This is a genomic window from Candidatus Schmidhempelia bombi str. Bimp, assembly GCF_000471645.3.
GTDB classification, from domain to species: domain Bacteria; phylum Pseudomonadota; class Gammaproteobacteria; order Enterobacterales; family Orbaceae; genus Utexia; species Utexia bombi.
The window spans coordinates 1-57,671 of the sequence record NZ_AWGA01000065.1 but is presented as its reverse complement, the minus strand read 5'-3'; the positions used below and the strand labels follow the sequence as shown (position 1 = coordinate 57,671).

Sequence of the window (57,671 nt, the reverse complement as noted above, 5' to 3'; positions counted from 1 at the left end):
ATTGGCTGTTACAAGCTATTCCATTATTGACTTGATAATTGTTGGGCATTTCTCTTCTCTTGACATTGCTATTGTGGGCGTTGGGGATAATGTTTTTTTTACTATTTTTATTGGATTTTCTGCAATTTTGTTAATATTACCCCCCCTGTACGCTCAAAAATATAGTGACGGAGGGTTTGAAAATGTAAAAAATTTAACTGCGCAAGGATTCTGGTTAGCAATAATACTTTCGATTATTGTTTGTTTTATATTATTAAACGCAGAGCCACTGATTAACATTAGTCATCTAGATGAACAGTCATTTTTTAAAGTCAATGAATATTTAACAATTTTAATTATAGGTGTTCCTGCGTTATTAATTTATAAAATTATTTTTGCCTATGCCTCAGGAATTTATAAGCCTAAAATAATTATGTTTACAAATTTTATCGGACTTGCGATCAAAGGTGTACTTACTTATCTTTTTGTTTTAGGATTCTATTCCATACCAGCTATGGGAGTTAATGGATGCGCATTAGGAACCGTTTGTGCGTCGTGGTTAGTTCTTATAATAGCTATTTGTATCTTTTTTAAAAAGAAAATCCCATTGTCAATTTCGTTCAAAATTTCAACTAAGACACAACTTTTTTTATTAAAAACTGGAGGCCCAATTGGCCTCACTTTCTTAGTAGATTATAGCTCCTTTACTATTATAGGTCTATTGGTTGCTAATTTGGGATTGACTACAATGGCTAGCCATCAAATCGCTGCGAATGTGTCTTACATTTCTTATCTAATCCCTTTGTCAATAGGTAGTGCCTCTTCAGTAATTGTGGGGAGTTATTTGGTAAAAGAAAATCAATTAGCAAAAAAAGTAGGGTTTTCATGTATCAAATCAGGGGTTTTAATTGCTTTTATATATAGTTTATTGCTTTTTTTGCTAAGAAAACAGATTGCTTCATTTTATACAACTGATCAAATTGTATGTGATGTCGCATCCTTATTAATTGGCTTTGTTGCTTGTTATCATTTTTTTGATGCGATTTATACAATAGTTAGTGGCGTATTGCGAAGTTTTAATAAAACATTTATACCAACTCTTATTCTAGGTAGTTGCCTATGGGGAATAGGATTATGTGGTGGTTATTTCTTGACTTTCGATGGTGAGTTTGGGGTGAAAGGATTTTGGTTTGCGCTGATTATTGCGGCGATTATAGCATCAAAAATTACATTGTTATATTTTCATAATATAACCCTACCAAATAAGTATAAAGAAGGATAGCTTTATGAAATATTATGAAATAGACTGCAAAAATATTATTATAAAATCTAAATTACCAGACACTGATTATGTTGTAAATCCCTATATTGGTTGTAGTTTTTCCTGTTTATATTGCTATGCAAGCTTTATGGGGAGATTCATTGGCGAGCCTGTCGAAAACTGGGGGAATTATGTTTATATAAAAAAAAACTCAGTAGAGATATTTGATAAACAATTAAAAAAATTTTTAGATAAAAATTCGAGCTCAACAATATTTTTTAGCTCAGTAACAGATCCATATTTACCTCTTGAAAAAAAATATCAACTAACGAGGAATATGCTTGAAATATTAAAAAATACCAATTACCCTGGTTTGATAAGCATACTCACAAAGTCAGCTTTAGTGCTTAGGGATATAGATGTTTTGCAAGGTTTAAAAAATGTTGAAGTAGGTTTTACTATTACTTCATCTCAGGATCGTATAAGCCGAGCACTAGAGATAAAAGCGCCATCTATAACGAGCAGATTAGATGCATTACATAAACTGAATAGTCATAATATTAGAACTTATGCATTTCTTGGACCAATATTACCCCATCTTCTTCAAAATCCTTCTGAATTAGAATCTCTTATTTCACTTGTTGCACAAACAGGTACTAAATCTGTTTATGTAGAACATATAAATTTAAGCCCTTATATAAAACAAAAAATAGTTTCATATGATAAAACGTTGGCAAGCACCTATCTATCTTTGAAAAAAAACAAGATCCAAATAAATGACGATTTTATTCGAGGTTTGTTAGATAAATATGGACTTCACTTGCGATTAGGAAATGTGATTGAACATCGTAAATAAAATGAAGGTGAATAACAATGGATATTAACGAGCTATATTTACATCAATTTAAATCTTTTCTCCTTAAAGCAAAGTTGCATGGTTATGCTGGAGGGGATAGATTAAAAATTCGCTCCAGTGATTTTTCCAAAAAATATTTATATGAAGAAGATGAATTTAGTTATGAAGATCGTTACTTCGGCGAGTTTGTTGATATGGGACAGGAAATTGTTAGGTATAAAGGCATCCCTGTGTGGGGAATGAGCTATAGAGGCGGGATATTTTCCTTATATGATGACAATAAACAAAAGGTTTTCAACTTTTTAAGATTAGCATTGAACGAGGTAGATAATCAGCTACCTATTAGAGGTCCAACTCTTTATCAAAACGGCACATATACCTACAAAAATTGTACTTTAGGTGATTTAATGTCATTTACTGGGCATGAGGAAATTTGGGAAGGTAATGAACAGATATGTTTTAGATACTATTTAGGGGGAATGATAAGAGGTAGATATAATAAAGAAATGAAAGTAATTTAAACAAAAAATTCATCATAAAGGTAACATATTGAATATGTGCATAATTAATAAATTCGATTTTATCTTAAGTAGTTCAAATTTAGAAATAAAGTCTAAAGATTTTGATGATAATAAAAATATAATTTTTCTATTCCCCCCATTATCTGGCTGGGGGATTGTTTATGAAAACATTATAGGAAGAGTTGAAAATTATTCTTTTTATTGTTTTGATTTTTATGAAGATATTTTTCCTGAAAAACTAATTGATATTTATTGTCATACCATATTTAAACTTTCAAAAAATAAATCAATTTCAATTATGGGATATTCAGCAGGAGCTAATATTGCTTTTGAAGTTATTAAGAAATTAGAAAGTGTCAGTATAAAAATTGATAAACTGATAGTTCTAGATGCTCCACTTCGAGATAAAAAAATAATAATGGATCATATTGAATTAAAGGAGTTTAATGATGGTTTTTATAATTATCTGGTTGATGTTGGGTTTATAAGAAAATTGAAAAAATATTCTAAGTTAGATCCAGATGTACTAAATAATAAAATTATGAAAAGACATTCAACTTATAAATATTTTTATAATGAACTAATCAATTATGGTTATTTAGCTACTGATGTATATTTAATCAAATCAGAAAAAGCATCAGATCTTACCGATAAAAATATAGAAAGATGGTGTAATCAGGTAAATGGTAATGTTAAAATATTTTCTGGAGGTGGAGATCATTTCTCAATGCTGAGTTACCCAAATGTTCAAAAAACATTAAGTACGTTAAAAAGAATATTTTAAGTGTAGTAGCTCGAATTTAATCTAACAGACGCTAATTATTCATGGTGTTGTTCAAATTGATCCAATTTGTTTTATTTCGTACATTTTGTACGAGGAATTTATGGTAACCAAGGATAAATTTGAGGATAAAGACTTCATCATTTTTTCATAAATAGTGACAATGTAGCAAGAATAACTACTGAAGTGTGATCCACAAGCATTCGCTTCATTAAAAGCAAATATAAAAAATGATAGATTGCAACTCCTATCTACCATTTTGTATTGATTTTATTTTTAATTACTAAGTCTAATATAGTTCTATCTCGTTATTATCTAACGCCTCAAAAATCATTGATGATTGTTGAGGTAAGTCTTTTGCCACTTGCTTGATGAGCTTTTCTCTAAGATCTACTTCAAAAATTTTATAGAGTTTCTTTGAAATGTATTCACATAAATGCTTCGAAGCTGTTTCAATGTCATTACTGGCTAATGCTTTACACAATGCCTTGGAATATTTTTTTGCCTCATTGATATCTACAGTAAATATCCCATCTTTAGTGGCATAAACATTATCAGCAGATTCATACGCAGGTATAGCATTTTTGTAGTACCACAAACTTTTAAAATTTAGTATTTGTAGTTGATGACCATCATCAAAAGCCAAAGCAATTTGAAAGAGTTGGTAAAGTTCGACTTCTCCCTCTTCATTGAGTTCACCAACAGCATTGGCCAGATGATAAACTTGTTCTAAAGATAGCTAGTCAATATTTAGACGAACTGTTCAAAAAATACATTATCACAATAACATAATTTTTGGACTAGTCAAAAAAACTCATTCCGTTTTTGGACTGTTTTTTGGACTAAATTCTCTTGGATGACTCTGGATTATTCTGTTCTATACTGGAAAGTAAAACCGTTAAACTACTTGCAAACTCTAGGTTTTGCGGACTTTAACGGACTATACTGGATGTTATATTGGAGCGGGAAACGAGGTTCGAACTCGCGACCCCGACCTTGGCAAGGTCGTGCTCTACCAACTGAGCTATTCCCGCATAATAAGAAGAGTCTATTTAATGGTGCCCGGGGCGAGACTTGAACTCGCACGACCAAAAAGGTCGAGGGATTTTAAATCCCTTGTGTCTACCGATTTCACCACCCGGGCATCTCGTCAAGATGAAATTTCGTTAGTGCATTTCGTCGTTGACTTAATATGGTGCGTATTATACCTATAATAAATTTTCACGCAATAGCTGTTTTTACTTTATTGAATCGATTGCTTGTTTTTGCATCATTCTGTATCTTCATTGAGCAAATCAGGATGAGAAATCCACAAATATTGGCACATAGACCAAAGTGTGAGTAAAGCTGCTAAGTATAAAGCAATAATGCCCGCATTAATGACCAAACTATTCGGTCGCCATAATAACCACGTTAATGCAGTCATTTGTGCGACGGTTTTAATTTTACCTATGATCGATACTGCAACGCTTTTTCGTTTGCCTAGCTCAGCCATCCATTCTCTAAGTGCTGAAATTAAAATTTCTCTGGAAATCATAATTACTGCAGGGATCGAGATTAACCATGAATGATAGTGTTCGGTAATTAATACGAGTGCGATTGTCACCATTAATTTATCAGCTACCGGATCTAAAAAGGCACCAAAACGTGTCATCTGTTTAAGTTTACGCGCTAAGTAACCATCAAACCAATCCGTTACTGCCGCAACGAGAAAGATCAACGCTGTAATAAAAGCCGACCATGAAGTGGATAAATAAAATGCAACTATAAAAAAAGGAATAAGTGCAACGCGAAATAAAGTTAAAATAATAGGGATGTTGAATTTCATGACATCGGCTCTTTTAATTAATAGAGTATTAATAATAAAAACAATAAGTTATATTTTATGACAAAATGGTTAAATTTTTTAATGTTATGTTGCCTGAAAAAGCTTATTTTTTCAATGGTTGATACGATTATTGATTAATATTGTAAATGAGCATAAATTTTTTCAGCTAACGCTTTAGAAATACCTGGGACCTTAGCAATCTGTTCAACACTGGCATTTTTTATCCCCTGTAATCCACCAAAATGTTTTAATAATGCCTGACGTCTTTTAGAACCGACGCCTTCGATTAACTCTAAAGCGCTTTCCTGTACTACTTTTACTTGTTTCTTACGCTGTCCAGTAATAGCATGATGATGAGATTCATTACGAATTTGTTGAATAAGCAATAACGCAGGGGAATCAGCTTCAAGATAGACCCCATGCCCATGTGATTGAAAAAATAGCGTTTCTAGCCCCTCTTTACGTTCAGAACCTTTTGCGACACCAATCAATATAGGTTTTTGTTTATCCCAATTAACGTTTAATTGTGCAAATACGGCTAAAGCTCGATCGAGCTGTCCTTTTCCGCCATCAATAAATATTACATCAGGAATTTTGTCTTCGGGTAATGTTTTTTTATCATAACGACGGCGTAATACTTGCTCCATTGCAGCATAATCATCACCTGGAGTAATATTAGTGATATTGTAACGGCGATATTCTGATTTTACTGGCTGGTGTTCATTAAAAACCACGCAGGATGCAACGGTATTTTTGCCAGAAAAATGGCTAATATCAAAACATTCCATACGTTTTATTTCTGGCAGTTTAAGAAACGATTTTAATTCATCATAACGTTGCTTAAGTGTGGCGCTTTGTAGTAACTTATTACTCACTTCTTTTTTGGCATTCATCGTCGCCAGCTGTAATAGTCTGGCATTATCCGCTTTGGGTGTGGTAACAATTTTAATTTGGCGATTAGCAATAAGTCCTAATGAATCTTCAAGAGCTGCTCGATCGTTTAATTCATAATCGAGTAATATTTTTTTGGGAATTTGTCTATCCGCATGACCTTGCAAATAAAACTGACCTAAAAAAGTCTCGATCACTTCGTCAAGTTCTGTATGTGATGGTATTTTAGGGAAGTATGAACGGTGACCAAACGTCGTACCATTACGGATGAATAGAACATAAATACCAGCAATGCCTGCTTCATAGTGAAATCCAATTACATCCATATTATCGCTATTGTTATTGGCAATAATTTGTTTTTCGGAAATCTGTTTAATGGCCTGGAGTTGATCACGTAATTGCGCTGCTTTTTCAAAATTAAGCGTATCACTTGCTTGTTGCATATCGATAGATAGTTTAGCAATAATTTTTTCACTGTGACCTTGTAAAAAGAGTCTTACATAGTTAACTTGTTCAGCATAATCATCATCACTAATTAATCCTTTTACACAAGGACCTAAACAACGTTTAATTTGATACTGTAAACAGGGGCGCGTTCTATTTCGATAAATAACATCTTCGCATTGACGTATTGGGAAGGTTTTCTGTAACAAGAGTAAAATATTTTTAACCGCAAACGAATTGGGATAAGGACCAAAGAATTCATCATTTTTTTTGTTGATGGTTCCCCTAAATATAGCAATACGAGGGTGAAGTTCTTTACTTAATTTGATGAATGGATAACTTTTATCGTCTTTAAGTAAAACATTATACCGTGGTTGATGTTTTTTAATGTAAGTTTGTTCTAGTAATAATGCTTCAATTTCAGTATGCGTAATTGTATATTCAATATGGTGAATATGACTGACTAAGGTATCAGTTTTTAATGATTTCTTACTACTATTAAAATAACTCTTTAGACGTTTATTGAGATCTTTGGCTTTTCCTACGTAAATAATTGTACCATCAGTACTAAACATCTGATAAACCCCAGCATTGTGGGGTACATGCGCCAGAAAGGTTTTTGCATCAAAAGGAACCGTTTGCATATTAACCCTTAAAAAACTCCTTGTATTTAGGGGGTCTCAAAAGCCAAGGCTTTTTTCTCTACGCTTCTCATCATGGCACTAAGTAAGCCATTTATCAAGAGGTATATTCCCCCTGTTATCATAAATATTGAGAACTCATAATAACGTCCATTTAAGAATTGATTATACCCCATCAAGTCCATTAATGTAATGGTTGATACTAAAGCGGTTCCTTTAACAACAAAAATAATTTCGTTCGAATAGGAGGAGATTGCCCTTTTGAAAGCGTAAGGCATAATAATCTTTAATGTTTGACTTTTATTCATTCCTAGGACAGCGCAAGCTTGCCATTGACCTTGTGGTATTGCTTTTAATGCGCCATAAAATATTTGCGTTGTGTAAGCAGCACTATTTAATGTTAAAGCGATAAATGCACACATCCAAGGGTGTGAAATCAGTGACCATACCAGCGGCCAATTTTCGCGAATGGCGGGAAATTGTGTTGGTCCATAATAAATAATAATAATTTGCACTAGCAATGGTGTACCAGTAAAAATTAGAATATAGAATTTTATACTAGCTATTAATAATTTATGTTGGCTATTTAATAAAATAGTTAACACTATAGATAATAGACAAGCAGCAATAATCGCGGCCACGCTTAAGGATATCGTTGTAGGTAAACCTTTTATTAATATTGAGGTGTAGTTCAAAAGCTTATCTAGCATAGGAGGCTCCTTGTTCAAAATAGAGTGATTTTTTTTCTAATTTTTTTAAGAACCATTGGCTAATTACTGAGATAAGTAAATATAAGCTTGCGGCCATTAAGTATCCACTGAAAGGTTGTTTAGTATAAGAAATAATGCTAAGTGTTTGCATCATAATGTCATTGACGGTAATAAGCGACACCAAGGCGGTATCTTTAAGTAATACTAACCATTGATTGCCTAAACCAGGTAAGGCATGTCGCCATAATTGCGGAAGTTCAATACGCCATAATATCCTTGCTTTACTTAATCCTAATACTTGAGCGGCTTGGCGCTGTCCAGGAGAAATGGCTTTAAATGCGCCACGTAGTGTTTGCGAGGCGTAAGAAGCATACAATAAAGATAAAGCAATAATGCCGCAAATAATTGGGCTGATATCAAAATTTTCAATATTATGTTGGATCGTAATATCAGTAATGAATAAATGCATTGTAAATCCATCAGCAATAGCATTTAAAATCATAGGAATGCCATTATAAATAGCAATCACAACGAGAATTTCAGGTAATCCTCGAATAATCATAACCAATAATGTGGTCGTTTTTGCAACCCATCTAAAACTATTTGCTTCTAATACAGCAAATACCAGCGCCAATAGTAGTCCTAATAGTAAAGAACTTAGCGCTAAATATAAAGTGACTCCCGAAGCTTTAAGTAGCAAAGTAAAGCTGCTATCTAAAAACCATTGTGACATAAATTAATCTTCTCTTAAGTAGTTAGAAAAAGACAAACACATCCAAAAGTGTTTATCATTACGTATCTGTTTTGATTAACTATTCATTATGGATTAGTAAACCATTTATCATAAATTTGTTGATAGCTACCATCTATTTTCATCTGTTCTAAAGCCTGATTAAAAATTTCAACTAGCTGATCATTTCCTTTATGTACTGCAATTCCTAAACCAGAGCCAAAATAGTCAGGATCAACAATATTATTGCCTAATATAGCTAAGTTGCTATCACTTTTAATCCATTCATCAGCTAAAGCTCTATCACTGAATATCGCATCAATACGTTTACTTTTCAGATCTAGAATGGCATATTGATAAGTTACATAGTTGACTAATTTTATTTGTGGAAATTGTTCTAAGAGATATTTTTGATATGTGGTGCCATTTTGAATACCAACTCGTTTCCCTTTAAGCGCTTGTATGGTTGATAATGCCTGTTTCTGCGTTAGAAATGCCGCCGAATTAAGGTAATAAGGTTGGCTAAACATAACTTGTTCTTTGCGTTCTGGCGTGATATCAATACCAGATATCGCTGCATCAATACGGCGCGTTTTTAAACTTGGAATTAAGCTATCAAAAGATTGATTAGTAAATTTACAATTGAGTTGTTTTATTTCACAGATTTTCTTGGCAATATCAATATCAAAACCAACTAATTGATTATCTTTATCATAATATTCAAAAGGTGCATAAGTTGCCTCTGTACCAAAAGTAATATGTTGAGCGAAGGCCGAGAAACATAAGCTACTAAGGGCTAAAATTAATAAACACGTTCTCATTTTGTCACCTTAATGTGATAAGTAAGCCTTTAAATTTTCTGTTTTGGGAGATATTAGACACGTAGCATCACCTTGCTCAATGATCTGTCCATTTTCCATATAGATGATTTGACTAGCCACTTTTTTAGCAAAATCGACCTCATGAGTTACGATAATTTGAGTAATACCACCGTCAGCCAACTCATTGATAATCTCTGCTACTTGAGACGTGCTTTCTGGATCGAGTGCTGCAGTTGGTTCATCAAATAGTAATATTTTAGGCTCCATCATTAATGCGCGCGCGATGGCAACACGCTGTTGTTGTCCACCTGATAAATGTAAAGGATAACGTTGACTAAATGTGGATAGTTGTAAACGTGTTAGCAAACTCATCGCTTTCTCAATAGCGTCTTTTTTATTCATCCCTAACACTTGGCATGGCGCTTCAATCAGATTTTCCATGACAGTTAAATGGGGCCAAAGATTATAATTTTGAAAAACCATGCCAACATCTTTTCTTAATAAATGCACGATGTCATCTTTAATCGGTTTAGAAAAATCGCAAAAAATATCTGCTATTTTCATTGAACCTGAAACTGGTTTTTCAAGTAAATTAAATACTTTTAATAATGAGCTTTTACCGGCACCACTAGGTCCTAGAAGCACAATAGTTTCGCCTAAAGGATAGCACAAACTTACATCACATAATGCTTGGTGTTTCCCGTAAAAGCAGTCAATATTATTTAATGCTATATTCATTCTGTCTCAATTTTTAAACAAGATTTTGATTAAATATTACATTTTATTGCATAAAAATGCAATAATAGTTTAGTTTAAATCTTTACCAATATTAGGATAAGCCTTCAATTGTTGATGACGGATTATCGTTAGCTTTATCATCGTCTTGAATGATGGGTAATGTTGGTCCTAAAAACTTTGGTCCCTTATGTAAAATGTATAAATCAATAAAAGCACTTAATCGAGCAAATAATTCGCGTATTTTTATTAATTTCATTTTTTTAGGGGAGGGGACGGCATAACATTGCGCTAAAATCCCTTGATATTGAGCAATAAAAATTGCTCTTTCACAGTGAAATTGCTGGGTAATAATGGTAAAGTTTTGCGCATTAAACACACGATTAGCACGTACAATTGAATCCAAGGTCCGAAAGCCTGCATAATCTAAAAATATAGCAGAAGCAGGTATATCGGCCTTTAAGAGATCTTTACGCATTGTTTTGGGTTCATTGTAGTTCATTGTCGAATTATCACCACTTAATAGGAGATAATTGACTTTATTGGCAAAATAAAGCTCTGTTGCTCCCAAAATACGTTGCCTATAAAATTCGTTGTAACCGCCTCCACGAACATATTTAGATGTTCCTAGTACAACGCCGATAGGTCTAACGGGTAGATCATCAATGTTGTTATATATGTAAGGGACTGTCTTATAGATTATCCAACAATCAAGAGTGATAATTAATAGACAGCTAGCAATGATTAAATAATATAAGTGTTTAATTATCTTTTTTATATTCATGATGTACTCGTATAGATAATTAGAAATATTGGTAAATAAATAACATTATTGGAAATAAAAAAGGTGCCGTTATGGAAGTGAAAATACCGCAAAGAACTAATGCTAAGGTACTATAAGCACCTTCTTGGTAATCTACCTCAATACAACGCGCTGTACCAACAGCATGGGATACGGCACCAATAGCTAACCCTCGAGCTGCGGGCAATTTGACCTTAAATAGATTAAGAATTAAGTGTCCAAATAGTGCACCTGATATGCCGACAAAAATCACACAAAATGCAGCAATAGAGGGTATACCTGATTCGGCTGCGGATATGGTCACCGCAATTGGCGTTGTGACCGATTTCGGTAAGATACTGGCTGCAATTTCAGGACTAGCACCAAGCCAAAATGCAATACAGACACCAGTAATCATAGCGGAAATAGACGCAATAGCGGTTATAAACATAATTGAACGCCAGCGTTCTTTAATTTGTGGTAGTAACTCATAAAGTGGATAGGCTAGCGCAACGACTGAATAAGACAAAAGATCATTAAGGATTTTCACATTTGCTGCATATTGACTATAGGTTACTTTGGTTAATAACATAATAGGTATTAAAATTAAGACAGAAACTAATAATGGATTACACAGAGGTGTTTTAACTAACTGTGCTAATTTTTTTGCTAAGAAAAAAACCAATAACGTTAATGCTAGCATCCATAACATAATTACATTTTCCTTATATTAACGTGTATGCAGATACTGAGTTAAGTATCCTACTAATAATAGAATAAGAACAGTACTGATTAAACATCCGATAATAATTGGTAAGAAGTTGTTTAATAATAAACTGTAATTATCCATGATCCCCATTCCAGCAGGAATAAACAGCAACGTCATATAGCGCATAAATAATTTACAACCACCTTCCACCCATTGGCTAGGTATGAGCTGGAAAACAAGTAAAAAGAAAAGTAATAGTAGACCGATAATACTGCCAGGAATCATTATAGGTAATAATGACGATAGCAAATTACCTATTTGTAAACAGGACAATATAATCAGAAAGGCGCGTAAATAACCAAACAAGCTAGAACATAATGTATATATACGATTTTGTCGATGTTGTTGAGCTGATAAAAATTTTTTCATAATAGAAATGTCAAATTTCCTTTTTAAAATACCTATCATACGCCATTATAAAATAATACGCTAACATTTATAATTATCAAATAAATCATATAGTTATAAAGTTGCTTATTTTATCTAATACGTTTAGCTATTTTAAAAATAGTATTATTATGTCCTCAGGTAAACAGGACAAGGAAGTCTTAATTTTTCTATTGTTCATTAATACTAGTTAGCCATATTTGTTGTCGATAAAATAGCAGTGCGAGGTTAAATTATTAATAATGATTTTAATTATGTGACATTGTCACCTATTACTGTAATAAATATATACAATAATCATAAAGATCCTTAATCAACTTAAGCTTATCAGGTGATTGTTGATGGATTGTTGCCTGTTGTTCAAGTTTTAGTAGATAATCTTGTATGACATGTTGATTTAATTTATCTTCTCGATGCAATTGCCATTGTACTTGCTCTGATTGACTTAATTGTTCTAGATAATTACGTGCTTTATATCGAAAAAATATGGTTTTCATCCGTGGATCGTCAAAAGTAGGATTAAGTGCTGCCAGTTGTTCAGGCATTGTAGATCTAATCGTTTCACAAATAGATTTATCATAAGAATTTAGGAAACCTTGATATAGTTTGCCATCCACATCCTTTATCTCGGGATACGTATCTGGTATAGAAAATAATAAGGTAATTTTATCTTGAATTAATTTTTGATGGTTGCGAAGTAAATTAAGATTATTTAAACATTGATCACGATCTATGTGTAAGCGTTTCGCGTTTTCAGGTAGTAGTGTTTTTGCTGGTGCCACAACAGGGCATTTATTTATATGGATTAATTTTAATGGTATCCGTGTTTCTTCAGGTGCTAAATCTTCATTTTTAGTATATAACCGTTGTTTTAATTCAGTTATATCATAATCTAATAAAAGATTAACATCCCCCATTAAATCACAAACCACGATGGCATTTGATTGTAGAGGATGCCAAATAATAGGTGCTATCCAACTGGTATTACCTCGATAAGCACCTAACATACCTGATACGTGGACTAAAGGTGTCATTTGTACAATATCAAATAGCTGAGCGACTTGATTTTTATTCCTTAACGAAAAAAGATAGTCAAAAAGTTTAGGTTGCTGAGTTTTAATTAGTTTGGCAATAGCGATTGTCGCATAAACATCTGACATAGCGTCATGAGCATGTTGATGTTCAATATTATTGGCTTTGGTTAAGTGCTCAAGACGGAAGCTAGGACATTCATTTTCATTTAATGGCCAATTAATCCCCTCAGGTCTTAATGCGTAACAGGCTCTTACTACATCGAGTAAATCCCATCTAGAATTACCATTACACCAACTATAGGCATAAGGGTCATAGAAATTTCGATAAAAAATATTACGGGTGACCTCATCATCAAAACGAATATTGTTATAGCCTAGGATACAGGTATTTGGTAAATTAAACTGCTGTGCAATTTGCTTAGCAAATTCAGCCTCACAAATCCCTTCTTTTATTGCTCGTTGTGGCGTAATACCCGTAATTAATGTGGCAATGGGATCGGGTAGATAATCATTAGGAGGACGGCAATACATGACTAGCGGTTTATCTATAATATTAAATTCGCTATCGGTTCTTATACCAGCAAATTGGGAAGGCTTATCATAAGCAGGATTGATGCCAAATGTTTCATAATCATGAAAGTAAAATGTTGGTTGTAAATTTGCGTTTGTCATTGTTTATGTTTGTTTCCATTTGTTAGCGTAAACCATTTTCAATAAAGAGGTTTTTAACTTATTTTGTTTTAGTTTATCTTAGTTTTTTTGTAATTGTTTTACTTTGTTCGCTTGCAATTTTGTACATGATGAGTACATAACTACATTTTAACTTGTGTACAAAATATTATTATGTCTTTAAGTGATACAAAACTAAGAACTTTTCTCAATAAAGTTATCCTTTCCATTATTGCTACAACAAAAGTTTTTAAATAAATATATTTTAATCTGCTATTTTACAGGAGTAAAAATTAGTTGAGATATAATAACCACTATAGTAATTAAACAATAATAAAAAATTTATATGGGTATGCGTTTGTATAGTTTGTTATATAGTTGTTGAAAAAGTTGACATACAAAATATATCAATATATTTTTCAAGAAGAAATTTGTGATGTGTTAGAAAATAAAACCTAATATGTATATAATTTCAGACTATTTTAAAGTTATTTATAATTAAAGTGTTGTTAATTTAAAGAGCAAGTATAAGGTACTATTATGAAAGAATACAAGGTAGTCATTGTTCAAGAAGACGCATTATCTTCATTGATTTTTGGTGCAGCTAATATTAATGAGTTTAAATTTTCACAGATTTTAAATAGATATGCAAGAGAGGGGTGGCGAGTGGTGACAATGGAAAGAGATATGCGTCGACTATATCTCTTTTGGAAAAGAGAAGCTTATGTTGTTATAATGGAGCGGGACTGTGACGAAAAAAGTAAAAACTTTTTAGTTTAAAAGGACTTTTTCCAAAAATTAATACTTTAAAATTGGAAATAAATATATTTATTTCCAATAAGTCTACTTGAGTCCAATCTAAGCAATGATAAAATCAGACCAATAATAAACATTAACTCTTGTTGACATCTTTTAGAAATACCACGTCTCAGTATAAGTATGAAAAAGTGTTATGATCTATGTTGTGATTTTTGTTTTGCCAAAGCTAAAAACAACCTCAATAATAATCGATATTTGCCCTGTTATGGGCATGAATAAAATCTGCTTATTAAAAGTAGCAATCTAACCTGTATTATGGTAATCACCGATAAATAGCAAGGGTGAAGGTGGGGATTACTGGCGCTTTTTTAATAATAGTATCCATATAACAAATGATGTTTTATCATTTAATATGACCTACTAATCCCATCATCAGTGAAGATATGGATTAATCAATTAATATTTATTTTGATAAGATTAAATTACTTTAAAATTTTTCAGATAATCGTAATGGTTAAAATAAAACTTGCTATTAAAGCAACTCTAAAATTAGTGATATTAATTTCTCAATCAGTAATAATTTTCCATCTTTGAACTCCTCATGTTGATAAATTTAGATATATTGGTACTTATTAGATAGCTTTAAAAACTAAAAATAATGTTTTTATTATAATTGGATCTTTGTAAGATTAGCCGATTCAGTCGCTAGATAAGCTAATTATATGTATCGTATTACGCGTTTTTCACCTCATTATATCGTTTTTTCAAACTAATTTTTTGTTTTCGATTTCTTAACAATATATTAATCCTTTTTACTAAGATAATAAAAAAGAGTTATAATGCTTAGATTATTTTAAAAAATAATTCATTTGGGGTTGGATTTATTTTAGATAAATGTACTAGAAATCTATGAGATAATTAAAAGAATTTCTTTTTAATCAATATTATGATTATCTTATATACTATTTATTCATTTTATGAATAGATATAACATTATTAGTGAATAATTTTCATAAATTTATTATTGACAACTCATTAAGTTATATAATTTCCTTTACATTATTTTAACAGTAATTGTGCTAAAATATACATAAGAGGTGTTTATGAGAAGAGTAGTATGGTTGATGATTTCATCAATTATGTTAGTAGGAGATATGCCTAATCAACTATCTCATGCATCAGAATATGATCTATCTAAAATAAACAATGAAACTTGTTATTATAATAAATTATTAGGTGATGAGTTTGGTTTTACTGACGATCAACATGCGGAGGTCAAGTCGCATGCTTACCTGAATTTATTTTTGCAACCTAGTGCTAATAGCTCAAAATTATCGTATCAAAATAATATTAGTCATCATGGACGTTTAACCAACACTATTATCCGTAGACGTTATGAGACATTTAGAAAAGCGATCCTTGATAATTGCCAGCCTGCTTATATTGCGGTTAAAAGGAATGAACCATTGCAGCGGCAACAAATTGAAAAACAAGGTATCTATTTTATCAATAATCAAATGCGTCTAAACAATATTAAAAATAGTTTAGAGCCACTTATCAATAAATCAATTTACGTTAAAGCACCTGTAGGTTACATCTATTTAAATGATAAATATGGGATTAAACAAAAAATTCGTCACGGTACGGAATTAGTGGTGCATCGTGTTATCATCGATAAGAATTTGAATGACGTTTATTTTATCGTTAAATATGATAATAATTATTTAAAATTTGCTTATAATCATGATTACTATTCATCAAAGCCTTCTTTCTTAATGTTAAAACATGATCGTTGGAATAATTATCACTTTTTTTATTTCTTTTCCATTTTAATTAAATATAAATTAGTTGAATTTATCTCAGTACAAAAAAATAATAATAATGAATTTATGTCTTTCTATTTTTCCATTTATGCAGATATGATGATGTTTTCTAATGAAATTAAAGATCGCACACTAATGTAATTATCCATATCATATGTTGGTTAATATCAATTTAGGCTTAATTTCCAAGGTTAATCGTTAAATAGGTGATTGATTTATACCTTTAGCGACAAAGCTTTTGATTGCGATAGGTAGTTGTCTTTGCACATTTATAGCGGTTTGCTGGTTATCGAACTCAGCAAAAATACATGCACCAGTTCCCGTAAGACGGGCAGCTGAATACGACGATATTAACTGGATCAGTTCATCAATTTGCGGATATAATTTTCTAACTAAAGGTTCAATATCATTTGAGAAAGGCGCTGTTAAGCGTTGTTGTAATGTTTTTATTGGGCTACTACGATAAAGATCAGGATGATTAAATATTTTGGCTGTAGAAACTTCAATCTGTGGATGTGCGACTAAAAACCATTTTTCAGGTCTTTCTACTTTCTGTAATATATCGCCAATTCCTTCAGCAAATGCAGTATACCCAAAAATAAATACAGGCACATCAGCACCTAACGTTCGTCCGATATGCATTAATTGTGGTGTGGATAAATGAAGTTGCCAGAGTTGATTTAATGCTATCAGTACCGTTGCTGCATTGGAGGAGGCACCGCCTAGTCCACCTCCCATAGGCAGTTTTTTATCAATACTTATTTCGACGCCTAGTGGTGTCGTAATATATTTTTTCTGTGATTGGGCGACTGATTGTAAAAGTTTGGCCGCTATAATGATTAGATTTTTTTCTTCTGGCACGTTAGTCATCGGCGTTACCAGCTTAATCTGATTATCATCACGTAAAATAAAATTAAGCGTATCGCCATAATCTAGTAACTGGAAAAGTGTTTGTAAGTTATGGTAATTATCTTCAGGTCTGCGGCCTGTGATATAAAGGAACAAATTTAATTTTGCTGGTGATAACCACTGTTTCATTATAAAGTCCACTGATTTATCTTAAGTTTAATGACATCATTATTATATTTTAATACTATTTGTGATGGTAAAGTAAGATTATCTTTTGTGACATAATCAAGAATAGATACTGTCCAAAGAATATTGTCTTGTTCAATATTGGTTGAAACTAAGCGACCCTGATTATCAATAGTATCAATATCGGATTTATCAGATAAACCAATCAGTATATTATGTAATGAAGAGAGAGGAACTCTCATTTGTGTTAAATCAAACAATAATTTCTCAACATTCATACCTTGATATTTTTTCCCTTTTTGATCTATTAACTCAACAAAATTCGGTTTGACGGTAAGTGTCATTACTGTCGCACCTAAAGGTGTAGCTAATTTTAATTGATACTGAATAGGGGAGGCTTGATTCAAATTAAAACGGGCATATTGCTTTTTTTTATTAGATAGATAGGCAATACTACCATTTACTTTATAACTTGAAATTTTTCTTAATTCGGTTTGATGTTGTGCCCATAATGTTTCTGGATTGGGCTTATTACTCGTGGTCTGATTTACTTGGGTTGTGGCACCATTAGGATCAAGCTGAGAATGGGTACAGGCAGATAAGGTTATAACTACGGCGGAGCATAATAGGGTTCGGATCCAATTAATATGTTGATGTAATATCATTGATGACTCATTAACGTTAAATGTTGTCTATAAATTATACCCTAAATATTTAGCATTGATAAATAGATATGAAAATATGCTATACTTATAAAGTGTAAATTCGAGATGTCTTTAAATTTGTCATTATTAATAGTATTGATACGACGTATTTTACGTTACGCTTACCAGCGTGCAAAATTAAAACAGAGATATTAATCTTTATATTAGGTTCATTTAAATCTTTATGTCCATAGCTATTTTAGGTGTAAATCATAAAACTGCTCAGGTTGCGTTACGTGAAAAAATTGCTTTTTCAGGGGAAAAATTAGGCGTTGCACTATACAGCCTGCATCAACATCCATTTATTGATGGATGTGTCATTGTATCCACCTGTAATCGTACCGAATTATACATCAGTTTTGAGCATGGTTCTGATATTGAGTACATAAAGACATCTATTGAGCAATGGCTCTGTCAATTTCATCAAATTGAATTAACGGATTTAAAACCAGCTTTTTATTGTTATCAAAATCAACAAGCGGTAAGCCATTTAATGCGAGTCGCTTGTGGTATTGATTCATTAATTATTGGAGAGCCGCAAATTCTAGGGCAGGTGAAACAAGCATTTAATGTTGCTCGTGCTCATAGTACGGTCTCATTATCTTTAGATAAATTGTTTCAACGTGTATTTCATGTAGCCAAGCGTGTTAGAACTGAAACCCAAATAGGCGCAAATACAGCATCAGTGGCCTATGCTGCCTGTCTAGTGGCTAGAGAGTTATTCCAGCAATCCAACACATTAACCGTGTTATTGATTGGGGCTGGTGAGACCATCGAACTTATTTCTCGTTATTTAAAATCCCATCATTTTGATAAAGTCATTATTGCCAATCGTACTCGCGAGAAGGCATTGAAATTAGCCAAATATCAACATGCTGAAATTATTTCTTTATCGGAAATTGCAGTGCGTTTAAAAGAGGTTGATATTGTTATCAGTTCTACAGCTAGCCCCTTACCTATTATTGGCAAAGGGTTAGTTGAAAGAAGCTTAAAACGGCGTCATGATAAACCGATGTTGTTTATTGATTTGGCGGTACCTCGCGATATTGAAGCTGAAGTGGCTGATCTGAATCATGTTGCGGTTTATTGTGTTGATGATCTACAACATATGGTTAATCAGAATCTTGAACAGCGCGTGATAGCCGCCAAAGAAGCTGATTACATTATTGATGAAGAGTCAGCTCTTTTTATACAATGGTTGCAAACCCGATTAGCAAGTCAGTTGATTAAAACTTATCGACATCAGGCGATGAACATTAAATCGGAATTGGAAACAAAAGCCATTAAAGCGATTGAAAATGGCGCTGATGTCAATAACGTTATTGCCTTATTGACCCATCGTCTAACCAATCGTTTAATTCATGCACCAACTCAATCGCTACTTCATGCTGCTAAACATGATTATTTAACTATACTGAGTCAAAGCTTAGATCTTAAAGAATTGTAGCTAATTTAATCTAAGTTAGCAATTTAATGAATAAGTTACAAATTAGGCAAATACCACATGAAACCATCTATTATTGCAAAATTAGAAACATTACAAGAACATTATGAAGAAGTTCAAGCGTTGTTATCTGAACCTAGTGTTATTTCTGATCAGGAACGATTTCGCACGTTATCCAAAGAATATGCTCAGTTAACGGATGTTGTGAACTGCTTTAGTGACTGGAAACAAACACAAGAAGATATTGAAACCGCAGAAATGATGCTTGACGATCCTGAAATGGCTGAAATGGCGCAAGAAGAATTGCAGCAAGCTAAAGTTCGAGAGCTAGATCTGGCCAATCAATTGCAATTACTTCTTCTACCAAAAGATCCTAATGATGATCGTAACTGTTTTGTCGAAGTTCGTGCCGGTACAGGGGGCGATGAAGCCGCAATTTTTGCTGGTGATTTATTTCGTATGTATACCCGTTACGCTGAAAGTAAACGTTGGCGTATTGAAGTCATGAGTGCCAGTGAGGGCGAACACGGCGGTTATAAAGAGATCATTTTGCTGGTTTCTGGTGACGGTGCTTACGGTCATATGAAATTTGAATCGGGTGGTCATCGTGTACAACGTGTACCTGAAACCGAGTCACAAGGTCGCATTCATACATCAGCGTGTACGGTTGCTGTCTTACCTGAAATCCCAGAAGCGGAATTACCTGATATTAATCCATCAGATTTACGTATTGATACTTTCCGTTCATCGGGTGCTGGTGGGCAGCATGTTAATACCACTGATTCGGCCATTCGTATTACGCATATACCGACAGGCATTGTTGTAGAGTGTCAGGATGAACGTTCACAACATAAAAATAAAGCAAAAGCAATGTCAGTACTAGCCGCACGTATTCAAGATGCGGAAATTCAGAAACGGCAACAAGAAGAGGCTTCTACTCGTCGTAATTTATTAGGGTCAGGGGACCGTTCAGATCGCATAAGGACCTACAATTATCCTCAAGGACGCGTGACCGATCATCGTATTAATTTAACGATTTATCGTTTAGATGAAGTGATGCAAGGTAAATTAGAAATGTTAATTGATCCTATCATTCAAGAATATCAAGCCGATCAACTGGCTGCGTTATCGGATCAAGACGAATGACCTACTTAGAGTGGCTTAAAAAAGCAACCGCTCAACTAAAAGGTAGTGATAGCCCTAAACGCGATGCTGAAATAATTTTGGGTTTTATCACCAATAAAACCCGTACTTTTTTAATGGCATTTAGTGAAACAAACCTTGATGAGCAGCAACTGAGACAGCTTGATGATTGTTTAATACGTCGTAAAAACGGTGAACCTATTGCCTATATCACTGGTGTTAAAGAATTTTGGTCATTACCTTTTAATGTTAATACGTCTACATTAATTCCAAGACCTGACACCGAGAAATTAGTGGAGTTAGCCTTAGAGCATTTGCCTCACCATGCATGTGAAATTTTGGATTTAGGCACAGGTACAGGGGCGATAGCCATTGCATTGGCAACCGAGCGGCCAGATTGTCTCATCACGGCTGTTGATGTTAATCTTGAGGCGGTTAAATTAGCACAGACCAATGCGGAAAATATTGAGGTAGAGAATATCTATTTCTTCCAAGGAAATTGGTTTAAACCCGTTAAAAATCGTAAATTTACCATGATTGTCAGTAATCCGCCTTATATTGATGCTAATGATCCTCATTTATCAATGGGAGATGTGCGTTTTGAACCATTAACAGCCTTAGTCGCCGATGATAACGGACTATCCGATATCAAACATATTGTCCAGCAGTCAACCTTGTATTTAAATCAATATGGTTGGTTATTAATTGAACATGGCTGGCAACAAGGCGAAGCAGTGCAAACGATATTTAAGCAACAAGGTTTTCAACTCGTTGAAACATATACTGATTACAGTGGTAATCAGCGTGTCACGTTAGGTCGCTGGTTTACACCTTAAGTAACATAAATAGATTTAATATAATCGATAAATTTTTTCACCGATAAATTAATTAAAAGGCGGTAAGAACGATGAAACAAAAGATTGTTAATATAGGCGATATTCGTGTTGCCAATAATTTACCTTTTGTATTATTTGCAGGTATGAATGTCCTTGAATCACGTGATTTAGCAATGCGTATTTGCGAGCATTACGTTAATGTCACCGACAAATTAGCTATCCCTTATGTATTTAAAGCATCTTTTGATAAAGCTAATCGCTCATCGATACACTCTTATCGAGGTCCAGGTCTGGAAGAAGGACTAAAAATTTTCCAAGAGCTAAAACAAACTTTTGGGGTTAAACTTATTACGGATGTTCATACTGAACAACAAGCTATGCCCGTTGCGGAAGTGGTAGATGTCATTCAACTTCCCGCTTTCCTTGCTCGTCAAACTGATTTAGTGGTTGCTATGGCGAAAACAGGCGCGGTAATTAATATTAAAAAACCTCAGTTTGTCAGCCCAAGTCAAATGGGTAACATGGTTGAGAAGTTTGCAGAAGCTGGAAATGATCAAGTCATATTATGTGAACGCGGTAGCTGCTTTGGCTATGATAACTTAGTCGTTGATATGCTCGGCTTTAATATCATGAAACAAGTGAGTCATGGGGCGCCAGTTATCTTTGATGTTACCCATTCTCTACAATGTCGTGATCCTATGGGGGCCGCCTCAAGTGGTCGACGAGCTCAAGTTTCTGAATTAGCGAGAGCAGGTATTGCTGTTGGTATTGCAGGTCTATTTTTAGAAGCGCATCCTGATCCAACTCATGCTAAATGCGATGGGCCATCAGCATTACCGTTAGATAAATTGGAGCCTTTCTTAAAGCAGATGAAAGCCATCGATGATATAGTGAAACAATTTGCTCAATTAGATACAAGTCAATAATTTTACCCTTATATCATTTTAATGCTTAACAATAGGTGACGTTGTCACCTATTTTAGAAAAAAGCCTATGCTAATAAAAAATGTCAATTATATTTTAGTCGGTAACAGCACTAAATGAATGGAGAAATTTTATTGATTAGTTAGTGGATGGTGTTATTGGTATATTGCTCCTCCTCATCATACTCCTCTTCATCGCCTTCAAAATACGTGCCCCAGCCATCATAATTTACTTGATATTGTTCGGTTAACGCGATTAATTGGGCAATTTGGGCGTTGATAACTTCAGCATTTAAAGGGATTTCGGATACAATATCAAAGCAATATATGGTCTGATCATCCTGATCGAGAAACTCTTCGGGATCCGTTGCCTCATAACCCAATTTAAATGCATCGATAGCGACCTTTTCTAAAATATCAAAGCTAGATGATGAGATATGGTGTTCAATTAAATAAAGAGCATCAGGGTTGCTACCATCAGCTAATAATTCGTCGATTACCGCTGCAGTTTGAGTTTGTGCTTGCGCAAGTTTGTTATTCATAGGGTACCTATTATTGATAATAAAAAATATGTGTTATATTACACGTTCAAAAATAAAAACATAAGCATAATTAGTAATTAAATTTTAAGAGTATATATGGAATTAAGTACGCGCCGTTATGATCTGCATAGCCATACTACGGCATCAGATGGTATGTTATCGCCTGCCGAACTCGTAAAGAGAGCAGTGGATAATTGCGTTGATGTTTTAGCCATTACTGATCATGATAGTACTGCGGGGCTTGAAGAAGCGAGAAACACTATTTCACAAGATAAACTCCCATTAATCTTAATTAATGGAGTTGAAATTTCGACGGTTTGGAAAAATCAAGGTATTCACATTGTGGGACTCAACATTGATCCTAATCATGATCATTTACAACAATTATTACGAAAACAGACAGAATATCGACGAGAAAGAGCCCAAGAAATAGCCGCTAAGTTAGCGGGATTAGGTATTGTGGATAGTTACCAAAAAGCGGAGCAATACGCACAAGGCGAAATTGTTTCTCGAGCTCATTTTGCCCGTTATTTGGTTGATCTAGGCATAGTCAAAGATATCAATAAAGCTTTTAAACGTTATCTAGGTAAAGGCAAACCTGCTTATATCTCGCCTCGCTGGTGTTCAATTACAGAGGCAGTAGAAGCGATTCATGCTGCTGGTGGGGTGGCCGTCTTAGCTCATCCAACACGTTATGATCTCACTGCAACTAAACTAAGAAAGTTGTTAGACGAATTCAAACAAATTGGCGGTGATGCGATTGAAGTATCACAAAGTCGTCAATCTCGGGATGAATTATATATGCTGGCGAAATATGCACTGCAATATGAATTTCTAGCTTCTCAGGGATCCGATTTCCATTCTATTGGCCAATATGTCGATTTAGGAAAAGTTGAGCCTTTAACTGAGAATGTTACGCCTATTTGGTATAATTGGTCGTATGAAAGAGACAGTATTAGAATAGAGGATACGTAAATTAATGAGCCAGATGTTTTATATTCACGCCGATAATCCTCAAGCTAGGTTGCTTGAGCAAGTGGTTTATATTCTGAAAAAAGGTGGAGTTATTGCACTACCTACCGACTCAGGCTATGCGCTAGGTTGCTTATTGGATAATAAACAGGGCGTGACCAGAATAACGCAAATTAGGAATCTGGACAAAAACCATCATCTTACATTAATGTGCCGTGATTTGTCGCAAATTTCTCATTATGCTTATGTAAATAATCGTACTTTTCGGTTAGTGAAAAATAATACACCAGGTAGTTATGTCTTTATTTTACAGGCGTCGAAAGAAGTGCCGCGACGGTTAATAAATGAAAAAAGAAAAACCATTGGTTTGCGCATTCCAAATAATCCACTTAATTTACAATTATTATCATTGCTCGATAGTCCATTAATGACGACTAGCTTAATTTTACCGGGCGATGAATTTGCCCAATCTGATCCACAACAAATAGACGATATTATTGGCCATCAATTGGAGGCGATTATTGATAGTGGACATATTGGGCAGCAACCAACGACTGTGATCGATTTAACCGAAGACTATCCAGTCATTATTCGTAAGGGAAGTGGCGACATTTCTCCCTTCGAATAAAATCATAACAATATAATGTTATTATGTAAAAATTATTGATACCTGTGAAGGTAGCGTGAGGATATATGAATCAAGACAATACAGAGAAATTACAAAAGGTATTAGCAAACCTAGGACACGGCTCTAGACGGGAGTTAGAAGCCATTATTCAAGCCGGCCGCGTAAGCGTCGATGGCAAAGTTGCCAAATTAGGCGATCGTATCAATGTGGATATGCAGCCAAAAATTCGTATAGATGGGCATGTTATCCCATTAAGAAATAAAGAAAAAGAGATATGTCGTGTTTTAGCTTATTATAAACCAGAAGGTGAAATTTGTACCCGAAATGATCCGGAGGGTAGGGCAACCGTTTTTGAACGTTTACCAAAATTAAAAAATTCGCGGTGGATTAATATTGGACGTTTAGACATTAATACTTCAGGTTTACTCCTTTTTACCACTGATGGCGACTTGGCTAACCGTTTAATGCACCCAAGGCATCAAATTGAACGCGAATATTCTGTGCGGGTTTTTGGTGAAGTAACCGATCAACAACTGTATCAATTACGTAAAGGGGTACAGCTAGAAGATGGACCTGCTGCATTTAAATCATTAAAAGTACAAGGTGGCGAAGGAATTAATCAATGGTTTAATGTAGTACTAACGGAAGGTCGTAATCGAGAAGTTCGTCGTATTTGGGAAGCCATCGGTGTACAAGTTAGTCGCCTTATTCGTATTCGTTATGGCAATATACTGCTGCCTAAACGCCTTCCACGTGGGGGATGGGTTGAGCTCGATTTAGCCTCTGTAAATTATCTACGTGCTTTAGTTGGATTATCAGAAGAACAAAAAACGAAAATTACCGTAGATAAAAAGCGTCGTCCTAAATCAATAACTCGCGCTGATGTAAGGCGATCACAAAAACGTCGTTCATCAATGTGAAACAAAAAGTGGGAATAATATCCCACTTTTTCATCTCTATTGAACGTAAAATCATCTTATGTAGTAAGACCTTTTAGAGGTATTGATTCTTTTTTATCAACCCTATTTTTATATTAAGTGTTCTACATCGATTTTATTTGTTTATCGCCAGCATATCGGTTGCTATTTTCAAATTCAATTGCCCATTTTGATATTGTTGCCAATATAACTGTTCTTGCCTTAAATCAAGTAAAATTAATTGATTTTTTTGCGCAACGTCAGCATCAATAGCTAACTCAACACGCTGCGGATCATGCTTTGAAAAACTGATTTGGAAAGCGTTAGGTGGTAAGTCTTGTTGCCTCTGTTTATTGATTAAAATCGCCAATCTAAGGATTTTAATCAATATCATGACATGTTGATGGTCGAATAGCGTAAAATTAGGGATATTTTCTGGTTTTAATGATTTACGATGATTTCTTACTAATGTGACTAATAACTGCTGTTGTTCTTGATTAAAACCTGGAAGATTACTATTCCGTAGGATATAAGCAGAATGCTTATGGATAGAGGCGTGATTGATATTTAAACCAATTTCGTGTAACAATGCGGCCCAATAAAGCAATGATTCAAGTGAATGATTGAATTTAGTTTTGGCTTGGCGCTGCCATTGCTGATAAAAATGTTTGCTCATATCCATGACTCTCTGTGCATGAATACGATCAATATGGTACTGAGTGGATAGTGTCAATGCCGTATGTTGACGTATATCATCCATACTTAACTGCTTTATCATTTCATATAATACCCCATTACGTAATGCATGAGGACAATAGTGCAAATGAGGAATTTCTAAGGTTTCAAATAAAGCCATTAAAATAGCTAAACCGCCAAAGATAACTGATTTACGACTATCAGAAATTGCTTTACTCTTTATTTTACTCACCGTTTTACAGCTTAAAAAATAGTGGTATAACAGCTCAAGCCGTTTATAAGTAATAATGCCATCGGTTATGCCCATTTCAATAAGTAAGTTATGAAAGGCTTTAATTGTACTGGATGTCCCTATAGTATAATGAAACGAGAGCGATTTTATATGTGGGCTAATTTTCTCAAGTCGCTGTATAGCAGTATGTTTTGCATTTTTAAAGTTAGTTTGATTTATTTCCAAACTAGAAAAAAACTGTTCCGTATAAGAGACGCAACCCATAGGTTGACTATCGACTAACAACACATTAAGTCCCACGCCTACCGCCATTTCGGTCGAGCCGCCACCAATATCAATCACTAATTTGGTTTCTTTTTTTAATAATGAGTGTGCAGCAACGCCTAAATAAATTAAACGTGCTTCTTCTTGACCAGAAATAATTTCAATAGGATAAGGTAATATTTCTGACGCTGCTTGTAAAAAATGATCGCTATTTTGGGCAATACGTAACGCATGAGTAGCTACAATTCTTACATTTTTCTTAGGTAACTGTTTAATTCGTTCTGAAAATAAGGTCAAGCATGCCAATGCACGGGTAATGCTTTGTTCACTCAATCTATTTTCAGCACTAAGACCATCTGCTAAACGTACCGATTTTTTTAACTCATAGATAACTTGTAGGGAATGATTCACTTCTCTAGCAACAAGCAGATGAAAGGTATTTGAACCTAGGTCAATTACCGCATATTCATTGAAATAAGTATTAAGTCTTGGATCAATTGGTATCACTATTTGTTACTCTTTTCTGTACGCTGACTTTATTTTCAAGTTGTTTCAGGTATTCATAAATAGCTAGTTGTGAACGAATTTTCTTACCATTTCTACGTTGAACATATTGGTTATTTAATTCTTTATTAATAATTCGAGCTTTGACATTATCCCTAGCTTGAATATCAAAAATATCTAAAATGGTGTTTTTTACTTCGCCTGAAAAGATTTTAACGGCCACTTCAATTCGATTATTAATATTTCTTGGCATCCAGTCCGCTGAAGAGATATAAGTCTCTTTTTGTCCATTATTTTCAAAAATATAGACTCGAGCATGTTCCAAAAAACTATCAACAATACTGGTAATATAAATATTGTCACTCATGTTAGGTACATTTGGAATTAAAGTGCAAATTCCACGGATAATAAGCCTAATTTTAACGCCAGCACACGAGGCTTGATATAATCGATCAATTAACTGCTTATCGGTTAAATTATTCAATTTTAGATAAATACCAGCAGGTAAGCCCGCTTTAGCATGCTCAATTTCCCGTTGAATAAATTGATTAAGGCGAACTCGGGTATTTTGCGGTGAAACCAGTAGATGTGAAAATGTCACTGGTTTATACGGCTCTTCAATAAAATTAAATACTCGTCTGACTTCATTGGTAATTTCTTTATCAGCGGTTAATAGTGAAAAATCCGTATAAATGCGTGCGGTTTTTTCATTAAAATTGCCTGAACCAATATGGGCATAGCGAATAATTTGATCGTTTTCTCGTCGATCAATTAAAAATAATTTAGCATGAATTTTTAAGCGTGGTGGTGAGAAGATAACTTTAACCCCTGATTCGGTTAATTGTTTCGCCCAATGTAAATTGGCTTCTTCATCAAAACGTGCTTGTAACTCAACGACAACCGTTACCTTTTTACCATTATTAGCGGCGTTAATCATTGAATTAATGATTCGAGAATCTTTCGCAACACGATAAATATTAATACGTATTGCGGTGACATCAGGATCAAACGATGCCTGACGCATAATTTCTAGTACATGTTCAAAGGAGTAATAAGGATAATAGAGTAATACATCTTTTTCTCGTATCGTATCAAACGCATTACGATGTTGGGAAAAGCGCTTATAGAATAAACTTGGAATCGCTTTATTTAATAAGTTACTGCGCCCAATGCAAGGGAAATGCATTAAGTCCTTAAGATTTGGATATCGACCACTAGGCACGGCATCTTGTTCGGCAATTTTTAATTTTTGCATTAATAATTCAATCAATGCCTTAGGTATATCTTTTTGATAAATGAAACGTACAGGTTCAGCGGTTAAACGTTGTTTTAAACCTAAAGACATTACATCGAGCATGCTGGCATCTAATTCATAGGTGATATCATATTCAGCATCGCGAGTGATCTTAATTGAATACCCATTTAAGCTATTACTATCAAAAAAGACTTTAAAGATATCCTGTAAGCAAAATCGTAGAATATTATCTAATAAAATAATTGATTTATTTTTGGTAGACACATTAGAGGGTAATAACACAAAACGCGAGACTTTGTCTGTTGGTATTTCTAATAGTGCATATTTAATACAATGATGATTAATGATTTCTACTGCTAAATAACTATGATCGTCTTTTAAAAATTGAATTAATTCACTATAACTATCAAGTAAAATCGGGGTAATATATTGGCGTAAATTTTTTTCAAAATAGTGTTTAATCCACTCTTCTTGATAACTGGTTAATTGCCTTTCATTAACCAGAAAAATCTGATTACGTGCCATTTCCAGCAGTAATTCATTATATAAAGTGTCAAATTGTAATTCTGCTTGAACGACTTTTTGATAAACTTGACGTAATAAATGATTGGTATTCGCGGTTTTTTTCTGTTCTTGTTCAATCAGCATGGTTCTTTTTAAGTTAGCAAACTGAACCTTATAAAATTCATCAAGATTATTGGCATAGATACCTAAAAATCTTACCCTTTCAATTAAAGGATTAGATTTATCAGCGGCTTCTTGCAACACTCGTTCATTAAATGCTAGCCAACTCAATTCGTTTTTTAAGTAAATATGTTCTTGGATCATGATGTTATGTAAACCTTATTACCAATATTATTGGTATATCAGTATACCCTTTTTACTCAAACTTTAAATAAAAAAACCAGCGCATAAGGCTGGTTTTTAACAGATATTATCCTTGATAAATCTATAAACGATGTACAGATGTCGTATTCGTTGTGCCGCTTGGTACTAGGGCGCCCGAAACCATAACGACAACATCGCCTTTTTGTGCTAAGCCTTTATTTAAGGCAAACTCCTTACCTAAATGATAGAAATCATCAGTAGACTGAATTTCATTAATTAAACAAGGCTCAACACCTTTAGTTAATAATAATTGATTAACTGTTTTTGGATTAGAGGTTAATGCAATCACTTTCGCTTTTGGAAAATAATGGCGTACTTCGCGTGCTGACTTACCACTTCGGGTTGCAACAATAATTAATTTGGCATTTAATCGTTCCGCTATCTCAACCGCGCCACAACCTACCGCAGCGGTAATACCAATTTTTTGTATCGTTTGTAGTTCTAATGAGGCTGGGATCACGGTATCAGTACGTTTACAAATAGTTGCCATGACGGTTACTGCCTCTAGTGGGTATTTTCCTTTGGCACTCTCACCTGATAGCATAACCGCATCTGTGCCATCTAAAATAGCATTGGCAACATCGCCAGCTTCAGCACGAGTAGGGCGTGGATTTTTAATCATTGAGTCGAGCATCTGAGTGGCTGTAATAACTGGTTTTGAGACTTTATTACATTTTGTGATCATCATTTTTTGAGCAAAAATCACTTCTTCCACAGGAATTTCTACACCTAAGTCACCACGTGCAACCATAATTCCATCAGAAGCGTCCAAAATTTCATCAAAATTATCCAATCCTTCCTGATTTTCTATTTTAGAAATGATTTGAATATTTTCACCGCCATTTGCCTTCAAATGTGCGCGGATTTCATCGACATCAGAACGTTTACGGATAAAGGATGCTGCAATAAAATCAACGCCTTGTTGGCAACCAAAAATAAGATCTTGTTTATCTTTTTCTGCTAAAGCGGGTAACTGGATAGAAACCCCAGGTAAATTAATACCTTTGTTTTCACCTAGCTCACCATTATTTAGAACTGTACAAATAACCTCATTGCCTTTTATCTCTTTGACTTCCATAGCAATTAAGCCATCGTCCACAAGTACACGATTACCAGGCTTTAAATCCATTGCAAAACCAGAATAGGTAACCGCTACCCGATCTTTGTTACCTACAACAGACGTATCCGTTGTAAATGTAAATGTTTGGCCAGCAACTAAAGAGATATCATTACCACCCTCTAGTTTAATTGTTCTTATTTCAGGTCCTTTAGTATCAAGTAAAATAGCGGCTTTTTTTCCCGTTTCTTGCATTACTTCGCGCAGATTTTGGATACGCTGCCCATGTTCATTGTAATCACCATGAGAAAAATTGAGACGCATAACATTCATGCCGGCATCTAACATTTTAGATAACATTTCTTTTGATTCAGTTTTAGGGCCAATAGTACAAACAATTTTAGTCTTTTTCATAATGATATCTACTTTCAGTAAGTTTAAAGGTTTAAAAATTAAAGATGGTCAAAAATAAATAAAAAAACCAATGCAATTAAGGCATTGGCTAAATTATAGGTTAGAAAATATATTATCTAACGGAATTAGATGTTTTGTAATAACACGATTAAATAATATAAAAAACGTATTCGTCATTAATTAGACTAACCTCACTATTTTTTAATTATAAATAATCTCATTGAATGGCATTATAGTATTATCTATTTTTAAAATAAAGAAGTTTATCGCCTCTAAATAATGATAGATTCTATCTTTAGTACGTGAAAATCATTATTTTGTAATAAAAAATAAAATGAATATTTATATGTTGTTTTTTCTTTACGGTTTATTGTGCGATAATAATAAACATTAATGCAAATAATATAAATATATTCAATTAATTAGACTATTTTTTAATAAAATTAACGACTTCTTTTCAGTGTTTACAATATAAATTTTGTACAATAATTGATTGTATTTTAATCAAAGCACTTTAGGGTATAGGATTTATTAATGTTAGTAAATATATTACTTTGGCTAAAGTTTAGTTTAAAAGGATTTTATTCAAAATTTAGTGGATTACATTTATTAATTGTAGCTATTTTTCTTACAGGTTGTACAAGTGCAACATCTTCATCTTATTTAAATCAACATGAGCAATTGCAGATAGAGACGGCAAAATTAATTTTAGCTCAATATCAACAATGGAAACGTACACCATATGTATATGGTGGAAATACGCATAAGGGAATTGATTGCTCGGGTTTAGTTGTAGAAACTTTTCAGTCTAAATTTAATAAAAAACTACCAAGATTAACCACGGACTTGGCTAAATTAGGTAAGAATGTGACAACCCTAAAACCTGGCGATTTAGTCTTTTTTAAAACAGGGCGTGGACGCACAGGTTTACATGTAGGTATTTATTATAAAGATAATCAATTTCTACATGCTTCCAGTCGAAAAGGCGTTGTATTAAGTAGTTTACACAACAGCTATTGGCAAAACAAATATTGGATGAGTCGGCGAGTACTGTAATTACTATTACAAAATGGATCAAAACTATTTTTGCTACGGGTTTAATTAAAATCACTAAGGGCATTTATCAATAGTTATAATTAAATGATGAAAATATGGCGATTAATATACCTGAATTACCTCATTTATTTTGATCCATTTATTAATTAATTGATCACTTATATAGTCCTATTTTACGACTGTCATTTGTTTTAAAATATTTAACATCGGTTAATATTAAATAGGCTAATTAGAAAATTATTTATCTAACTGGCTTGAATTTTCTACCCTTTATAGCTTAAGCGTGTGCCTTACTTTTTTATTCATAATGATATCAAAAATGCCAGATAACCATTGAGAATGTTACTATATTTTATGCTCATGGTTAATTATTAGCCATATCAGCTAATAACGTTGTGCTTTACTACTGATGTTTGCCGATAATCATATGAATAAATAGTAGCACTATATCACCCGTTATGAATATTAGTGATAAGAATAATATATAATAAGCGTCATAATCTGGTTTTAAACTGCGCCGCAACTAGCTTTAGTTATAACGAACGTATTCAAGTTGTTTATATCGTTTTTTTAATAGGGCTATTATTGTATTTTCCTTTATATACCTATCAGATTAATGTTAATAAATATTTATCCATAGGTAATATAAAGGACTAACAACAATGCCATGTATTGCATAGAGGCAATTAGTTTAATTTAATATTTAAATGATACCTTTTGAATCCAACGTAAGTTGAGCAATCACTGTCGCACATAAAAACGTACCGGAGCAAACCGCTAATGCAACTGGAATAATGCGCCAAGATATTTTTTTGAACATATCCAAATCTTTACCAATTGCTAATCCTGCATAAGCTAAAATAGGCGTACATACGACTACAAATTGGATGTTTTTCGTCGTTTCAATAATCCAAGCAGAGTAGGGGAATTGGGGGATAGAAACAACCACCGCCACTAATGAGATCCAGAAAATGGTAGGTAATTTGTTACAAATAGGCAACTTAGCTATTAAATAACCTGTGGCGGCAATAGCAACTAAAATTAATACTGCTGTTAGTGATGCAATAATATCAATATGATAACCAACAACATTTCCAGCTACAATAATAAGGCTAAGTAGTATAAGTAAAAAAAGGGTTTCTAATAGTTTCATTTATAATCACCTGTTTAACTATTTTTTTTGTTAAATAAATGAGTGAAAACATCATACATTTTGACAGCAAATGGTAATGAGAAAAAGATATAGATATAAATGCCCAAAATACTTGACATAAGATTAGCCGAAGCGGCATAGGCTACAATAGCTTCTGACATATCTGGATAGAGTGTGGTAATTGACCCCGTAGCTGCTGCCATCATGCTGCCACTTCCTACACCCGCTCCCATAGCCAAAGCATAAGGATGAAAAATATTAAGATTACCTATCAACGTGGCTAAAATACTCATCCAGATAGCACCAAATAAGGTTCCACAAATATACATAGCCATGACACCTCGCCCTTCAGGGGAATCTAATCCATATTTATCAGCGATAATGGCAATATTTGATTCTCGTGCCACTGAATAAGTGGCGCCAATCGCCTCTCTACCCATGCCTAGGGCGACAGCTATTGGTAATCCAAAAAGTATGGTTCCAATAAAATGACCGACTTCTTGAAATATCAGCGCGCCTTTTGCTTCAAAAATATGAGGCAAGTTTGGTCCGATATCGAGCCCCAACCTGGCCGTTAATAACATTAACGACACCGTCATAATGGTACTGGCATGCTTCATATTTTTTTCAGTTAAAATATGAAATTTTGGTAAGCTAATTACTCCACCCAAAATCATAGCAAAAATCATTGGTAATATAATAATAATGCCAAATGAGTGTTTGCCTATTAGCTCAGTTATTACAACAACCAATAGAGCTAATAAATGTAATTTCCAATCCGTTAGTACTTTCATTCAAATACACCTCATTATAGTTAAAATAGTATGCGTACCTAATGTTTGTTAATAAAAAAGGATAAAATCCTAGGAATATAAGTAACTATTTTTACTAATTATTGCTTATCTTAATTTAATTGATGGTTGCTCCTAAGGCATGCTTAAAATGATTTAGTGCCCATTGATGACCGATAGGATCAAAACTAGCAACAGCTTGTTCATGTATGACAAGTTGGTAACCTAAATTATAGGCATCCACCGCTGTATGTAAAATACAAATATCAGTGCAAACACCAACTACATGCACTTCCGTAATTTGACGTTCACGTAAACGTAAATTTAAATCAGTACCACAAAAAGCGGAATAATATCTTTTAGTTAAATAGTGATGGGTAGGTTTGTGTTGATTAGCTAAATATAAAGAAAGTAATGAACCAAATAATTTTTGTCCATCGGTACCGATAAGATTATGCGGTGGAAATAGTTTATTTTCTGAGTGATAATCATCTTTGGTTTGATGTGCATCAATGGCAAAAACCACATAATCATTAGCTTCAATAAATGTGCGCATTAAATTAACTAATTCATTTTCGATCAGTTGACCGTTTTTACCAGTAGTTAACGCCCCATCATCAGCAATAAAATCATAAGTGTAATCAATGTAAATAAGCGCTTTCATCATTTAAGTTATTTTATTTTAGATTAAAATAAATTAGCATAGTTTACAAAAGTTTAATAGCCGATTTTATTTATCTATCCTACTTTAGCTATCTGCTATAATATTTTATAGACCCTAATATATAAAAAATTAATAAAAATTATGTATATAAATCAATGTGTTACTATTTTTGAGCTAAAAACATATTTGAATCATCTTTATTGGCATAAAATTTGTTTTATAATGGACACTATTTTGCATTTTGCGTTATAGCTAAAGGATATTTTGTATGCGTTCGATTTATTGTGGTCAATTAAATGTTTCTCATGTTAATGAAGAAGTCACGTTATGTGGGTGGGTCAATAAACGCCGTGATTTAGGTGGGATGATATTTATTGATATGCGTGATAGAGAAGGCATTGTGCAGGTGTTTTTTGATCCTGCTTTTAAATCGGCATTTGATTTGGCCGCAGAATTGCGTAATGAGTTTTGTATTCAAATTAAAGGAAAAGTGAGAGCGAGACCAGAAGGGCAGCGTAATACTGATATGGCAACAGGTGAAATTGAGGTATTAGCAACGGATTTGGATATTATTAATCGTGCTGAGATTTTACCCTTAGATTTCAATCAAAATAATACTGAAGAACAACGTTTAAAATATCGCTATATTGATTTACGTCGTCCCGAGATGTCAGCTAGATTTAAAACTCGAGCCAAAATTACCGCTTTTGTTCGTCGTTTTATGGATGAAAACGGTTTTTTAGATGTTGAAACGCCAATGTTAACTAAAGCAACACCAGAAGGTGCGCGCGACTATTTAGTCCCTAGCCGCGTTCATAAAGGTGAGTTTTATGCTTTACCACAATCACCGCAATTATTTAAACAAATTTTAATGATGTCTGGTTTTGATCGTTATTATCAAATTGTTAAATGTTTTCGTGATGAAGATTTACGTGCGGATCGGCAGCCAGAATTTACCCAGATTGATGTTGAAACGTCATTCATGAGTGCTGAAAATGTGCGTGAAATAATGGAAAAATTGATCCGTGAATTGTGGATGCACATTAAACAGATCGATCTTGGTTCATTTCCTGTAATGACTTATGCTGAAGCGATGCGTCGTTTTGGTTCAGATAAACCCGATTTACGCAATCCATTAGAAATCGTTGACGTCGCTGATGTTGTTAAAGATATCGATTTTAAAGTATTTGCTGAACCGGCTAACGATCCAAAAGGTCGTGTTGCTTTATTATGTGTACCGGGTGGGGCTGAATTAAGCCGTAAGCAATTAGATGATTATGCTAAATTTATTAGTGTATACGGAGCTAAAGGTTTAGCTTGGATTAAAATCAATGATATCGATGCCGGACTTGATGGTGTACAAAGTCCAATAGCTAAATTTTTCACAGCACAACAAATGCAGCAATTATTACAGCGTGCTAATGCCAAAAATGGCGATATTTTATTATTCGGTGCAGATAGTCAAAAAGTGGTGAGTGATGCGCTTGGTGCATTACGTTTGAAAATTGGCAAAGATCTTAAACTAACTGATGAAAATCAATGGGCACCACTTTGGGTTATTGATTTCCCGATGTTTGAAGAAACCGAAACGGGTTTAAGTGCCATGCACCATCCATTCACGTCACCAAAAGATTTATCACCCGATGAGTTACAATGTAACGTATTAGAGGCGGTTGCCAATGCTTATGACATGGTGATAAATGGATATGAAGTGGGCGGTGGTTCAGTACGTATTCATAAAAATGATATGCAACAAACTGTATTCAATATTCTTGGTATTAATGAACAAGAACAACGCGAAAAATTTGGGTTTTTACTTGATGCATTAAAGTACGGTACACCACCCCATGCGGGTCTTGCCTTTGGTCTGGATCGGTTGACAATGCTATTAACGGGTACCGATAATATTCGTGATGTTATTGCTTTTCCAAAGACGACAGCAGCGACTTGTTTATTGACAGATGCACCGAGTCCCGCCAATCCAGCTGCATTAGCTGAGTTAGCCATTGATGTGGTTAAAAAAGATTAATGTATTTAGACATATAAATGAAAAAGAGGAATGACGCATTCCTCTTTTTCATTATTGATTATTTAACGCTGTTTAATACTATCAATTGAACTTAAATTAGATCATAATTAAAGCTAACATAGAATAAATAAGGACATTTATTATGTTAAATTATAAAAAACCTGAATCAGTATTGGTGGTTATTTATGTTGCAACCGCAAAGAAAGTACTCATGCTAAGGCGCAATGATGATCCGACTTTTTGGCAATCAGTGACGGGCAGTCTTGAAGATAATGAAACACCAAGGATGACCGCAATCAGAGAAGTTAAAGAAGAAACAAGTATTAATATTGTTATGGATAATTTACCACTAATTGATACCCACTATTCGATCGTATTTGATATTTTTCCCCAATTTTTGCATCGTTATGCACCGGGAGTAACGAAAAATAAAGAACATTGGTTCTATCTGCCTTTACCACATATTTATCCGATTAAGCTTACTGAGCATAGTCAATATCAATGGCTAGATTATCAACAAGCAGCGGCATTGACCAAATCAATAAATAACCGAGACGCCATTTTAAGACTACCAAGGTGATAGCTAAATAGTTTAATGGTGAATTTTGATTATTTTACTCTTTTATTGAGGTGATATAACGGATTTCATTAGTTAATTTATCGGTTTAAATTTGACCATATTCAATCAACAAATTTTTTCTTGGCGTTAGAATCAGTCGTATAACAGTTGAAGGCGAAAAGAAAGATGAATATTGTCAATCGTTTTTTACTCATTTTTCAATCTCTTAAATAATAGTTATAAAAACCAGATAGATTAAAGGATTATTAAAAAAGTGGATACTTAAGACGCGCTGATATTACAAGCAACCAGTAATGGCCGGATCGCTTCATCAAACCCTTTTAAGCTAAAGTTCATATCATCAATAAAATTATTTGGCATATTAGCATGAATGAAAAGCTTTTCCCTACCTTTTAATTGTTCAATATCTTGTGCTGTTATGTGTCTGTTTTGCAAGCTGGCATACATGCTTATAACCTCCCTTTGAAAAGGTTTTTCTTTATCTATTCTAAAATCTAATTTGCCCCTTTGGCCATTTGGTATAATTAAATTCTCAATAAATATGAATTCAGTTAGCTTATTTTTAGCGCAAGTAAAAACGTAATACTTTTTATCAAATGGCGAGTTTTCATTATTTAACTCTTCGGTTGTTAAAAAATAATTCATTTCATCGGTTAACTTATTTTGTGAAATTGATAGATTCCAATCGCCAAATTTTTTCTCGATATCTGAATCTGTGGCATAACAAGTAAACGAAAGGAAGAAAATAAATATTGCTAATAGTTTTTTGCTCATTTTTAAATCCCTTAAATCATAGTTATAAAAACCGATATGTTAAGGGATTTTTTAAAAAAAGTGAACATTTAAGATGAGCTAACAATTACCGACAGCTCAGGCCATTGTCGCTATTCATGGGTATTATTTTTTCATGCTTTCCTACGTTGATAACCACTCCGTCACGTTTTCATGAATTCTGACTAATCCAATGTTAATTATCGATAAGATAGGTTAGAAAGTGATAGTTACTTTAATCAATGGATTGGTAGTTTTTGATTATAAGATATCCCTTTACAAATAATGAAATTATCATTAGTTTCTGTTAAAATGCGTTGTTTTTTATAAATGATTAAATAAGTTATTGGAGATTCTTATGGCAGGTCATAGTAAGTGGGCTAATACTAAACATCGTAAAGCCGCTCAGGATGCTAAACGTGGAAAAATATTCACTAAAATAATCCGTGAATTAGTGACTGCAGCAAAATTAGGAGGAGGTGATCCTGCCTCAAATCCGCGTTTACGTGCTGCAATGGATAAAGCGTTATCAAACAATATGACTCGTGATACCATGAACCGTGCTATTGCACGTGGGGTTGGCGGCGAAGATGATAGCAACATGGAAACGATTATTTATGAAGGCTATGGACCAGGCGGTACGGCGGTAATGGTCGAATGTTTAAGTGATAATCGTAATCGTACGGTTTCTGATGTAAGACATGCCTTTACTAAAACTGGTGGTAATCTTGGTACTGATGGTTCGGTGTCTTATTTATTCTCCAAAAAAGGGGTCATTTCTTATGCGGCAGGTGCGGATGAAGATAAAGTAATGGAAGCGGCATTAGAAGCTGGCGCAGATGACGTTGTAACTTATGATGATGGTGCGATTGATGTCTTTACCTCGCCAGACCATTTTGGTGAAGTGAAAGATGCGCTTGATGCCACTGGTTTGGTCGCAGAATCGGCTGAAGTATCATTAATCCCAGCGACGAAGGTTGATTTAGATATTGATTCGGCGCCAAAATTATTACGTCTGATTGATATGCTTGAAGATTGTGATGATGTTCAGGAAGTTTATCATAACGGTGAAGTTTCTGACGAAGTTGCGGCAACATTATAATTAATGACTATTATTTTAGGCATTGATCCTGGTTCACGATTAACCGGTTATGGTGTCATTCGTCAGGTGGGTCGGCAACTAGATTATCTTGGCAGTGGTTGCATTCGCACTGCTGCTGAAGATATGCCAACTCGCTTAAAGCGGGTATATGCTGGAGTTCAAGAGATCATCTTACAATTTCAGCCACAATTCTTTGCTATCGAACAAGTTTTTATGGCGCGCAATGCTGATTCCGCTCTGAAATTAGGTCAAGCAAGGGGCGCGGCAATTGTAGCAGCAGTTAATCAAGACTTACCTGTATTTGAATATGCAGCGCGTCAAGTTAAACAATCTGTAGTAGGGACGGGGGCGGCTGATAAATTGCAAGTTCAGCATATGGTAAAAACCTTACTTAAATTACCTGGTCATCCCCAAGCGGATGCTGCCGATGCTTTAGCCATTGCCATCACTCATGCACATTTGAGTCAACATTTAATTAAATTAAGTACCAATAAGTTAGCTTTTTCCTATAAAAAATGAAAAGACTGGCCAAGCATGTATAACTTCTATTTCTTATCAATTTTCCTCGCCTAACCAACGTATATTACCTTTGTATTTCAGCTGATTTATCTATGATAATTCGATTTATTTATTATGCTTATCATCTAATTATTTTATCTTAAGTAAATTTCTATATTTACTTAAGACAAGGATAGTAATTAGAGCCCCATATCCTTACTATATTATAAGTAATGCTGCTAATTTTATTTAGTTTTTCAGATTTTAAAACCACTGTTCAGAGCAAAAGTCGCATGTAAGTTAGATCTCAACCCATTAAAAAATAATAAGTTAATTAAGATTATCGTTATCTATTAGTTGTTACCTTGCTTCATTTACACATTTATTTAGATACGGTCATGATGGTAAGTCGTATTGGCATGCACGTTAATCACAGATTAGAAAATTGCTTTCTTATTTAGTATTGTTTATGTTTTTTATTCATTTGTTTTTTGTCGTAGCACCAAGCGATTAGTACTATTCTTTTAAGCCAAAAAGGATAGCGCCACATTAGATATAGTTTAGTTATGGCTATTACGTTTTATATTGCCAATTGATTTATTCTTTATATAGTGTATAGCCATTAAAAACTTGCTATAGTTCATTTATTATATAGTTAATCCGAACAGCTCATTGATTTTTGACCTATCGGCAATAATTTTTTAAGGTTTGTTAATCCAGTATTAGAATAAAACATAAAAATAACTCTCTTCATATTAACTAAACTTAGTTGCTTTAACTGTGTATTTATACAGTTTTGTCTTTATTCTTTGGTTATCATCAGGTAAACTTAACCGCAATAATTTTAGTAAAGGGTAAAGAGAATGATTGGACATTTACGCGGTATTATTTTGGCGAAGCAACCGCCAGACGTATTAATTGAAGTTAATGGCGTTGGGTATGAAGTTGCTATGCCCATGACGTGTTTTTATGAGCTTCCCGATGATGGTAAAGAAGTAATTATTTTTACGCATTTTGTGGTAAGAGAAGATGCGCAGTTATTATATGGTTTTAATCACAAACAGGAACGAGCTTTATTTAGAGAGTTGATTAAAGTTAATGGCGTGGGACCTAAATTAGCGTTAGCTATTTTATCTGGTATGTCTGCGCAGCAATTTATGCAAGCAGTGGAACAAGGCGAAATTACAACATTAGTTAAACTTCCTGGTGTTGGTAAAAAAACGGCAGAGCGACTGATTGTAGAAATGAAAGATCGATTAAAACGCTTAGGTGATCCGATGCAATCATTAACCTCGTTATCCCCAGCAGCGAATCAGGTAGCTCATCAACAGCAAACGATTGAATTCGAAGCTATTTCTGCATTAACCGCATTAGGATATAAACCACAAGAGGCGAGTAAAATGGTCAGTAAATTTATGCGTCCTGATATAGATAGTGAGACCCTAATTAAGGAAGCACTAAAGGCTGCCTTATAAATGTAACCATAGTAAATAAGATAAGAAGGTTTTATGATAGAAGCAGATCGATTGATCTCTCCTGTGGCAAAACATGAAGATGAAACAATAGACCGAGCCATCAGGCCTAAATTATTAGATGAGTATATCGGGCAGTCTCATGTTAAAGCGCAGATGAAAATTTTTATTCAAGCAGCAAAACAACGCGGTGATGCACTAGATCATTTGCTTATTTTTGGTCCACCTGGGTTAGGAAAAACGACATTAGCCAATATTGTAGCTAACGAAATGAATGTTAATTTAAGAACAACTTCAGGGCCTGTGCTTGAAAAAGCGGGTGATTTAGCGGCTATGCTAACCAATCTTGAGCCTCATGATGTACTTTTTATTGATGAAATTCATCGTTTATCGCCTGTCGTTGAAGAGATCCTTTATCCAGCAATGGAAGATTATCAACTCGATATTATGATTGGTGAAGGGCCAGCCGCTCGTTCAATCAAAATTGATTTACCACCATTTACTTTAATTGGTGCTACAACCCGTGCTGGCTCGTTAACGTCACCATTACGAGATCGATTTGGTATTGTACAGCGTCTTGAATTTTATAAAGTTGAAGACTTACAATATATTGTTAGTCGTAGCGCTAAATATCTTGATTTAAATTTAACGGATGAGGCGGCACTGTATATTGCTAAACGTTCTAGAGGAACCCCTCGCATCGCTAATCGCTTGTTAAGGCGGGTTAGAGATTTTGCGCAGGTCTGTTCTGATGGTACGGCAACTGGAGAAATCGCTAATCAAGCACTTGATATGTTAGATGTCGATGTTCAAGGTTTTGATTATATGGATCGAAAACTATTATTGGCGATTATTGAGAAGTTTTTAGGTGGGCCGGTTGGATTAGATAATCTTGCTGCGGCGATTGGAGAAGAACGCGAAACCATTGAAGATGTCCTTGAACCTTACTTAATTCAGCAAGGTTTTATTCAGCGTACACCACGTGGACGAATTGCAACTCCACACGCTTATCGTCATTTTGGTATAACGTTTCCTCACTCATCATGAATGATTCCCAATCCATGATATTTATAATTTAGGTATGAATACTGGGTAACAACGTAAAAAACAGTGCAAAATATCAAGATATTCTGTTAGTTAATTAACCATGGTTAAATTAGTTGATTCCACCATGGTTAATGATAGAGTCTCTTAACGTTTCCGATATAATAGATAAAAGCTGATGATTAAAAATAGTAGTCCAGGTAATAATGCACCAATAAAAGGACTGAATCCAGCCACAACACTAATTTGGGAAAACAGCATATCTAATATATAAAATAGGAATCCAACACTGATCCCAGCTAAGATTCTTGTTCCCATTGATACCGACCGTAAGGGACCAAAAATAAAGGATAGTGCCATCAACATCATTACTGCGACGGTAAGCGGCTTAAATACTTTTTTCCAGAATAGTAATTGATAATTTGATGAATCTTGCCCGCTGCCACGAAGATAAGCTATATAGTGATAAAGACCCGTCGCAGAAAGTGATTCAGGCTCCAAAGCGACAATACCAAGTTTATCTGGAGTAATTGAGGTATGCCAAGTCGTATTCATCATACTACTACCTGTTATTTGATTAGGATCAGATAGAATCGACTCATCGACTTGTGTTAGTATCCATGCATTATCTTTAAATTCCCCATTCGCCGCATGAATTAATTTTGTTAATTTATTATCTTCAATCACATAAATATCAATATCTTTAATTGATTGATCACTGTTGATCCGAGCTATATGTACAAAATTATTGCCATCTTTCGCCCAAATACTATTATGGGTGGCGATTAATGATCTACCATAAATTTTTTCTGAACGCATATTACGTGCAGTTTGCTCACCATAAGGCGCAACCCATTCCCCAACAGCCATCGTCAATAATACTAAAGGAATAGCGGTTTTCATCATCGAATTGGCTATACGAAGGCGGCTAAAACCAGCGGTTTCCATCACGACTAATTCACTGTTCGAAGCTAAAATACCTAATCCAATTAACGCCCCAAGTAGAGCCGCAATAGGAAAGAAAACCTCAATATCCTTAGGTATCATTAGAAATGCATAATAGGCAGCAGAAAAAGCGTCATAACTTTCACGAACTTTACGTAATTGATCAATGAAACGAATAATACCCGATAATCCAACTAATAATAGCAAGCTTAAACCAATGGTATTAAGAATATTTTTGCCAATGTAGCGATCCAAAATACCCAACATTTACGCAGCTCCTTTATATTTTAAACGTATTTTGCGCATAAATATGGTGTTCCATAAATTAAATACTATAGCGATAATAAAATAGATAATATTGATTAACCACATCCACGTTGCTGGATCTATGCGCCCTTTCGCTCCATTCGCTTTCATTGAACTTTGTAGTAGGAAATAGACCAAATAAAGTAATAACGCGGGTAAAAAATTGCCTATTTTTCCTTGGCGGGATCTTACTTCACTTAATGGTACTACCAGAAATGCCATTAATGGTACAGAAAATAGTAACGTTAAACGCCAATGATATTCTGCATTTGCCTTAGGTGTATTAAGTTGCCTTAATTGATTAAAAGAGAGTTGTTCGACATTTTCGTTAACAGCATCTTCATCTTTAACCACTTGTTTTGGTTTAATGATAGCCTGATAATTATTAAATTCGCTAATACGAAAATCATAAAGTGACGCGGATCCTTCATAACGGGACGCTTTTTCAAGAGAAATCACTTGATTACCTTCCCCATCTTCTAACGTTTTCCCTTTATTCGCGATAACAATAGAAGGACGCAATCCTGCTTTCGGTTCAAGTTGAGCAATAAAAATATGGCCAATTTCATTCTTGTTAACATGACCAATATATAATACCGCATCACCTTGCGGTGATGTCTGAAACTGCCCTTCTAATAAACCAGCTAAACTAGGGTTCATTTTGGCATTTTGAATTAAAAAATCCTTTTGTAAACTAGACCATGGGGCCAACCACACTGTATTAGCAACCGTTAATCCACAGGTAATTAATGATAAAAATAAAACCACCTTATACAAGACGTTTTTATTGACGCCACAGGCAAACATTGCCGTCATTTCACTGGTTAAATAGAGACGCCCAAAAGTGATAAGAATACCTAAGAATAAACTTAATGGCAAAATTAATTGCGCCATCTCTGATATGCCTAACATTAAAAAAGGCAAGATTAAATCGGTTGGCATAAGACCGTTCACAGCATCAGATAATATACGAATCAATTTTTGAGAAAAAAAGATCAGTAACAGTATAAAAAGAATTGCTGTTTGTGTTTTTAATGTTTCTTTAATGACATATCTGGTTATTATCACTATAAATCCTGAAAAATAGGGATGTACTAATAAGGCTATTATAACGTGAATTTATGCCAACGTTATAGAAATTTTTTGTTGCTAACATTTTATGAGACTATAGAATAACATAAAAATTACTTAGGAGTTTGATATGGAATTTTTAGTTAAAAATATAGATTTGGCGGCACAAATTGATGATTGTATCGTGCTTGGACTCTGCAATGATAATCAATTATCTACCGTTGCTGAACAAATTAATACTATATCGCAGGGATATATTCAGGATTTAATTAATAAAGGTGATATTACATTGCAATTAGGGGATGTAACACTACTCTATCAAATTCCTAATACCCCAATTCGTAAATTATTGATTGTCGGATGTGGTGATAAAAAAGCCTTTAATCTAAATGCCGCAAAGAAATGGTTAGAAGCTATTTGCCAACAATTAACAACCAAAGCTATTAATCAAGTTTCGCTAGTTTACCCAGATGTTATTGAGCAACACACCGGTGCTTATCAATTTGCACGCATCATTACTGAAGTGGTGGATAGCCACTATTATGCATTTAATCATTTTAAAACCCAATTAAAGAACCAACCTCCCATCCTAACTAAATTTACTGTTGTAACGGATAAACAAAGTTTGCAACAAGAACTAGAACAGGGATTCATAGAAGGCGTAGCATTAGCCGAAGGAATCGTTGCCACTAAAAATTTAGCCAACTTACCGCCGAATATTTGTAATGCGGACTATCTTGCGGAACAAGGTAAAGCACTGGCTGATCGTTTTTCTAGCATAACAACGACTGTTTTAGGTGAAAAGCAATTAGCCGATTTGGGCATGAATGCCTATTTAGCCGTTGGTCAAGGCTCGAATAATGAGTCGAAATTAACCATTATGGAATACAAGGGTCAATCTAATTCTTCAGCTAAACCGATTGTACTAGTAGGAAAAGGGTTAACCTTTGATTCAGGTGGGATTTCTATCAAACCAGCTGCGTCGATGGATGAAATGAAATATGATATGTGTGGTGCAGCAACAGTGTTTGGTGTTATGCAAACCATTGCTCGCCTAAAGTTACCGATTAATGTGGTAGGTTTAATGGCTGGGTGTGAAAATATGCCATCTGCCTCTTCTTATCGCCCAGGAGATATTATAAAGACCATGTCAGGTCAAACCATCGAGGTGATTAATACCGATGCCGAAGGGCGTTTAGTGTTATGTGATACGCTAACGTATATCGCTAGATTTGATCCAGAGTATGTGATTGATATTGCAACATTAACTGGTGCTTGTATTGTGGCATTAGGGCACCATTATAATGGTCTTATTGCTAATAATGATCAATTAGCTGAGTTATTATTAAGTGCTGCACAACAATCAGGGGATAAAACTTGGCGTCTGCCGATGGATGAAGCGTTCCAAAAACAGATAGATTCAACTATTGCTGATATGGTTAATGCTGGCGGAAGAGAAGGAGGAACCATTACTGCTGGTTGTTTCTTATCAAGATTTACGCAAGCCTATAAATGGGCTCATTTAGATATCGCGGGAACGGCGTGGACATCGGGCGCAAATAAAGGCGCGACGGGTCGCCCTGTGACCATGTTAGTACAATTTTTACTTGAACACTCAAAAAAGTTTAATGATTAGATGAAGAAAGTACTATTTTATCTTTTTTCCCAATCAGGAAAAAGTTATCAAATAGAGCAAGGAGAAACCATCCTTGCTCATGAATACTTAGCTTGTCAAAAAGCACTGATCGCTTGGCAAAAACGACAACGGGTCTTAATTGCTTGTCAATCACAAATACAGGCGGAAAAAATAGATGAGTTTTTATGGCAACTTGATACAGCGCATTTTCTGCCGCATAATTTAGCTGGAGAAGGACCTAGAGGAGGGGCGCCTGTAGAGATTTGTTGGCCTGAGCGGCGTGCAACAGGTGCAAGGCAATTATTAATCAATTTACAAGAGCAAGTTGCTGAATTTTCTGCTATGTATCAAGATATTATTGATTTTGTCCCATTTGATGAAGCAGAAAAACAATTAGCTAGAGAACGTTATAAAGCTTATAAAAATATAGGTTTTCATCTAAAAACAATACCTGTTGAAATAGACGAATCAGAATCATTAATATAAATAGAAAGACGTTTTTACTTAATTTATTAATGACGGAACTCGTACTTAGTTTGAAGATAGACGCTGACCTAAGCGTAGTAAATATGACTAATATGTCTATATAACGGCATTGAAATAGAATGACTTTTGACGCATTATAATATAAGTTATAATAAAAATAGCTATTTTCAATGATAATAGTATAAAAAATCATAAGCTAAATAATTAGGGTAATTTTGCGTAACATCGTTTAATTGTGGTGCTAGCGTAACTTTAGTTGACCTCTTATAAATTATTAACCGATCGATCACAGATAAATATGAAAAATACACTCAACAAAACCTATAATCCACAAGAGATTGAGCAGCCTATTTACCAACATTGGGAAACACAAGGCTATTTTAAACCAAATGGTGACAAATCCGCACCAAGTTATTGTATTGCAATACCACCACCGAATGTCACGGGTAGTTTACATATGGGGCATGCCTTTCAGCAAACCATTATGGATGCGCTTATTCGTTACAATCGAATGCAAGGTAAAAATACTTTATGGCAATCAGGTACTGACCATGCCGGTATTGCGACGCAGATGGTGGTAGAACGAAAAATAGCAGCAGAAGAAAATAAAACTCGCCATGATTATGGGCGGGAAACGTTTATAGAAAAGATTTGGCAATGGAAAGCCGAATCTGGCGGCAGTATTACCCGCCAAATGCGTCGATTAGGTGATTCCGTTGATTGGGATCGTGAACGTTTTACCATGGATGAAGGATTATCTAATGCCGTTAAAGAGGTATTTGTTCGTTTATATCAAGAAGACCTTATTTATCGCGGAAAACGTTTAGTTAACTGGGATCCTAAGTTACGTACAGCGATATCTGATTTAGAAGTTGAAAATAAAGAGGTTAACGGTTCAATGTGGTATATCCGTTATCCACTCGCCGATGGAGTAAAAACCGCAGAGGGTCACGATTATTTAGTTGTTGCTACGACACGCCCAGAAACGATATTAGGCGATACAGGGGTTGCTGTAAATCCAGAAGATCCAAGATATAAAGATTTAATTGGTAAAAATGTTATTCTTCCTTTAGTTAATCGCTCCATCCCAATTGTCGGTGATGAACATGCCGATATGGAAAAAGGAACGGGCTGCGTTAAAATTACGCCCGCGCATGACTTTAATGACTATGAAGTAGGCAAACGCCATCAATTACCAATGATCAATATTTTTACTTTTGATGGTGAGATACGTGAAAAAGCAGAAGTATTGGATACAAACGGTAATCCATGTGATATCTATAGCGATGAAATACCGCAAGCATTCCGTCATTTAGAGCGTTTTGCCGCACGTAAAGCGATTGTTGCTGCTATTGAAGCACAGGGTATCTTAGAAAAGATCGAGCCACATGCGCTTACCATTCCATATGGTGATCGGGGTGGGGTAGTTATTGAACCAATGCTGACGGATCAATGGTATGTCAAGACTAAGCCATTAGCAGAAGTTGCGATTGAAGCAGTTAAAAAAGGTGACATTCAATTCGTACCTAAACAATATGAAAATATGTATTTTTCTTGGATGAATGATATTCAAGATTGGTGTATTTCACGGCAATTATGGTGGGGACACCGAATTCCTGCTTGGTATGATGAACAAGGTAATGTATATGTGGGTCGAGATGAGCAGGAAATTAGACGCGACTATCATATTAATGCTAGTACTGTGTTAACCCAAGATGAAGATGTATTAGACACCTGGTTCTCGTCCGGTCTATGGACATTCTCGACACTCGGCTGGCCGGAACAAACCGATGATCTTAAAACTTTCCATCCCACCGATGTATTAGTGACTGGATTTGATATTATTTTCTTCTGGGTCGCAAGAATGATCATGTTGACCATGCATTTTATTAAGGATGAAGAGGGTAAACCACAAGTTCCATTTAAAACCGTGTATGTGACTGGACTAATTCGTGATGAAGAAGGGCAAAAAATGTCTAAATCTAAAGGTAATGTCATTGATCCTTTAGATATGATAGATGGTATCACGCTTGACGAATTGTTAGAAAAACGTACCGGCAATATGATGCAGCCTCAATTAGCAGATAAAATACGTAAACGCACAGAAAAACAATTTCCGAATGGAATTGATGCTCATGGCACTGACGCCTTGCGTTTTACTTTAGCCGCATTAGCTTCAACTGGGCGTGATATTAATTGGGATATGAAACGACTTGAAGGCTATCGCAATTTCTGTAACAAATTATGGAATGCTAGCCGTTATGTATTAATGAATACAGAAGGATTCGATTGCGGTTTTGCAGGCGGTGACATGGATCTGTCTTTAGCTGATAAATGGATTATTGCTGAATTTAATCAGACAGTTAAAGCATATCGCGAAGCACTTGATACTTACCGATTTGATATGGCTGCGAGTATTTTATATGAGTTTACTTGGAATCAATTCTGCGATTGGTATTTAGAATTGACTAAATCAGAGCTAGCCAATGGTAATGAGGCTCAGCAGCGTGCGGCGAGACATACGTTAATCTCTATTTTAGAAGCGTTATTACGACTTGCACATCCAATTATTCCATTTATTACTGAAGCTATTTGGCAAAATGTAAAAGGCTTAGCTGGTATCAATGCTGATACGATTATGTTGCAACCAATGCCTCAATATGATGAAAATCTAAATGATGAACAAGCGATTAGTGATATCAATTGGATTAAACAGGTTATTATCGCTGTCAGAAACATCCGTGCCGAAATGAATATTGCACCAAGCAAACCGTTGGAGTTACTTGTTCGAGATGTTTCGAAAACAATACATCGCAGAATAGGTGACAATGTCACGTCTATTCAGTCATTAGCACGCTTATCACAAATTGTTATTTTAGAAGGTAACGATAGAGGTCCCGTATCTGTAACTAAATTAGTTGATGGTGCCGAACTGCTTATTCCTATGGCTGGTTTAATTGATAAACAGACAGAATTAACTCGTTTAAATAAAGAGATGGAGAAAATTGATCTTGAAATTAAACGAATAACTGGGAAATTATCAAACGCTAGCTTTGTCGACAAAGCACCTGAAGCGGTAGTTGCTAAAGAAAAAGAAAAACTTAGCTCGTATCAAGACGATAAAATTAAGCTACAAGAACAGTATTTTGTTATTAAAGATCTCTAGTCATTAGAATCAATGGTTATAAAACACAGCCTACTGATTATTTAGTAGGCTTTTTTTCTATGTTTAATATGATATGATTATAATTAATCATAGCCATTTAATTTATAGGTTGATATATTTATGTATCTAATTTCAATAGCTAATATTTCTGATGCTTATATTTTTGCTAATTATATGGCAACGAAAGGAATTACAATAAGAGTTGAAATTAATGATAAAAAAGCGGATTTATACCTTGATGATCCAAACAATTTTTCAATCACAGACCAAGAATTACAACAATTTATTCAGCAATCTGATCGGTCTCATTATGTTGAAGCAAATTGGCAAAAAGGTGATATTACCAATACCCACATTATGCCGATGAAAGCATTCAATTTACTCAAAGTAGGACCTAGTACTTTTATTATCACCATTTTATGTATAATTATATTTATTGCTAAAAATATTTTTGGTACGCAATTTGTATTGGCTTATTTGGGGTTTCCAGTAAATAGCCATGTTTATGGTGATATTTGGCGTTGGATTACACCTATTTTCTTACACTTCTCTCTATTACATCTTATCTTTAATTTATCATGGTGGTGGTATTTAGGTGGCATGATAGAAAGACAGCAAAAAACATTAAAACTACTTGAAATAACTATCATTGCTGCACTAATTTCTAACGCTAGCGAGGCACTATTGTCAAATCCTTATTTTGGGGGGTTATCGGGGGTGGTGTATGCACTAATTGGCTACACTTGGTTTATGGGAAAATTCAAGCCAGCCAAGGGCATATACTTAGATAATGGCATTATATCAATGGCTATCATTTGGTTATTTATTGGTTTTACTGGTTATTTCGGTCCTATTGCTAATGTAGCTCATATTATTGGTTTATTAGTTGGATTAGGTTTAGCTGCAAAAGATCTCCTACTTAAATTATAGTATCAAAAAAATTCTGCTTTAACTGAAAAAAGTAAAATAAAGTTTGCATTTATCCATAAACTAATATAAATTAGAGCAGGTTATCTGTTTCGGGTTGTTAGCTCAGTCGGTAGAGCAGTTGACTCTTAATCAATTGGTCGCGGGTTCGATCCCCTCACAACCCACCATTTAAATTATTGATTTTAAATGTTTTTTGAGTGTTTAATATATAAACTAATATGTTAGCTATTTAATTTAAAGGAATTTTATTATCATTATAGTTAATAAGAATAATAAAGTTTTTTAAAGATGAATATTGATTAAATTCAAAAGCTTGACTTAACCGTTGGGCTTTTTTATTGTTTAAATATTATGACCTATTAGTTTAGTGCTAAAGTGATTAATTAAGATCAAAGATTATTAATACATTATACACACGTGATAGTTAAAAAGAATATGCCAAAAACGAGAGTTAAACCTTTAAACGTGGTTCAATGGAAATAGTTAATTACTAATTAATAACCATACTTAGAAGTAGAAATTAGATTTCTAATATTAATGATCAGCTCAGCATAGCTTATTTATCATACACGATCATTTTGTTTTAACAATCCAAAGTCGGATATTAATGCAATGTTTTTATATTCAATGAGTTGGTTCTATTTAAAAACAAATTACGTACAATTAATGCACTTAAGCTTGTTAAATTAATTAAATTATTGTAGATTTATCAGATTTTAAATATAACTTTAGATTGGAAATAAATGAATTCTTCGTTAATATCAATAATAATACCTACATACAATACCCTTGATGTTATACATCGCACTTTAAAATCTATAGAAGAACAAACATATCCTTATTATGAAATGGTTATTGTGAATGATGGTTCAACAGATGGAACTAAAGAATTTTTAGATGAATATGCTAAGTATCATCAAAATGTAATTGTTTATCATCAAATTAATCAAGGAGTATCGGTTGCAAGAAATAAAGGTTTGGAATTAGCGAAGGGTGAATTTGTCTGTTTTTTAGATAGCGATGATACTTATTCGTCCAATTTTCTAGCTGAAATGTTAAAAAGACAACATGAAACAGATGGCGAAGCGATTATATGTGATTTTAATTATATTGAAAATGGTAAAATAATCTATAGGAAAACTAATTTTAATCATGAGTTTCCTTGCTTGGGCTTTTTGGGAAATAATGGATATTTCCATTTTTCTGGTATGCTTATGGAAAAAGCTGCACTTTTACGTACCAATATAAAATTTGATTCTACATTGAGGCTTGGTGAAGATATATTATTTACGGTTCAGGTATTATCATTGTTAACCTGTTTTCATACTAATAAAATTTTATTTAACTATTATAAAAGAGACGGTTCTGCTGTTAATTGTAAATGGTCATCAGAAAATTGGTTAAATGATATAAAATCACATCAATTGGTATTGGCATTTTTACAGCATCAAGTTAATGATAAAAAATTATTGGCAATGGCTAAAAAAATCATCGTGCAAAGAGAGTTAGCGTATTTGTTATTTTGTACAAAATCCTTTCATTATAAGAAAAGAAATGAGTATATTGATACTATGGATATAGTAAATTTGTCTCAACAGATAAATTGTCTTGAACTTAATAAAAGTGATAGGAAAAAGTTTAGATTACTTACCAGTAAAAATTTATTTATTTTTATTTTGAGCTACATTTATTATGTGATCATTAGAAAAAGAATAAAATGATTAGCATAATTATTTTCTCCTAATATTTTTCATTAGTTATAAATTAGATAATGTATCAATGGTTTATTAATATTATTTTGGTTAATAGATGAAAGTAAACATTAAGATGATGATTGCTTAGAGTAGAAAATTTCGTTATCAGATCTAAAGGTAGACATAATAAAAACTATATAGTTTATAGTTAGAAAGCATTAGCTATGCTTATTTTTTAATTTTGCCATTACCATAAAATTTGAATATTTAATTATTATAGAAATAGTTATCTCTTTTTGATATAGATATATTTTTATGACATGATGCACTAATTTAATAAAATATGGCCATTTTTTTTAGAAATAATGATTTTAGGAGTCATAAATGAAATTTGTTGGGGCACATGTCAGTGCAGCAGGTGGAGTAGAGAATGCGGTGATACGTGCCTATGAGATTGGTGCGACTGCGTTTGCCTTATTTACAAAGAATCAAAGACAGTGGCAAGCTCCACCACTTACGCCTACCTCAATTAATAAGTTTAAACAAGCTTGTCAAAAATATGGTTATACATCTAATCAAATTTTACCTCATGATAGTTACTTGATTAATCTTGGTCATCCAGATATAGATGCGCTTGAAAAGTCTAGACAAGCTTTTCTTGTAGAATTTCAACGTTGTGAAGCATTAGGTTTATCTTTATTAAATTTTCATCCTGGTAGCGATCTGCGACAAATTTCGGTCGACAAGTGCTTATCTCGGATTGCTGAATCCATTAATATAACGCTTGATAAAACGTGTGGTGTGACTGCGGTTATTGAAACAACGGCAGGTCAAGGATCAAATCTTGGCTATAAGTTTGAGCATTTGGCAGAAATCATTGAGCAAGTGGAAGATAAATCACGGATTGGCGTTTGTATTGATACCTGCCATATTTTCGCGGCTGGTTACGATTTACGTACTAAAGAGGCATGTGATCAAACTTTCGATGAATTTAATAAGGTGATTGGCTTTAACTATTTACGCGCTATGCATTTAAATGATGCTAAGAGTCAATTAGCTAGTTATGTAGATCGTCATCATAGTCTTGGGCAAGGAAATATTGGCAAAACGGCATTTAGTTATATTATGCAAGATAATAGATTTAATAATATACCTTTAATTTTAGAAACCGTTAATCCAGATATCTGGCCTGAGGAAATCGCTTGGTTGAAAAGTCAACTAGTAATTAGCTAATCTATTTTTTAAAAGTTAATATCCGGTATCTACCGGATATTTTATTGCTTAATGATGTTCCAAGGTGTTAATTTTTGATAATTCAGCAATTAATTGGGTAAAATCGACTAACATATCTAAGATAAGAATTAATTGCTGTAGGATGAGGAGATCAATTTTATTTTCTTTTTCTAACGTTATTTTGTCTAATTTTTCCGTTAATTGTCGCTTTAATATAGTTATGGTACTTTCTGATATCGGTTGTTGGCTACTTAAATGAGTAATAATATAATTAATATTACTATTAAATAAATACATAACTTGTATTGAGACGCCTGAACGACGATGTGCCCCTAGTGTCGAAATGAAACTGAGTAACGTTTGATTAAAAGATAAGAGTTGAAAGCATTGCTCGATTAATTGATTATTAACATGAGGTTCATTCGTCATTAAATTAAGCTCATTTAATAGTTGATTTACACTTTCATAAGCTTGTTGTCGAGAAATATAATAGTTAACTTGGTCTGGATTGGGTAATTGATATTGTTGTTCCATTTTAGCTAAATAGTGGCAATCATTGGAAATCATTTTTTTTACAAGTTGGCTAATATTTCTATATTTCCAGTCGGGCCATAGGTAGGTCACAGCTAACCATGAAATAAAGCAACCAATTAATGTGGCGATAATACGATCAATGGCAACATGCATGCTACTTTCTCCTACTAATCCAAAACTGAAAAAGACTAATAAAGTGATAAATGCGGTAGCATATGCATATTGTGAATTCTTAAATAAGAAGAATAACCAGCCGCTTAAAATAATAAGTACCAGCTGAGCTTGAATATTGGGTAATAGATAAGTAAGGGGTAAACCCAGTAATATGCCAATAATAGTGCCTAAAATACGTAGTTTTAATCGATGTCGAGTGGCACTGTAGTTGGGTTGACATACAAATAGACTGGTTAATATGATCCAATAACCGTGATTAATTTCACTTACTTGAATAATCAAATAATCGACACTTAAGACAATACTGATACGAATAGCATGGCGAAAAAGAGCAGAATTAAACGTTATATTCTGTTTTATGTTTTCATAAATTGTGTAAACATTGCTTAATATATTCGTTGTTTCTCTCTTATTGATTACTGGTTCAGCAAAATGCGTATCTAAATGAATATTTGCTAATAACGTATTTATCGCATAAAGATTATTATTTAAATTTACTAATGAGTTAGTTAATAATGCTGCCTTTTTATCTGTAGAACTAAGTTGATCAATTGCTTCACGTAAATAAATAAAATAATCTTCAAATCGTTGATCATGTTGATACGTCTGATTCATTCGAATATTTATTGCTAAATTAAGGCAAGCTTTGGATTGCATACTTAAAATGCGTGCAAATCGGAACAAAATATCACTATGTTTAAATTGTTGACTTAATGCCTGATAGTGGACATGGGATGAACTCGCACGTTCATGAATATCTTGTGCGATGAAGAAATAATTCATCATACGTCGCATTTGCGATTGATTACGCCCACTCTTTAGCCTTTTAAATAATATCTCTTTCGTTTGATTAAGTACCGTCATAACTTGTTGATTTGCTTGAGTTAAGACTAAATTTTGTTGTTTAAATCCATTTTTTTCGTCTGGATCGAACATTGCTGCTTTGCATTCGAGATAATAAGATAATTGATGAAAGCTATTGGCTAAGGCATTTTGTGTTGCTCGAATAGGAAATAGCACTAATTCGATTAATGCAATTAAGTTGTACCATAATACGCCGATAATTAAATAAATCGGTTGGGAAAATGGATCATGATACATATCATGGCCTAGCATCGTATAAGCGGCAATTAGTAGCGAACCAAATGCAATAACAGCATAACGTTGCCCTAATGCCCCTAATAAAATAAAACTTATGGTCGATGTAAGTAATCCACCTAAAAATAATAATGGATAGGGAAACAATAATTCAACGGAAATAGAGGCAATCAAAAAACAACTAATGATCAATAATAGATTGCGTAATCGACCTAAAAAACCATCGTCTATTTCGGTTAATGCGGCGGCGACTACGCCTAATGTGAGCGGAATAACTAATAGCGTGTTACCCCATAGCCAAGGTATAAACGTAGTACCAGTTAGGCTGACTAAAATACGTAAACTATAAAGAAGATTGCTATTATAAAAGAGTTGACGTAGAAACAATGATATCGAATTCACCTAATACATAATCCTAAAATAAAATGATCAATAGGTTATTGATTTATGTTTATTAACCTTATTTACTAAAAAAATTATAGCATTATCATAATTAATTGCCTAATTAGTTAACTATAAAAACAGGGAATGTCAGGAGGCTAGTTGATCAATCTTCTTCGATTTTATTTAATACCTAATAGGTTTAGTTGTTAACAATAATTGAAATTGTTGGTATCAATGGTGATTTGCTTGATTATAAGGTATGATTAGACCCGTTAATTGAATAAATTAAGGTAGTTATACAATGACTGAAATGACAACTCACGATAAAATAAAAAAACAAATTGCAGAAAATCCAATTATTCTTTATATGAAAGGCTCGCCTAAATTGCCAAGCTGTGGTTTTTCTGCACAAGCTGTACAAATCCTATCCCAAATTGGTGAGCCTTTTGCTTATGTGGATATATTACAACATCCAGATATTCGCGCAGAATTACCAAAAATGGCTAATTGGCCTACCTTTCCGCAACTTTGGGTAGAAGGTGAGTTAGTCGGTGGTTGTGATATTATGATTGAAATGTATCAAAGTGGTGAATTACAACCTCTTATTAAAGATACGGCAGCAAAACAGCGTCAGGCTTAATTTAAGCTTATTCTATACTGCAATATTGGCTTATTGCAGTATAGTTATATAATAAATTTTATGCTGAACTCATTAAGGTTAGTTGGTTACTGTGTAATAGGTAATGGCCAACCGCCCAGTTTTTTCCAACGATTAACAATATCACAAAATAGCTGTGCTGTTTTTTGCGTATCATATAAAGCTGAATGGGCTTCTTTATGATCAAACATAATCCCCGCGGTCTGACAAGCTTTGGCTAAAACGGTTTGCCCATAAACTAATCCACTTAATGCTGCGGTATCGAAGGTGGCAAAAGGATGAAAAGGATTACGTTTAATATTGCAACGTTCAGCCGCCGTCATTAAAAAACGATGGTCAAAATTGGCATTGTGAGCGACCATGACTGCGCGATTACAACCACTATCTTTAATACCTTTGCGAACGACCTTGAAAATCTCTTCTATGGCTTTACGTTCATCAACGGCATTGCGTAATGGATTATTGGGATCGATACCGTTGAAAGCTAAAGCTGACGGTTCTAAAATAGCATTAGCAAAAGGTTTTACATTAAATTGTAATGTGTTATCAATATGCAACCAACCTTGATCGTCCATTTTTAAGGTTATAGCCGCAATTTCAAGTATTGCATTTTCCGTTGCTGAGAAGCCGGATGTTTCAATATCAATTACAACAGGAAAAAATCCGCGAAAACGATCGCATAGTTTATTTGTAGACTCTGACACGGTTATTCATTCTTTCTTTTTCAACATTTAGGCTCTATTATGCCATTTTTTAGTGATAACGAATAGAGCTATCCTTTTTCACCAAGAGAATTACTGTTAAGAATAAATTTATAAAGGTATATAAAATCAGCTAGTTAGAATAAATCACTAGCTAACAGATATTTTGTATTGTATATTTATACAGTTTAAAATACGTGTGTTTATCTAGTGAAAAAAATTATTCATATTGATATGGATTGTTTTTATGCCGCAGTAGAAATGCGTGACAATCCTGCTTATCGAAATATTCCAATCGCTATTGGCGGTGATCCTCTTAAAAGGGGAGTGGTTGCCACCGCCAATTATATTGCGCGCCAGTATGGTATACATAGTGCGATGTCAATGGCGCAAGCCGTTAAACTTTGTCCACATTTGAAAATCATATCTGGTCGATATAATGTTTATAAATCTATCTCTTTACAAATACATGAAATATTTAAGCGCTATACGAATATCATCGAGGGCGTTTCACTTGATGAAGCTTATTTAGATGTAACGCATTGCCAGTTATTTCGAGGTTCGGCTACATTAATTGCAGAAAATATTCGTCAAACTATCTTTCAAGAATTACAACTTACC

53 protein-coding genes and 3 tRNA genes (1 of these 56 running past the window's edge) are annotated in these 57,671 nt (G+C 34.0%); 29 read left to right on the top strand and 27 right to left on the bottom strand.

What is annotated here, in order from left to right; genetic code table 11:
* The 4 genes in view from O970_RS07090 to O970_RS07075 are tightly spaced (at most 34 nt apart) and all read left to right on the top strand, a layout consistent with a single transcriptional unit that may run on beyond the window.
* Positions 1–1,261 carry the 3' portion of an MATE family efflux transporter gene (locus O970_RS07090; RefSeq protein ID WP_024496422.1) on the top strand. It extends 86 nt beyond the left edge of the window, so only the last 1,261 of its 1,347 coding nucleotides appear in the window; its start codon lies off the left edge, out of view; its stop codon occupies positions 1,259–1,261.
* Positions 1,262–1,265: 4 nt separating this feature from the next.
* Positions 1,266–2,096: an SPL family radical SAM protein gene (locus O970_RS07085; RefSeq protein WP_024496421.1), complete on the top strand. Its 831-nt coding sequence runs from the start codon at positions 1,266–1,268 to the stop codon at positions 2,094–2,096.
* A gap of 17 nt (positions 2,097–2,113) precedes the next feature.
* Positions 2,114–2,617: a DUF5680 domain-containing protein gene (locus O970_RS07080; protein ID WP_024496420.1), complete on the top strand. Its 504-nt coding sequence runs from the start codon at positions 2,114–2,116 to the stop codon at positions 2,615–2,617.
* A gap of 34 nt (positions 2,618–2,651) precedes the next feature.
* A complete protein-coding gene (locus O970_RS07075) occupies positions 2,652–3,401 on the top strand; it encodes a thioesterase domain-containing protein (RefSeq protein WP_024496419.1) in 750 nt (249 codons plus the stop codon).
* A 286-nt stretch (positions 3,402–3,687) separates the two neighbouring features.
* Here O970_RS07075 and O970_RS07070 read toward each other — a convergent pair whose 3' ends face one another.
* The 13 genes from O970_RS07070 to sbcB all read right to left on the bottom strand — a co-directional run bounded on the left by O970_RS07070 (position 3,688) and on the right by sbcB (position 13,841).
* Complete coding sequence (locus tag O970_RS07070; protein WP_024496418.1) at positions 3,688–4,044, bottom strand: hypothetical protein; 357 nt, start codon at positions 4,042–4,044, stop codon at positions 3,688–3,690.
* A gap of 312 nt (positions 4,045–4,356) precedes the next feature.
* Positions 4,357–4,432 (bottom strand) — tRNA-Gly (locus O970_RS07065).
* A 22-nt stretch (positions 4,433–4,454) separates the two neighbouring features.
* Positions 4,455–4,542, bottom strand: a tRNA-Leu gene (locus tag O970_RS07060).
* 126 nt (positions 4,543–4,668) lie between these two features.
* On the bottom strand, positions 4,669–5,226 hold the full coding sequence (gene pgsA / locus O970_RS07055) for a CDP-diacylglycerol--glycerol-3-phosphate 3-phosphatidyltransferase (protein WP_024496417.1): 558 nt from the start codon (positions 5,224–5,226) through the stop codon (positions 4,669–4,671).
* A gap of 134 nt (positions 5,227–5,360) precedes the next feature.
* Positions 5,361–7,205, bottom strand: coding sequence for an excinuclease ABC subunit UvrC (gene uvrC / locus O970_RS07050; protein WP_024496416.1), 1,845 nt, complete (start codon positions 7,203–7,205; stop codon positions 5,361–5,363).
* A 26-nt stretch (positions 7,206–7,231) separates the two neighbouring features.
* Positions 7,232–7,912, bottom strand: coding sequence for an arginine ABC transporter permease ArtM (artM, locus tag O970_RS07045; protein ID WP_024496415.1), 681 nt, complete (start codon positions 7,910–7,912; stop codon positions 7,232–7,234).
* Positions 7,902–8,645 (bottom strand): arginine ABC transporter permease ArtQ, encoded by a 744-nt coding sequence (gene artQ, locus O970_RS07040; RefSeq protein ID WP_024496414.1) that lies wholly within the window; start codon positions 8,643–8,645, stop codon positions 7,902–7,904. The genes artM and artQ overlap by 11 nt, the downstream gene beginning before the upstream one ends.
* Positions 8,646–8,731: 86 nt before the next feature.
* Complete coding sequence (locus tag O970_RS07035) at positions 8,732–9,463, bottom strand: transporter substrate-binding domain-containing protein (RefSeq protein WP_024496413.1); 732 nt, start codon at positions 9,461–9,463, stop codon at positions 8,732–8,734.
* A gap of 9 nt (positions 9,464–9,472) precedes the next feature.
* A complete protein-coding gene (gene artP, locus O970_RS07030; protein ID WP_024496412.1) occupies positions 9,473–10,201 on the bottom strand; it encodes an arginine ABC transporter ATP-binding protein ArtP in 729 nt (242 codons plus the stop codon).
* 91 nt (positions 10,202–10,292) lie between these two features.
* A complete protein-coding gene (locus O970_RS07025) occupies positions 10,293–10,982 on the bottom strand; it encodes a SanA/YdcF family protein (protein WP_051318614.1) in 690 nt (229 codons plus the stop codon).
* A gap of 19 nt (positions 10,983–11,001) precedes the next feature.
* Complete coding sequence (locus O970_RS07020; RefSeq protein WP_024496410.1) at positions 11,002–11,691, bottom strand: CidB/LrgB family autolysis modulator; 690 nt, start codon at positions 11,689–11,691, stop codon at positions 11,002–11,004.
* Between the two features lie 18 nt (positions 11,692–11,709).
* The gene (locus O970_RS07015; RefSeq protein WP_081685285.1) at positions 11,710–12,117 is read right to left on the bottom strand and encodes a CidA/LrgA family protein; all 408 of its coding nucleotides are present in this window, start codon (positions 12,115–12,117) and stop codon (positions 11,710–11,712) included.
* 290 nt (positions 12,118–12,407) lie between these two features.
* Entirely contained in the window at positions 12,408–13,841 is a 1,434-nt protein-coding gene (gene sbcB / locus O970_RS07010) for an exodeoxyribonuclease I (protein ID WP_024496408.1), read from the bottom strand.
* A gap of 537 nt (positions 13,842–14,378) precedes the next feature.
* Here sbcB and O970_RS07005 point away from each other — a divergent pair.
* Together O970_RS07005 and O970_RS07000 are read left to right on the top strand one after the other, a co-directional pair.
* Positions 14,379–14,618: a DUF4177 domain-containing protein gene (locus O970_RS07005; RefSeq protein WP_024496407.1), complete on the top strand. Its 240-nt coding sequence runs from the start codon at positions 14,379–14,381 to the stop codon at positions 14,616–14,618.
* A gap of 1,082 nt (positions 14,619–15,700) precedes the next feature.
* Positions 15,701–16,561 (top strand): hypothetical protein, encoded by an 861-nt coding sequence (locus O970_RS07000; RefSeq protein ID WP_130575733.1) that lies wholly within the window; start codon positions 15,701–15,703, stop codon positions 16,559–16,561.
* A gap of 57 nt (positions 16,562–16,618) precedes the next feature.
* On the opposite strand, the gene ispE is transcribed toward O970_RS07000, so the two are convergent.
* Entirely contained in the window at positions 16,619–17,461 is an 843-nt protein-coding gene (gene ispE / locus O970_RS06995; protein WP_105291849.1) for a 4-(cytidine 5'-diphospho)-2-C-methyl-D-erythritol kinase, read from the bottom strand.
* A complete protein-coding gene (lolB, locus tag O970_RS06990; RefSeq protein WP_024496405.1) occupies positions 17,458–18,120 on the bottom strand; it encodes a lipoprotein insertase outer membrane protein LolB in 663 nt (220 codons plus the stop codon). Before lolB ends, ispE begins: the two co-directional genes overlap by 4 nt.
* A 223-nt stretch (positions 18,121–18,343) precedes the next feature.
* Here lolB and hemA point away from each other — a divergent pair, with 223 nt between their 5' ends.
* The 4 genes from hemA (at position 18,344) to kdsA (ending at position 22,508) form a co-directional block, all read left to right on the top strand.
* Complete coding sequence (hemA, locus tag O970_RS06985) at positions 18,344–19,606, top strand: glutamyl-tRNA reductase (RefSeq protein WP_024496404.1); 1,263 nt, start codon at positions 18,344–18,346, stop codon at positions 19,604–19,606.
* 57 nt (positions 19,607–19,663) lie between these two features.
* Positions 19,664–20,749: a peptide chain release factor 1 gene (prfA, locus tag O970_RS06980; protein ID WP_024496403.1), complete on the top strand. Its 1,086-nt coding sequence runs from the start codon at positions 19,664–19,666 to the stop codon at positions 20,747–20,749.
* Positions 20,746–21,582 carry a peptide chain release factor N(5)-glutamine methyltransferase gene (prmC, locus tag O970_RS06975; protein WP_024496402.1) on the top strand — a complete coding sequence of 279 codons (837 nt, stop codon included), beginning with the start codon at positions 20,746–20,748 and terminating at the stop codon, positions 21,580–21,582. The genes prfA and prmC overlap by 4 nt, the downstream gene beginning before the upstream one ends.
* Before the next feature lie 71 nt (positions 21,583–21,653).
* Positions 21,654–22,508 carry a 3-deoxy-8-phosphooctulonate synthase gene (gene kdsA / locus O970_RS06970; RefSeq protein ID WP_024496401.1) on the top strand — a complete coding sequence of 285 codons (855 nt, stop codon included), beginning with the start codon at positions 21,654–21,656 and terminating at the stop codon, positions 22,506–22,508.
* A gap of 140 nt (positions 22,509–22,648) precedes the next feature.
* Here the strand turns inward: kdsA and rraB are convergent, their stop codons facing one another.
* A complete protein-coding gene (gene rraB, locus O970_RS06965) occupies positions 22,649–23,047 on the bottom strand; it encodes a ribonuclease E inhibitor RraB (RefSeq protein WP_024496400.1) in 399 nt (132 codons plus the stop codon).
* A 96-nt stretch (positions 23,048–23,143) separates the two neighbouring features.
* Between rraB and rnm the strand changes: the two genes are divergently transcribed.
* The 3 genes from rnm (at position 23,144) to rluB (ending at position 25,567) form a co-directional block, all read left to right on the top strand.
* Positions 23,144–24,022, top strand: coding sequence for an RNase RNM (rnm, locus tag O970_RS06960; protein ID WP_024496399.1), 879 nt, complete (start codon positions 23,144–23,146; stop codon positions 24,020–24,022).
* Positions 24,023–24,026: 4 nt separating this feature from the next.
* A complete protein-coding gene (locus O970_RS06955; RefSeq protein WP_024496398.1) occupies positions 24,027–24,647 on the top strand; it encodes an L-threonylcarbamoyladenylate synthase in 621 nt (206 codons plus the stop codon).
* A gap of 65 nt (positions 24,648–24,712) precedes the next feature.
* Positions 24,713–25,567, top strand: coding sequence for a 23S rRNA pseudouridine(2605) synthase RluB (gene rluB / locus O970_RS06950; protein WP_051318613.1), 855 nt, complete (start codon positions 24,713–24,715; stop codon positions 25,565–25,567).
* Positions 25,568–25,700: 133 nt separating this feature from the next.
* Here the strand turns inward: rluB and O970_RS06945 are convergent, their stop codons facing one another.
* The 3 genes from O970_RS06945 to pykF all read right to left on the bottom strand — a co-directional run bounded on the left by O970_RS06945 (position 25,701) and on the right by pykF (position 30,874).
* Entirely contained in the window at positions 25,701–27,263 is a 1,563-nt protein-coding gene (locus O970_RS06945; RefSeq protein WP_051318612.1) for a Ppx/GppA phosphatase family protein, read from the bottom strand.
* A complete protein-coding gene (gene ppk1 / locus O970_RS06940) occupies positions 27,250–29,343 on the bottom strand; it encodes a polyphosphate kinase 1 (RefSeq protein ID WP_024496396.1) in 2,094 nt (697 codons plus the stop codon). Before ppk1 ends, O970_RS06945 begins: the two co-directional genes overlap by 14 nt.
* Positions 29,344–29,464: 121 nt before the next feature.
* Positions 29,465–30,874 carry a pyruvate kinase PykF gene (pykF, locus tag O970_RS06935; RefSeq protein ID WP_024496395.1) on the bottom strand — a complete coding sequence of 470 codons (1,410 nt, stop codon included), beginning with the start codon at positions 30,872–30,874 and terminating at the stop codon, positions 29,465–29,467.
* A 534-nt stretch (positions 30,875–31,408) separates the two neighbouring features.
* On the opposite strand from pykF, the gene O970_RS06930 reads away from it, so the two are divergent.
* Positions 31,409–31,930 carry a C40 family peptidase gene (locus O970_RS06930; RefSeq protein WP_024496394.1) on the top strand — a complete coding sequence of 174 codons (522 nt, stop codon included), beginning with the start codon at positions 31,409–31,411 and terminating at the stop codon, positions 31,928–31,930.
* Positions 31,931–32,633: 703 nt separating this feature from the next.
* Here O970_RS06930 and O970_RS06925 read toward each other — a convergent pair.
* The 3 genes from O970_RS06925 to O970_RS06915 all read right to left on the bottom strand — a co-directional run bounded on the left by O970_RS06925 (position 32,634) and on the right by O970_RS06915 (position 34,538).
* Positions 32,634–33,083, bottom strand: a complete 450-nt coding sequence (locus O970_RS06925) for a hypothetical protein (protein WP_024496393.1) — start codon at positions 33,081–33,083, stop codon at positions 32,634–32,636.
* A gap of 14 nt (positions 33,084–33,097) precedes the next feature.
* Positions 33,098–33,877 (bottom strand): DUF3100 domain-containing protein, encoded by a 780-nt coding sequence (locus tag O970_RS06920; RefSeq protein ID WP_036562928.1) that lies wholly within the window; start codon positions 33,875–33,877, stop codon positions 33,098–33,100.
* Positions 33,878–33,992: 115 nt separating this feature from the next.
* Positions 33,993–34,538 carry a cysteine hydrolase family protein gene (locus tag O970_RS06915; protein WP_024496392.1) on the bottom strand — a complete coding sequence of 182 codons (546 nt, stop codon included), beginning with the start codon at positions 34,536–34,538 and terminating at the stop codon, positions 33,993–33,995.
* 268 nt (positions 34,539–34,806) lie between these two features.
* On the opposite strand from O970_RS06915, the gene aspS reads away from it, so the two are divergent.
* Both aspS and nudB read left to right on the top strand, forming a co-directional pair.
* Positions 34,807–36,567 carry an aspartate--tRNA ligase gene (gene aspS, locus O970_RS06910; protein WP_024496391.1) on the top strand — a complete coding sequence of 587 codons (1,761 nt, stop codon included), beginning with the start codon at positions 34,807–34,809 and terminating at the stop codon, positions 36,565–36,567.
* Between the two features lie 142 nt (positions 36,568–36,709).
* Positions 36,710–37,147, top strand: coding sequence for a dihydroneopterin triphosphate diphosphatase (nudB, locus tag O970_RS06905; protein WP_024496390.1), 438 nt, complete (start codon positions 36,710–36,712; stop codon positions 37,145–37,147).
* Between the two features lie 261 nt (positions 37,148–37,408).
* On the opposite strand, the gene O970_RS06900 is transcribed toward nudB, so the two are convergent.
* Positions 37,409–37,921: a hypothetical protein gene (locus O970_RS06900; protein ID WP_024496389.1), complete on the bottom strand. Its 513-nt coding sequence runs from the start codon at positions 37,919–37,921 to the stop codon at positions 37,409–37,411.
* A 355-nt stretch (positions 37,922–38,276) separates the two neighbouring features.
* Here O970_RS06900 and O970_RS06895 point away from each other — a divergent pair, with 355 nt between their 5' ends.
* The 4 genes from O970_RS06895 (at position 38,277) to ruvB (ending at position 42,037) form a co-directional block, all read left to right on the top strand.
* Positions 38,277–39,020 (top strand): YebC/PmpR family DNA-binding transcriptional regulator, encoded by a 744-nt coding sequence (locus tag O970_RS06895; protein ID WP_024496388.1) that lies wholly within the window; start codon positions 38,277–38,279, stop codon positions 39,018–39,020.
* A gap of 3 nt (positions 39,021–39,023) precedes the next feature.
* On the top strand, positions 39,024–39,539 hold the full coding sequence (ruvC, locus tag O970_RS06890) for a crossover junction endodeoxyribonuclease RuvC (RefSeq protein ID WP_024496387.1): 516 nt from the start codon (positions 39,024–39,026) through the stop codon (positions 39,537–39,539).
* 842 nt (positions 39,540–40,381) lie between these two features.
* Positions 40,382–40,993 carry a Holliday junction branch migration protein RuvA gene (gene ruvA / locus O970_RS06885; protein WP_024496386.1) on the top strand — a complete coding sequence of 204 codons (612 nt, stop codon included), beginning with the start codon at positions 40,382–40,384 and terminating at the stop codon, positions 40,991–40,993.
* 33 nt (positions 40,994–41,026) lie between these two features.
* Positions 41,027–42,037: a Holliday junction branch migration DNA helicase RuvB gene (gene ruvB / locus O970_RS06880; protein WP_024496385.1), complete on the top strand. Its 1,011-nt coding sequence runs from the start codon at positions 41,027–41,029 to the stop codon at positions 42,035–42,037.
* A gap of 144 nt (positions 42,038–42,181) precedes the next feature.
* On the opposite strand, the gene lptG is transcribed toward ruvB, so the two are convergent.
* Both lptG and lptF read right to left on the bottom strand, forming a co-directional pair.
* Positions 42,182–43,246: an LPS export ABC transporter permease LptG gene (gene lptG / locus O970_RS06875; RefSeq protein ID WP_024496384.1), complete on the bottom strand. Its 1,065-nt coding sequence runs from the start codon at positions 43,244–43,246 to the stop codon at positions 42,182–42,184.
* Positions 43,247–44,353, bottom strand: coding sequence for an LPS export ABC transporter permease LptF (gene lptF / locus O970_RS06870; protein WP_024496383.1), 1,107 nt, complete (start codon positions 44,351–44,353; stop codon positions 43,247–43,249). It lies immediately after the preceding gene.
* A gap of 133 nt (positions 44,354–44,486) precedes the next feature.
* On the opposite strand from lptF, the gene O970_RS06865 reads away from it, so the two are divergent.
* From O970_RS06865 to nfo, 7 genes are all read left to right on the top strand, one after another.
* On the top strand, positions 44,487–45,992 hold the full coding sequence (locus tag O970_RS06865; protein WP_024496382.1) for a leucyl aminopeptidase: 1,506 nt from the start codon (positions 44,487–44,489) through the stop codon (positions 45,990–45,992).
* Positions 45,993–46,478 (top strand): DNA polymerase III subunit chi, encoded by a 486-nt coding sequence (locus O970_RS06860; RefSeq protein WP_024496381.1) that lies wholly within the window; start codon positions 45,993–45,995, stop codon positions 46,476–46,478.
* 298 nt (positions 46,479–46,776) lie between these two features.
* Complete coding sequence (locus O970_RS06855) at positions 46,777–49,644, top strand: valine--tRNA ligase (RefSeq protein ID WP_024496380.1); 2,868 nt, start codon at positions 46,777–46,779, stop codon at positions 49,642–49,644.
* Positions 49,645–49,764: 120 nt separating this feature from the next.
* Positions 49,765–50,574: a rhomboid family intramembrane serine protease GlpG gene (glpG, locus tag O970_RS06850; protein ID WP_024496379.1), complete on the top strand. Its 810-nt coding sequence runs from the start codon at positions 49,765–49,767 to the stop codon at positions 50,572–50,574.
* A gap of 91 nt (positions 50,575–50,665) precedes the next feature.
* Positions 50,666–50,741: transfer RNA gene (locus tag O970_RS06845), tRNA-Lys, on the top strand.
* Positions 50,742–51,317: 576 nt separating this feature from the next.
* Complete coding sequence (locus O970_RS06840; protein ID WP_024496378.1) at positions 51,318–52,295, top strand: glycosyltransferase family 2 protein; 978 nt, start codon at positions 51,318–51,320, stop codon at positions 52,293–52,295.
* Positions 52,296–52,652: 357 nt separating this feature from the next.
* Positions 52,653–53,501, top strand: coding sequence for a deoxyribonuclease IV (gene nfo, locus O970_RS06835; protein WP_024496377.1), 849 nt, complete (start codon positions 52,653–52,655; stop codon positions 53,499–53,501).
* A 48-nt stretch (positions 53,502–53,549) separates the two neighbouring features.
* Here the strand turns inward: nfo and yccS are convergent, their stop codons facing one another.
* Positions 53,550–55,709, bottom strand: a complete 2,160-nt coding sequence (gene yccS, locus O970_RS06830) for a YccS family putative transporter (protein WP_024496376.1) — start codon at positions 55,707–55,709, stop codon at positions 53,550–53,552.
* Positions 55,710–56,001: 292 nt separating this feature from the next.
* Between yccS and O970_RS06825 the strand changes: the two genes are divergently transcribed.
* Entirely contained in the window at positions 56,002–56,331 is a 330-nt protein-coding gene (locus O970_RS06825) for a Grx4 family monothiol glutaredoxin (protein ID WP_024496375.1), read from the top strand.
* An 86-nt stretch (positions 56,332–56,417) separates the two neighbouring features.
* Here the strand turns inward: O970_RS06825 and rnt are convergent, their stop codons facing one another.
* Positions 56,418–57,053: a ribonuclease T gene (gene rnt, locus O970_RS06820; RefSeq protein WP_202976369.1), complete on the bottom strand. Its 636-nt coding sequence runs from the start codon at positions 57,051–57,053 to the stop codon at positions 56,418–56,420.
* A 207-nt stretch (positions 57,054–57,260) separates the two neighbouring features.
* Between rnt and O970_RS06815 the strand changes: the two genes are divergently transcribed.
* On the top strand, positions 57,261–57,671 hold a 411-nt coding region (locus O970_RS06815), incomplete at its 3' end, for a Y-family DNA polymerase (protein ID WP_024496373.1).

Coding starts and splice junctions, on each gene's coding strand:
- O970_RS07085 (WP_024496421.1), top strand. CDS start 1,266: ATGAAATATTATGAAATAGACTGCAAAAATATTATTATAAAATCTAAA.
- O970_RS07080 (WP_024496420.1), top strand. CDS start 2,114: ATGGATATTAACGAGCTATATTTACATCAATTTAAATCTTTTCTCCTT.
- O970_RS07075 (WP_024496419.1), top strand. CDS start 2,652: ATGTGCATAATTAATAAATTCGATTTTATCTTAAGTAGTTCAAATTTA.
- pgsA (WP_024496417.1), bottom strand. CDS start 5,226: ATGAAATTCAACATCCCTATTATTTTAACTTTATTTCGCGTTGCACTT.
- uvrC (WP_024496416.1), bottom strand. CDS start 7,205: ATGCAAACGGTTCCTTTTGATGCAAAAACCTTTCTGGCGCATGTACCC.
- artM (WP_024496415.1), bottom strand. CDS start 7,912: ATGCTAGATAAGCTTTTGAACTACACCTCAATATTAATAAAAGGTTTA.
- artQ (WP_024496414.1), bottom strand. CDS start 8,645: ATGTCACAATGGTTTTTAGATAGCAGCTTTACTTTGCTACTTAAAGCT.
- O970_RS07035 (WP_024496413.1), bottom strand. CDS start 9,463: ATGAGAACGTGTTTATTAATTTTAGCCCTTAGTAGCTTATGTTTCTCG.
- artP (WP_024496412.1), bottom strand. CDS start 10,201: ATGAATATAGCATTAAATAATATTGACTGCTTTTACGGGAAACACCAA.
- O970_RS07025 (WP_051318614.1), bottom strand. CDS start 10,982: ATGAATATAAAAAAGATAATTAAACACTTATATTATTTAATCATTGCT.
- O970_RS07020 (WP_024496410.1), bottom strand. CDS start 11,691: ATGTTATGGATGCTAGCATTAACGTTATTGGTTTTTTTCTTAGCAAAA.
- O970_RS07015 (WP_081685285.1), bottom strand. CDS start 12,117: ATGAAAAAATTTTTATCAGCTCAACAACATCGACAAAATCGTATATAT.
- sbcB (WP_024496408.1), bottom strand. CDS start 13,841: ATGACAAACGCAAATTTACAACCAACATTTTACTTTCATGATTATGAA.
- O970_RS07005 (WP_024496407.1), top strand. CDS start 14,379: ATGAAAGAATACAAGGTAGTCATTGTTCAAGAAGACGCATTATCTTCA.
- O970_RS07000 (WP_130575733.1), top strand. CDS start 15,701: ATGAGAAGAGTAGTATGGTTGATGATTTCATCAATTATGTTAGTAGGA.
- lolB (WP_024496405.1), bottom strand. CDS start 18,120: ATGATATTACATCAACATATTAATTGGATCCGAACCCTATTATGCTCC.
- hemA (WP_024496404.1), top strand. CDS start 18,344: ATGTCCATAGCTATTTTAGGTGTAAATCATAAAACTGCTCAGGTTGCG.
- prfA (WP_024496403.1), top strand. CDS start 19,664: ATGAAACCATCTATTATTGCAAAATTAGAAACATTACAAGAACATTAT.
- prmC (WP_024496402.1), top strand. CDS start 20,746: ATGACCTACTTAGAGTGGCTTAAAAAAGCAACCGCTCAACTAAAAGGT.
- kdsA (WP_024496401.1), top strand. CDS start 21,654: ATGAAACAAAAGATTGTTAATATAGGCGATATTCGTGTTGCCAATAAT.
- rraB (WP_024496400.1), bottom strand. CDS start 23,047: ATGAATAACAAACTTGCGCAAGCACAAACTCAAACTGCAGCGGTAATC.
- rnm (WP_024496399.1), top strand. CDS start 23,144: ATGGAATTAAGTACGCGCCGTTATGATCTGCATAGCCATACTACGGCA.
- O970_RS06955 (WP_024496398.1), top strand. CDS start 24,027: ATGAGCCAGATGTTTTATATTCACGCCGATAATCCTCAAGCTAGGTTG.
- rluB (WP_051318613.1), top strand. CDS start 24,713: ATGAATCAAGACAATACAGAGAAATTACAAAAGGTATTAGCAAACCTA.
- ppk1 (WP_024496396.1), bottom strand. CDS start 29,343: ATGATCCAAGAACATATTTACTTAAAAAACGAATTGAGTTGGCTAGCA.
- pykF (WP_024496395.1), bottom strand. CDS start 30,874: ATGAAAAAGACTAAAATTGTTTGTACTATTGGCCCTAAAACTGAATCA.
- O970_RS06930 (WP_024496394.1), top strand. CDS start 31,409: ATGTTAGTAAATATATTACTTTGGCTAAAGTTTAGTTTAAAAGGATTT.
- O970_RS06925 (WP_024496393.1), bottom strand. CDS start 33,083: ATGAAACTATTAGAAACCCTTTTTTTACTTATACTACTTAGCCTTATT.
- O970_RS06920 (WP_036562928.1), bottom strand. CDS start 33,877: ATGAAAGTACTAACGGATTGGAAATTACATTTATTAGCTCTATTGGTT.
- O970_RS06915 (WP_024496392.1), bottom strand. CDS start 34,538: ATGAAAGCGCTTATTTACATTGATTACACTTATGATTTTATTGCTGAT.
- aspS (WP_024496391.1), top strand. CDS start 34,807: ATGCGTTCGATTTATTGTGGTCAATTAAATGTTTCTCATGTTAATGAA.
- nudB (WP_024496390.1), top strand. CDS start 36,710: ATGTTAAATTATAAAAAACCTGAATCAGTATTGGTGGTTATTTATGTT.
- O970_RS06900 (WP_024496389.1), bottom strand. CDS start 37,921: ATGAGCAAAAAACTATTAGCAATATTTATTTTCTTCCTTTCGTTTACT.
- O970_RS06895 (WP_024496388.1), top strand. CDS start 38,277: ATGGCAGGTCATAGTAAGTGGGCTAATACTAAACATCGTAAAGCCGCT.
- ruvC (WP_024496387.1), top strand. CDS start 39,024: ATGACTATTATTTTAGGCATTGATCCTGGTTCACGATTAACCGGTTAT.
- ruvA (WP_024496386.1), top strand. CDS start 40,382: ATGATTGGACATTTACGCGGTATTATTTTGGCGAAGCAACCGCCAGAC.
- ruvB (WP_024496385.1), top strand. CDS start 41,027: ATGATAGAAGCAGATCGATTGATCTCTCCTGTGGCAAAACATGAAGAT.
- lptG (WP_024496384.1), bottom strand. CDS start 43,246: ATGTTGGGTATTTTGGATCGCTACATTGGCAAAAATATTCTTAATACC.
- O970_RS06865 (WP_024496382.1), top strand. CDS start 44,487: ATGGAATTTTTAGTTAAAAATATAGATTTGGCGGCACAAATTGATGAT.
- O970_RS06860 (WP_024496381.1), top strand. CDS start 45,993: ATGAAGAAAGTACTATTTTATCTTTTTTCCCAATCAGGAAAAAGTTAT.
- O970_RS06855 (WP_024496380.1), top strand. CDS start 46,777: ATGAAAAATACACTCAACAAAACCTATAATCCACAAGAGATTGAGCAG.
- glpG (WP_024496379.1), top strand. CDS start 49,765: ATGTATCTAATTTCAATAGCTAATATTTCTGATGCTTATATTTTTGCT.
- O970_RS06840 (WP_024496378.1), top strand. CDS start 51,318: ATGAATTCTTCGTTAATATCAATAATAATACCTACATACAATACCCTT.
- nfo (WP_024496377.1), top strand. CDS start 52,653: ATGAAATTTGTTGGGGCACATGTCAGTGCAGCAGGTGGAGTAGAGAAT.
- O970_RS06825 (WP_024496375.1), top strand. CDS start 56,002: ATGACAACTCACGATAAAATAAAAAAACAAATTGCAGAAAATCCAATT.